A 57,671-nucleotide genomic window follows, 5' to 3' on the forward strand; every position below is an offset into this window, starting at 1 on the left:
CCCCCCTCCCGATACCAGGGGCCCCCCCCAGCCCCCCGCCCCCGGGCCCCCCCCCCAACCCCCCCGCCGTTGGCCCCGGCCAGGGAGCCGCCGTCCGAGCCGCTGCCCCCGGCTCCGGAACCGCCGTTCGCCGTTCCGCCGCAGTCGCCGCCGGAGCCTCCGATGAGCCCGCCCAGCACCCCGGCGATCACGCCGCCGTCGCCTCCGCCGTCCCAGCCTCCGGCACCGCCCACCGCCAGACCGGCGATCGAACCGCCGCCGCAGCTGTCGGATCCGCTCGACACACCACCGGCCGCGCCGCCGATGAGACCGCCGTTCCCGCCGCCGTCGGTGCCGCCCACCGCGCCGCCGATGGCCCCCGCGATGGATCCCCCGCCGCCATCGGAACCGGACCCGGAACCGGAACCGGACCCGGAACCGGAACCGGACCCGGAGCTGGAGTCGGAACCGGGGTCGGAACCGGGGTCGTCGGTGCCGCTCCCACCGGTGTCGTCCCCATTCCCCCGCCCACCACCACGGAATTCCCGGGCGGGCACCACATCGTCGGGCATCTGCCCGCTGGGTGGCTTGCCGTCGAGCAGGAACTGCACACCGCAGTGGACCGTGGCCCCCTGCGGCGCGTCGTCCGCCACCGTGATGGTCTCGGTGAACGTCGCCACCTCACCGCTGGTCACCTGCCGGGTGGCCGGATCCAGCGTGACCGAGAGTGCGGGGTCGCAGCCGAAGGTCTGATAGCTGACGGTGGTGGGCAGATTGGTCAGCCCCTCCGCCACCGTGTCGGCCACCTCGCCGGAGTCGATGTCCTGGAAGAGCCTTCCGCCCGTGGCCTGGACGACCTTGGTGGCCTGGTCCGGATCGTGTGTCGGCTCCTGATTCTGGCCCGGGCCGTTGCCGTTGTCGCCGTTGCCGTTCAGTCCGTCGCCGAGTTCGGTCGCCACATCCACGGCGAGGACGCGGACGCCCGCGTCCTTGAGCGCGTTGATGCCATCGGTGAGCGAATGCCCCTTGCTGGGGTCGTGGCTTGAAGCGTCGCCGACGAGGACGACGACGGGGCTCGCGCCCTCCCGGAAGGCGCCACCCGCCCCGTTGGCGATCTGCCACAGACCGTTGATCCAGTCCTCGGCGGGACCGGGGCTGTACGAGCCGCGGTCATCGGTGAGCTGGTCGACGCCCTTCTGTACGTCCTCCAGGTTGTCCGTCAGCGTCTGGAGCACCGTGAACACCCGCTCGCCGTCGACCTGTTGGTCCCCGTAGGTGGCGACGGCGAAGCGGGAGTCGGGCTGCTGCTCGCGCACTCCGCTGGTGATCTGCTCCAGATTGGCCTGAACGTTGTCGATGGTGGGCTGCATGCTGCCCGTGCCATCGACCAGCAGCACCACATCCGGCCGGGGCGGCACCACGGGGGTGCGCACCTTCTTGTCCACGGTCAGCGCGTCACCCGGGTCCAGCGATTCGTCCACCACGGCCGGGGTGACCGCCGGCCGTGCCGCGGCCGCGCGCTTGCCCGCGGCCGCGCCCGGGACCACGCTGATCACCAGTAGCAGAACGGCGGTCAGCGTGCCGACGCGAAAGGCGCGAGCGCGCACGTCGTCACGTATCCCGGCAAGCGGTCGAAAGCGCTGGAACCCCCGCACAGAACGCACAGAACACCCCACTCGAGATCGGCGCGCCGGGCTCCACGATCGCGGTTCACCGGGGAGCGGCGCACCGGGGCGTGAGCCAGCCCTTAGGGAAGGGCCGGCTGCCCCTTGAGGCAAACGCTCATATCAATCCCTGCCGGAGCGCGTATGCCACGGCGTGGCTGCGGTTACGGAGATTCAGCCGCGTCATGACGGCGTGCAGCACGTTTTTGATCGTGCGTTCGGAGTAGGAGAGTTTCATGGCGATATCCGCGGTGTCATAGCCCTCGGCGACCAGCCGCAGCACTTCGATCTCGCGGGCGGCCAGACCGGTGAAATTGAGCCCGTTCGGTGCCAGCACTTGCCCCTGGAGCCGGCCCACCTGCTCGAGCAGGCTGCCCAGCAGATCCGGCGGGACCCGCCCCTCGCCCTTCGCCACCGCGCCGATCACCTGCACTAATCGTTCCGGGGTCGCCTCGGCGCGGCGGACGACCCCGACGAAGCCGCACTCCGCGGCGTTCACCAATTGCTGTTCGTCGATGTGGGTGGTGACCAGAACCCCCCGCGCGGTGCTGGTCCGCTGAATCTGGCGCAACACGCGTAGCGCGCCGTCATCGAGAACGTCCAGGACGACGACCACGACCTGTGGTGAGTCGGGTTCGTCCCAGTCGATGACCTTGACCTCGGGCCGGGTGCGCAGCTGGCTGGCGACTCCGGCCTGCGACACCGGGTCCCCGGCGCGCAGCGCCACCGTAACGCGATCTCCCGTCGTCTGTTGCACGTCGCTCTCTCCCCTCGGGCGACTGAGGGAGGGCCTTGATGAAGAATGTGGATGGCGCGTCCATGTCATCTCCACATTTCATTCACGCTCACCTCCCCGTAACGGGCAACCACAGTAATCCCCCTAGTTCTCCAAGGAAATGAGCGTGACTCACCGGGCACCGCAATTGCCCGAAAGTGTGACTGTGCGGCCGCTGCCGACGCCGAGGAGCGGAGAATACGGTGCGCGGCATGAGTGTTTCGGCGAGCCTGGACGAGTCCTCCGTCGTCGTCGAGCCCGGCGGCGAGGCCGAACTCCCCGTACAGGTGCTCAACTCGGGAACAACCGTGGAGGAGTGCCGCTTCGAGGTGGTCGGGCCCTGTGCCGCCTGGACCACCGTGGAACCGGAGACCCTGTCGCTCTACCCGGGCGCGACGGGCACCGCCGTCCTGCGGCTGCGCCCGCCCCGCAGCCCAGAAACGGCTCCCGGGGAGATACCGCTCGGGCTGCGCGTGGTGCCCACCAGCGAACACAGCGAGACCACCGTCCTCGAACGCGGGGTGACGGTACGGCCCTTCACCGAGGTCACGTCGGAACTGGTGCCCCGTGGCTCCAACAGCGCCTGGCGCGGCCGTCACAAGGTCGCGGTGGACAACCGCGGCAACACACCCCTCACGGTGGCGCTCAGCGCACGCGGGGCCACCGAGCGGGCCAAAACGGCCTTCGAGCCCGCCGAACTGGCCATCCCGCCCGGCGAGGCCAAGTTCGCCACGCTCAAGGTGCGCCCCGCCAAGCGGCTGTGGCGCGGCACCCCGGTCACCCATCCGTTCCAGGCGGTGGTGACACCGCGGATGGGGGACGGCCAGGACCCGTACGAGCCGGTGGTCCTGGACGGCTCCTATGAGCAGCAGGCCATCCTGCCGCGCTGGCTGCCCCGGGCCCTCGCCGCCGCCGTCCTGGTGGCCGCGCTCCTGGTCGGCTTCTGGTACGCGCTGCTGCGCCCCACCGTTCGCTCGGCCGCCCGGGAGGCGATCACCCCGCAGGCGGTCGAATCCGCCGTGAAACAAGGGGACAAGGAGAGCAGCGGCGGCCAGGACGGGCAGCAGGGCGGCCGCCAGGGGGCGTCGGGCGGCGGGGGGCAGGACGGCGGCCAGGATGGAGGCCCGGCCGGTCCCGGCGGCGACAAGTCCCGCGGTCCGTCCGACGGTTCGAGCGCCGGGCCCGGTGAGCCGGGCGGGCCCGCGGCCCCGACCAGCGCACGGGTGCAGGTGCGCGACACGGTGGGCGGCGGTGCCGCCGAGCGCACCGCGTACACCGTCCCCGAGGGGAAGATCTTCGAACTCACCGACATCGTGGTGCAGAATCCGCAGGGCGACGCCGGGACGCTGGTCATCTCCAGCGACGACGGACAACTGCTCAATCTGGCACTGGAGAACTTCCGCGACTCCGACTACCACTTCGTGACCCCCATCCAGGTGCCGGCCAAGGGCAAGGTCACGATCTCGGTCAGCTGCCGTGAGGTGGGCCGGCCGGTGAAGGCCCCGTCGCCGTCCCAGTGCTCGGAGTCGCTGTTCCTGGGTGGCAAGGTCTCGGCGACGAAGGCCGACGGCTGACCGGCCGGTCGCCCTGGGGCCGGCCGACCCCAGGGCGACCGGCTGGCCCCAGGGCGGGCCCCACGCCTCGGGGGAGGGCTGTCCGGCGAGCCGGGCTACCCCTCGGGCGGGGTCTCCTCCTCGTCCTCGGCCCCGGCCTCGACGGCCCGCTGGACGAACGACCCCTGGACGTCCGCCGGCTCCTCGTCCTCGTCCGCTTCCTGGCGCTGCACCGGCGGCGCGGCGGACGCGGGGGCGGGGGCGGCGGGCTCCGGGGCGGGCGACGGCCCGGCCATCACCCGCTCGGCGTTGGCCGACGCCTCCCGCTCGAAGCGGTCGGACGGATCGCTCACCCGGATCCCGCCCGGGGCCTCCGTACCGTCGACCGGGCCGCCGCGCTGCTGGATGACATGGGTCAGCTCATGGGCGATCGTGGTGCGGCCCTGCTGCGAGGACGGGTCATAGGCGTCCCGCTGGAAGACCACGTCGTTCCCGACCGTGTAGGCGTGGGCGCCGACCTCCTTCGCCGACTCGTGCGCCGAGGAGCCGGTGTGCACCCGTACGTCCCCGAAGTCGGCGCCGAGCCGGGCCTCCATATCTCCCCGGGTGCCGGTGTCCAGGGGCTCCCCGCCACCGGAGGAGATGACGTCATGGACGCTCGACCGCCGCTCGCCCTCCTCGCCCTGTTCGCCGTCGCGCTGGAGCGCCGCCCGGACGGCCGAGTTGCCGACCGTGCGCTGGAGGGTGCCCATCCCGGACGGGCCGAGCACCTCCGTACGGCCCGTGGCGGCGGCCTTCAGCAGATGCGGAAGTTCCGCCTCCTCGTGGGGGCCCGGCCGCTTCGGCGAGGCGAGGGACTCATCGTGCTCATGTCCGTGGTCATGCTCGTATGCGTTCATCTGCCGCTCCCCGGGGACTGCCTCCCCACACCGGATGTCCGCCTCCAGCCAGCGTCGCGGGGCGGACACCGCCCCGTCCAGGCCAGGGCCCGCCGGGGAGGGGCAGCGCGGACTGCCCTTTCGGGCAGCCCTGTTCGGGCGCGCCCAAACAGCCGTACGCCGTTGCGGGACGGTCCTACGCCGCGGTGGGGACGGCCGTACGGCGTGTCACGGCCAGCCCCCTACGCCGCGACCGGGTCACCCCCCTCACGCCGCGGCCGGATCAGCCGTCCCGCGACCCCTCCCGCCGCGCTTCGAGCCGTTCCCGCTGGGGCAGCACCGTGTACTTCGGATCCTCCGCCGACCGCATCCCGGCGTAGAACACCCCGAACCGGGTGCAGGCGGAGGCCGCCAGCAGGGCCGCGCCGCTGACGGCCGCGGCGGTGCGGCTGCGGCGGCCGAGGAGGGCGCCGCCGAGCGCGCCCGCCGCCGAAAGCGCCTCGGCCGTGCGCATCAGCCGGCCCGCCCGGCCCTCGCGATAGGTTTCGGCCACCACACCGAGCCGTCGCTCCATGGCCTTGGCGGCTGCGGTCTCCACGGCCGTGCCCAGCAGCGCGACCCCGCGAGCCGGGGCGTTCTCGGCGACCGGCGAGGCCAGCAGGGCCATACCGCCCGCCGCCGCGGCGGCCGAGCCGACGAAGACGAAGGGCAGTTCGCGGTAGCCGTCGTGCCATGCCGGGACGGCCGTGTCGGCGGCCAGCACCGCCGTGTACGAGGCCACCGCCGGGCCCAGCAGCGCCGCCGCCACCGTGGCCGCCCGGCCGGTGCGCGGCAGCCGCCCGGCCAGGTCCGAGGCGACGGCCGCCCCGGCCATCGGGCCGTAGGCCGCCAGCACCCATGAGCCGACGCTCATCGGCGAGGTGGGCTTGAAGACCCGCAGCATATTGGCGAACCGCCCGGGGCGCCCGAGGTCGTTGATCAGGGCCGCGGCGGAGCCGGTCAGGGCGGCCAGCGAGGACACCTTCAGCGCGCGGGCCATGACCGGACGGCCGGTCAGCTCGGCGCCCGCCGCGAGCACCGAACCGGCGCCCGCGAGCCCGCCGAGGAAGAAGTAGCCCGCGATGTCCCGGGGGTGCCAGGTGGGCGGGTTGAGCACCGGCCGGCCGTAGTAGGAGGTGAACTCCGCCCGGGGGACCATCGGCTGATCGCCCTTGCGGCCCTTACCGCCCTTACGGGCCTTGCGGCCGGGCCGCTCGCCGTTCCACATCCCCTTGCCGACCAGCGCATGGCGGCCCGGCCGGGCGCCGCGGATGCCGTCACGGGTGACCTCCGACTCGCTCATCAGCGCCTCCTTCCGGTACGGCGTCCGCTCACGCCCTGGGCCGCGAACACGGCGGCCACGCCACCGAGCAGGGTCAGTGCCGCGGCACCCGCGTGCCGCCACATCGAGGGCAGATCCCGGGTGGTGACGACCGGGTCCGGCGGCAGCCCGTACACCTCCGGCTCGTCCAGCAGCAGGAAGAAGGCGCCGTCGCCACCGACGCCGTCCTCCGGGTCGTGCCCGTACAGCCGGGCGTCCTCGACCCCCACCCGGTGCAGCTCCTCGACCCGGGCCGCGGCGCGTTCGCGCAGCTCGTCCAGGGGGCCGAACTGGATGGAGTCGGTGGGGCACGCCTTGGCGCACGCGGGTTCCTGACCGGCGCCCAGCCGGTCGTAGCACAGGGTGCACTTGTGGGCGCCGCCATCCTCGGGCCGTACATCGATGACCCCGTACGGACAGGCGGGTACGCAGTAGCCGCAGCCGTTGCAGATGTCGTCCTGGACCACCACGGTGCCGAACTCGGTACGGAACAGCGCACCGGTCGGGCAGACGTCCAAGCAGGCCGCGTGGGTGCAGTGCTTGCACACGTCCGAGGCCATCAGCCACCGCAGCCCGGTCTGCCCGTCGGGGGAGGGGGACGCCGGGGAGGTCGGGGTGATCGCCGCCTCCTCGACCGGGGTCCCGGAGCCCCGCGAGGCGAGGGCCAGCACATCGACATCGCTGTGGTCGACCGCCGCCTCGGCCCGGCCCAGCGGCTTGCTCTGCTCGATGAAGGCCACATGGCGCCAGGTGGAGGCGCCGAGGCCCTGGGAGTTGTCGAAGGACATGCCGGTGAAGTCCAGCCCGTCCTCCGGGACGGCGTTCCACTCCTTGCACGCCACCTCGCACGCCTTGCAGCCGATGCATACCGAGGTGTCGGTGAAGAAGCCGACCCGGGGCGGATGCCCCTCGTGTCCGGCGTCCCCGGCGACATCCGGTTCGGCTCCGGCCAGCAGGTTGCGGCCGATCAGCGACGGGCGCTCGGAGGCGCCGGTCATCCCCGCACCTCCGTTCCGGTCCGCGCCGTGATTCCGGCGCGCCGCCGATAGTCTTCGAGCAGGGCCGTCAGCTCCGGGCCGCGGGGGCGGCGGCCGGGACGGATGTCGGCGCTCAGCGCCTTCACCTCCTGGATGTGGACATTCGGATCGAGGGCGATGGCGGCCAGTTCATTGGCGGCGTCCCCGCGGGTGTAGCCATTGGGTCCCCAGTGGTACGGCAGTCCGATCTGATGCACCGTGCGGCCATCGGCCCTGATCGGGGACATCCGCTCGGTGACCAGCACCCGGGCCTCGATCGCCCCGCGAGCGCTGATCAGCGTGGCCCAGCCGGTGTGCTCCAGACGCCGCTCACCGGCCAGTTCGGGGGAGACCTCGCAGAAGAACTCCGGCTGAAGCTCGGCCAGGTACGGCGTCCAGCGGCTCATCCCGCCCGCCGTGAAGTGCTCGGTGAGCCGGTAGGTGGTGACCATGTACGGGAACACCTCGCTGCCCGGTTCGCCCCCGCTGGGGTGGAAGGCGTTGTGCTCATCGGGGATCACCACCCGGACCGGGTTGCGCTGCTGCTCCGGGTAGAGGGGATTGCGCACCGGCGAGTCCTGCGGTTCGTAGTGCGTCGGCAGCGGGCCGTCCACCAGCCCCGCCGGGGCGTACAGCCAGCCCTTGCCATCGGCCTGCATGATGAACGGATCCACTCCGCTGAGCGCGTCCGGACCCCGGGCGTCCTCGGGCGGCCGGTAGGAGGGCGCCCGGTCGGGGATGAAGTCCGGGATGTCATGGCCGGTCCACCGCCCCTGGTCCGCGTCCCACCACACCAGCGCCTTGCGCTCGCTCCACGGCCGGCCGGAGGGGTCGGCCGAGGCGCGGTTGTAGAGGACACGGCGGTTGGCGGGCCAGGCCCAGGCCCATTCGGCGGCGATCCAGTTCTGCTCGGTGTGCGGTGTGCGGCGGGCGGCCTGGTTGACGCCGTCGGCGTACACCCCGCAGTAGATCCAGCAGCCGCAGGAGGTGGAACCGTCGTCCTTCAGCTGGGTGTACGCGCTGAGCGGCTCGCCCCGCGCGTCCCGGCCGTTGATCTCGGCCAGGACCGCCTCGGCGCTGGGCTCGGCGTGCGGCCCCTCGGTGGGGTAGGACCAGGCCAGATCCTGGACGGCCCGGTCCATGGGGTCGGTGGAGTCCTTCAGCCGCTCCTTGATCCGCCGCCCCAGGTGGTACATGAACCACAGATCGCTGCGTGCGTCGCCGTCCGGCTCCTTGGCGGCGAAATGCCACTGGAGCATGCGGTTGGTGTTGGTGAAGGAGCCGGACTTCTCGGTGTGGGCGGCGGCGGGGAAGAAGAACACCTCGGTGGCGATGTCCTCGGTGCGCAGCTCGCCGGTCTCGATCTCCGGCCCGTCCTGCCACCAGGTGGCGGACTCGATGAGGGAGAAGTCACGGACCACCAGCCAGTCCAGGTTGGCCATGCCCAGCCGCTGCATCTTGGTGTTGGCCGAGCCCACGGCGGGGTTCTCACCCATAAGGAAGTAGCCCTTGCAGACTCCGTCCAGCATCTCCTTCACGGTGTGGTACGTGCTGTGGGAGCCGGTCAGCCGGGGCAGATGGCCGAAGCAGTAGTCGTTGTCCGCGCGCGCGGCGTCGCCGAAGTACGCCTTGAGCAGGCTGACGACATAGGAGCGCATCTCGCCCCAGAACCCCTTCTCGGTCTTTATGGCCTCGATGAAGGTGTCCAGGCCCTGATGCGCGTGGGCGTGCGGCATCGGGATGTAGCCGGGGAGCACGTTGAACAGCGTCGGGATGTCGCTGGAGCCCTGGATGCTGGCGTGGCCGCGCAGCGCCTGGATGCCGCCGCCGGGGCGGCCGATGTTGCCGAGCAGCAGCTGGAGGATGCTCGCGGTGCGGATGTACTGCGAGCCGACCGTGTGCTGGGTCCAGCCGACGGCGTACACGAACTCCGAAGTGCGGTCCGGGCCGGAGTTCTCCACCAGCGCGCGGCACACCTCGAGGAAGGTGTCCTGGGGAATCCCGCAGGTCCTCTCGACCATCTCGGGTGTGTAGCGGGCGAAGTGGCGCTTGAGGACCTGATAGACGCAGCGCGGATGCTTCAGGGTGCGGTCGGTGGAGACCTTCGGGGGGACGGGCGCGCCGCCGGAGCCATGGGATTCGGAGACGGCGGCGGCCGAGAGGGACGCGCCATGGTGGGTGCGCTCGTCGTACAGCTCGTCGGCCGCGCCCTGTGGCGCCTGGACCTGTGCGCCCTCATAGCCCCAGGTGGAGACGTCGTAGTGGCCGGTCTCCGGGTTCAGACCGGAGAAGACCCCCGCCAGGTCCTCGGTGTCCTCGAAATCCTCGCCGACGATGGTCGAGGCGTTGGTGTACTCCAGGACGTAGTCGCGGAAGTCGTGGCCGCCGGTCAGGACGTGGTTGATGATGCCGCCGAGGAAGGCGATGTCGGTGCCGGCCCGGATCGGCACGTACAGATCGGCCAGCGCGCTGGTGCGGCTGAACCGCGGATCGACATGGATGACCTTCGCACCGCGCGCCTTGGCCTCCATCACCCACTGGAAGCCCACCGGATGGGCCTCGGCGAAGTTGGAGCCCTCGATCACGATGCAGTCCGCGTTCTGGAGGTCCTGGAGAAAGGTGGTGGCGCCACCGCGGCCGAAGGAGGTGCCGAGCCCGGCGACCGTGGCGGAGTGGCAGACCCGGGCCTGGTTCTCCACCTGGATCACCCCGAGCCCGGTCCACAACTTCTTGATGAGGTAGTTCTCCTCGTTGTCCAGGGTGGCGCCGCCGAGGCTGGCGATCCCCAGGGTGCGGTTGACGCTCACCCCGTCCTGTTCCCACCGCCAGCTCTCACGGCGGGTGCGGATCACCCGGTCGACGACCATGTCCAGCGCGGTGTCCAGGTCCAGCCGCTCCCAGTCGGTGCCGTACGGGCGGCGGTAGAGCACCTCGTGGCGCCGGGACTCGCCGGTGGTCAGCTGGAGGGACGCCGACCCCTTGGGGCACAGCCGGCCGCGGCTGACCGGTGAGTCGGGGTCGCCCTCGATCTGCACCACCCGGCCGTCCTTCACATAGACGTTCTGGGCACACCCCACCGCGCAGTAGGGGCACACCGACTTGACCACCTTGTCGGCCGTTTCGGTGCGGGGGCGCAGCTCACGGGTGGTGGCCGAGGTGGCGGCCGCGCCCCGGCCGAGCGGGTCGCCGCCGGTCAGCTGCCGGTAGACAGGCCATTCCTGGATCCATGTGCGTACGCCCATCGCCCGTCCTTCCATGCCGTTCGGCCCCGCCCTGGCTCCTGCGTGTGGTCGGATACGGCGCATGGGTTCCCGTCGCGATGCTTTTCACACCCCCTCCGCATCCGGATGCGCCGAATCACCCGTCGTGGGGGTGGACGCCTGCCGCACCGGCTGGGTGGCCGTCGCCCTGGACGAGGAGGGCCGCTTCGCCGTGGCCGACACCGCCGGCGGGCTGGGCGAACTGCTCGGCCGGATTCCGGACGCCGCCGTGGTCGCGGTCGATATGCCGCTGGGGCTGCTGGCGGAAGGATGGCGTGAGGCGGACGGCCTGGCCGTCGCGAAGGTGGCCCCGCACCGCTCCCGGGTCTTCTCCGTGCCGCCGCGCGGGGTCTGGGAGGCGGACGACTACGCCGGGGCCAATATCCGTTGCCGGGAGCTGACCGGTCAGGGGCTGAGCCGTCAGTCCTGGGGGCTGGCGGCCAAGCTGCGCGAGGCCAACGCATGCCGCGATGGCGGCGACCACCGGCTGTACGAGGTCCATCCCGAGGTCTCCTTCGCCGCCATCGACGAGGGGCGGCCCGTGGCCTGGAGCAAGAAGAGCTGGAACGGCCAGGCCGTGCGCCGCCGGTTGCTGGAGGGCCAGGGCATCGTTCTGCCCGACGACCTCGGACCGGCCGGGCGGGTGCCGCCCGACGACGTACTGGACGCCGCGGCGGCGGCCTGGAGCGCCCGGCGCATCGCGCTGGGGACCGCCCGGAGCCTGCCCGACCCGCCGCAGAAGGCGGCCGGGCTGCCCGTCGCGATCTGGTACTGACGGATGCCCCCGCACGGATGGCGGGAGGCCGCCCGAGCCGTGCCTCGGGCGGCCTCCCCTTCCCCCACCCCTCGGAGATGGACCGTGTGGACGCCAGGCGTCCGGTGTGAGCTGTCAGACCCCGACGCCGTGTGAGCGCAGATAGGCGAGCGGGTCGATATCGGATCCGAAGCGCGGGCCGGTGCGGACCTCGAAGTGGAGATGCGGTCCGGTGGCGTAGCCGGTGCTGCCGGACCGGGCGATCAGCACGCCCGCCTCGACCGACTGCCCGGTGCGGACCGTCAGCGCCGACAGATGCCCGTAGTGGGTGTAGAGGCCGTCGGCGTGACGGACGATCACCTGGTAGCCGAAGGCGCCGCCCCACCCCGCCGCCACCACGGTGCCCGGGGCGGCCGCGTGTACGGAGGTGTCGACGGGGACCGCGAAGTCCACGCCGGTGTGATGGCCGCTCGCCCACCGTGCGCCGCGGATGCCGTACGCCGCGCTGACCGGCCCGCTGACCGGGGCGGTATGCGGGCGCGCGGCCGTCTTGCGGACCACCGTGTGGCTCGAGATCGTCGAGGCGCGGTGCCGGGGCGTCGCCTTGCGGGGGTGGTGGGAGCCCGCGGGCAGTGCGAGCCGCTGCCCCGGGTGGATGAGGTGGGGGTTGGGACCGACGGTTCCCCGGTTGGCGTGGTACAGCGCCTTCCAGCCACCGCGGACGGACGCACGCGTGGCTATGCGGGACAGTGTGTCGCCGCGCACCACCGAGTAGGATCCGGATGCCGCGGCGCGCCGGGCGGTGTGCTGCCGGGCCCGGGACTTCGCGGCGGACTTGGGCGACTTCTTGGCGGGCTTGGCCGGCTGCTTGACGTGGGGTTCGGCGTCGCGGCTCGCCACCTCGGCGGGCGGGCCGGAGCGGGTCAGCCGGCCCCGGACGGAGCAGACCGGCCATGCGCCGGGGCCCTGTTTGCGCAGGACCGCCTCCGCCACGGTGATCTGCTGGGCCTTGGACGCCAGGTCGGCCCGCGAGGCGTAGGCGGTGCCGCCGAACGCCGCCCAGGTGTGCTGGGCGAATTGCAGCCCGCCGTAGTAGCCGTTGCCGGTGTTGATGTGCCAGTTGCCGCCGCTCTCGCACTTGGCGACCCGGTCCCAGGTGTCCACCGAGGCCGCGTGGGCGGCGCCGGTGCCGAGGAACGGCAGGACGATGCCGACACCGCCGGCGGTGAGGGCCGCGCACAGCGGGGAGACCCGGCTGGGCGATGCGGGGCGTCGGTGACTTCCTCGTACGGCCATGAGGCTGGTTCCTCTCCACAACGGCTCTCGACGTGCCCTCCGGAGGACCCGGCGGGCTGTACGAGTACCGCAGCCCGGCCCCGCTGGTCACAAGGCGCAGGGGGCCTCACGGACCGCCGCGCGCCGCCTGGTGCGACCCCGGAATCGGCTGACGCTCCGTCAGTTCAGCGGTGGGAGGCGCACGGGGGGCCGGGGGCGCACGGCCGTCGGCGGGTCGGCACCGGCGGGTCGGCGGCGGAAGCCGGTGATCGTACCCTGCGGACGCCCTCGTACGGCGGGAAATGATTCTCCGGCGCGCCGGACGGGACGGACGCTATTCCGCCGGATTGGTATCCGGGTGATCGGTGACCGATCTCGGGCGGCCGGTCGCGTGAATTGCCGCCGCCGCATGGGTTGTTGAGAGATGGACGAGCGGCGGGCGGCTCAATAGGGCGCCTGGTGCGGGCCCGGCACCGGGCACGGGATCATCCCCGGCGCTATTGCGCCGCCGCCCGGTCAAGATCGACCGCTTGGCGGCCGGGCTCGGGCGGATGGCCGTATCCGCGCGGTAGCGCGCTGGAACCAGCAGCTCCGGCCCACTCCCCGGCAGCCGCGGAATGCGGGGGGGTGGAGGAGAGAAGGGGAGAAGGGGAGAGCGGGAGCCGGTGGGAGGGGCGGGAAATAGGACGGCCTTGCGGTGGAGCGGGGAAGAGGGGGACGCATGAGCGAACGCGCCGGCCGGGCCCGCCGGCTTCTCCCGGCGCGGCGCGAGACTGCATCGCATCCACGGGGGCCTGCCGCCGACCGCCGCGTTCCGGGGGCGGGGCCGATCGTGAGCGGGCGCGGCCCCGAGCGACGACGCGGCGGGGAGAAGGGGAAAGGAGGGGTGACCGAGGGCGCCGGGTGCGGAACCCCGACTTGACTCCTATGCTCTCTCGCATCCGGTATGGCTCGCGGAACAGGGCGAACTGCTTGGCGCCCGGGTCAACTCATAGCCGTCAGAACGGACTTGGCTCGGCGTTCACCGCATCTCTTGTCGCGCATCGCCTCGCCGACCGCCCGTGCGCCGCGGCAGTTCTCCGAAAAGGGCCGGTCGTGATGGCGGCGGGGAACTGGCGGAGAATCACGCCGTCCGTGTATAGCGGGAACCGCGCCACCGCGCATATCATTGGCTCACATCGACTTCCTCCCTTCGGCTCCGCCCGAAGGGGTGGCACCGAAATAATCACTCTTCACCCCGCCTGACCGGGACCTCTGGCGACGCGGGGGCCGCGTTTTTCCCGCGACCTCGTCCGCCGCTCCGTGGAAACGGTCCGTTTTGGGTTCCGGTCGGCGGAAGGCGCAGCGCGCCTACGGCATGTGCCGGTGGTCACCGGCCATGCGCGGTGGGTCATTCGGCGTACTCCGCGCTACGCCTTGCCGCTGGACGCCGGGCCGGGGGCGCATGGCGGGGCCGGTGCGTGCCAAGAACCGCCGGTCGGGCACCGGGCGGCGGCGCGGGAGCGCCCCACACCGGCCGATCAGGGCCGCCGTCCTCCCTGGGATAAGGTGCGTGGGTGGCGACCGTTGTCGAGCTGACTTCCTATCCCGTCAAGGGATGCGCGGGTGTTCCCGTGTCCGAGACGCTGCTCACGGAGGCCGGTCTGCGGCACGACCGCAGCTTCATGGTCATCGGCGAGGACGGGGCGTGCCGGACTCAGCGGCGGGATCCCCGGCTCGCGGTCATCCGCCCCGCCATCGACACCGACGGCGAACGGCTCACCCTCTCTGCCCCCGGTGAGGGCGAAGTGGCCATCGACGTCGACACCACATCCGCCCGGCGCGAGGTCAAGGTGTTCGACAACCCCTACCTCGGCATCGACCAGGGCGAGGACGTCGCGAGGTGGCTTTCGCGGACACTGGGCGCGCCGAGCAGGCTGGTACGGGTGCCGCCGGAACACCACCGGGTGACCGAAGGATGGATCCCCGGCACCTGTGGCTACGCCGACAGTGGCGCGGTGCACCTCGTCTCCAGGGCCAGCCTGGACGGGCTGAACCAGCGGATCGCCGAGGCCGGTGGCGTGGCGCTGCCGATGAGCCGCTTCCGCCCCGGCATCGTGCTCGGCGGATGGCATGAACCCCATCGGGAGGACCGGGTCCGCAGGATCGCCATCGGCGGTGTCGAGCTGGGCTTCGCGAAACACACCGCCCGATGTGCCGTGCCGACGGTCGACCAGAGCAGGGGTGTGAAGACGGGCCCGGAGCCCCTGCGCACCCTGGCCGGCTACCGGCGCGGCCCCGGCGGCGCCACCCTGTTCGGCTGCCAGTTCTCCGTGACCCGCACCGGAAAACTCGCCGTGGGCGATGAGGTGTCCGTCATCGAGTGGGACGGGCCGCCGCCGGGGGAGTGACCGCGCTCAGACCGACGCCAGCACCTTGGCGAAGCTGTCCAGGAGCCGGTTGGCGCCCTCCTCGGCCTGGGCGCACTGCTCCCGCGGCGGGGCCGGCTGCCGGAGCACCACCCGGGTCCGGCCGTCGCCCAGCTCGGCGAGGGTGGCCGTCATCTCCATGGCCCCCTGTGGCAGGTCCAGGGTCCACACCAGCCGCTCCTGGCCGACCACCTCGCGGTAGACGCCGCGCATCGGCATCTCGCCCCCGGGCGTGGCGACGGTCGCCTTCCAGGCGCCACCCGGCCGGACGTCGAGGGCGACGGATTCGGGCGCGGCGCCGAACCAGCGGGCGAAGTACTCCGGTTCGGTCCACACCCGCCACACCGTCTCGCGCGGCGCGTCCAGGTCCCGGGTGATGGTGATCTCGGTGGTGCTCATGGTGGCTCCTCGCTGCGCGGGAAGGTGTTGCCACCCGTTGTCACCCATCAGACCGGCGCGCCGCGCGAAACTCATCGGTTCGCGCTCAGCAGACTTCCGTCCGCGCGGCCGATCCAGTGCCGGCGCGGCATATCGAGGACCACCGACACATCGCGGGCGGTGGTGCCGGGCGGCTTCGCCAGATCGAGGGTGAGCGGATCGGCCAGGCCGTCCTCGTCCCGGAACACCCCGTGGTGGATCACCGAGGAGGTGCCCGCCACGATCGAGCCATGGCGCGCCGAGGGACGCCGGGCCGCGCGTGGGGCCACTTCCTGGATGGCCCAGGGGCCGCCTGCGCTCCGCCGGAATCGGCTGGACCCGTTCGCGGGCGCGAGCGCCGTCCACGCGCTGGCCGAGGCCGTTCCGCAGATCACCGCGCTCAACGCCCCGGAGCGCGGGACCACGGTGAACGTGGGGCTGATCAGCGGCGGCACGGGGCGCAATGTGATCGCCGCACGGGCGAGCTGCGGGATCGGCATCCGGATCGCCGAACCGGAGGAGATGAAGCGGATCGACGCCGCGCCGCACGCCCTGGCCCCCTCCGACCGGCGGGTGCGGCTGACCGTCACCGCGCTGGCCGTCGGTCTGCTGCGGGCGCTGGCTGCGGACGCTTCCTAGCGGGGGATCCGGTATCGGCAGGGACGCCGACGGCCGGCCGGCCGTCGGCGTCGTACGGGCACATCTCAGCAGACGAGGAAGTCGGCCTCGCCCGCCTTGGCGCCCTGGATGAACGCCATGATCTCGGTGCGGGTGTAGATCAGCGCCGGACCGTCCGGATCGGTCGACTGACGGATCGCGACCCGTCCGTCGTCCAGCTTCATGGCTTCGACGCAATTGCCGCCGTTGCCACCGCTCCACGGCTTCTGCCAGCCCTCGCTGCCGAGGTCGCTCGCGCGCATGCCGTTGTGAATGCGATCCATTCCGATCAGAGCTCCTTGCGGAAATCCCGGAGGATTTCCTTCGTGCGTCGTGCGGTTGCCGCCTGGGCCGCCATGCGGTCCATGGCCTCCAGATGGGAGGCCACCTCGATGCGCTCATCCAGGTAGACGGCGCCGGTCAGGTACTCGACGTAGACCATGTCCGGCAGTTCGGGAACAGCGAAACGGAAGAGGACGAAGGGCCCATAGGTGCCCGGATGGTGTCCGGTGGAGAACTCCGAGATCTGAAGGGTGATGTGCGGCATCTCGACCGACTCCAGCAGCTGGTCGATCTGGCGGCGCATCACCGCCGCCGAGCCCACCTGCCGGCGCAGCACCGTCTCGTCCATCACCACCCACAGACGGGGCGGGTCCCGCCGGGTGAGCAGTGTCTGCCGCTCCATGCGCAGCGCCACATGGCGCTCCGCCTGCCGGGTGCCGGACTGGCCGACCGCACCGGTCTGCATGACCGCGCGGGCGTAGTCCTCGGTCTGGAGCAGTCCGGGCACGAAATGCGGCTCGTACGCCCGGATCATCTCGGCCGCGCCCTCCAGGCTGACGTGGACGCTGAACCAGTCCGGGAGTATGTCGTGGAACCGCTGCCACCAGCCCGGCTTGTTGGCCTCCTCGGTCAGGGTGATGAATGAGTCCAGCTCCTCACCGGTGATCCCATAGGCGTCCAGCAGCATCTGGACATACGGAACCTTCAGCGCGACCTCGGCGGTCTCCATGCGGCGGACCGTGGCGGGCGCCACCCGCAACACTCTCGCCGCCTCGTCCCGCTTGAACCCCGCCTTCTCCCGCAGATCCTGGAGCCTCTTGCCGAGGACGACCTGACCCACGGTCGGGGCCGACCGCGGTTCGCTCACCTGAATCCCTCCCTGACCTCCCCAACGCTGCTGAGCGCAGTGTGCCATGGCCAGTGCGGAACGGACACATTGCACTTACAACTCTGCACTTTTCAGAGTGCCCCTTGCCAAGTGTGCGTGGCGGTGCGCATAGTTGCGTCATGATCCCGTTACCGCGTTCTGCCGCGGCGACCGCAGGCGCAAGCGGCCCGACTCTTGTGAAGTGCCCCTAGATGACGTACGCCTTCGCCGGTGCGCTGACCGGCCTCGTCCGCGGCCGGTTCGGCCGGCATGGATTCCGCCCGGCGCCTGGCCGCCACCGCCTTCAACTGCCACCGGCACTGCGGACGGAGCGGGCCTACGACGCGGTGGGGATCGCCGAGCGGCACGGTCCCGGGGTGATGGCGCTGCTGCCCCGGGCGGGATGTGTCCTCGCCGGGGCCGGGCACTGGTGGTGGATCGTGCCGCCCCAGTCGGACGTCGGGGTCAGCTGGCCCGCACCGGCCGTCTACGCGGTCGGCGCCATGGTGACCGGCCCGCCCGGGCGGCGGACCGGACCCGCGGGGGCGGAGGAGCCCGGTGTGGTGCACTGGCCGGGCGACGAAGAGCCGTACACCCACCCCCTGTTGCTGCATATCGCGGTCTGCGCGGCGGCCGGGGTCTCCCCGGCCTGGCCGTGCGACGAGCGGCTGCCGCGCTCATGACCCCGGCCGGGCACGCCATCGGTACCTCGGGCCGGTCATGCCATCGAGTCGTCCTGGAGGTAGGCCGCGGGGCGCGGATAGCGCTGGAGCGCCGGAGTCTGCCCGGTCGGATCGTCGTCCGTCTCGCTGAGGGGCACCACCGGTGCCGCGGCCGCGGCCTTCAGCTCGGCGGGGTCGTAGGTCATGGCCTGGGTCCGTTCCATCGGCGACGGCTCGGGCACACCGGCCTCCCGCCGGCCGTAGACCGGGATCTGGTCGACCGTGGTCTCCTCGGGCCGGGACCGGAGGTACGCGGCCGCCGTCCCCTGCCCCTGGGCGCCCTGGGCCTGGACGATCGGGATCTGGGAGGTCTGCGCCTGGGCGCCCTGGTACTGCGCGCTCTGCGGCTGGGGCGCCATCCGCATTAACGGCGCCTGGGCCGGCTGCAACTGCCCGGCCTGGAACTGCTGCGCCGGTTTCTGCTGCGGGATCTGCGGCTGGGCCACCTGGACCATCTGGGGCTGCGGCAGCGCGGCCGGAGCCTGGTACAGAGGCGGCTGAACCGGGGGCGTGGCGACATACGCGGGTGACAGCTCCGCGAGCGGCTGTTGCTGGACGTACCCCGTTGAGACGCCCGCGGCGCCCGCGCCCGCGAAGGTCGCGAGGGACGCCTGCCCGTACAGGTCGCCGGAGACGCCCTGCGGGGCCGGAAGGGCGGCCGCGGCGTACATCGGCTGGGGCTCCTGCGCCACCGGCGCCGCGGTCAGCTGGGGCGGCTGCTGGAAGGAGTAGTCCAGCGACGGCGCCGGTGAGGAGGCGAACCCCGGGTAGCCGGAGGACTCCGCGTACCCCGAGGGCACCGACGGCTGCTGCTCCCAGCTGACCTGGGGAGCATAGAAGGACGTCCCGTACAACACGGTGCTCAGCCCGGTCAGCAGCCGCTGCACATCCGGCTGGGAACGCACCACCAGCCGCATGAACTGACTGCTGCTGCCCAGCTTGTTGCCGCATTCGCGCACCAGCACCCCGTGCTGGGACAGCAGCTGGTCCCGGACCCAGCCGCCGTCCGTTCCGGCCGGCAGTTTGACGAAGACGAAGTTGCCCTGGGAGGGGTAGACCGTCATTCCGGGCAGCCCGGCCAGCTGGGTGGTCATCTGCTGCCGGTCGCGGCTGAGCATGCGCAGGCTCTCCACGTACTCCTGCCGGTATCGCTTCAGCATGAAGACGATGACCTCGGCGAAGGAGTTGAGGTTCCACTTCGGCAGCCGGGAGCGGATCTTCACGGCGAGCGAGGGATTGGCCACCAGATAGCCGAAGCGCACACCGTGCAGCCCGAAGTTCTTGCCGAGGCTGCGCAGCACGATCACGTTCGGGCGCAGGACGGCCTCGTCGACGACGCTCGGATACGCCTCGGCGTCCGCGAACTCCAGGAACGACTCGTCGATTACGATCAGGTCGAGGTCGGCCAGGGCGTCCATGATGCCGATGAGGGCCTGGCGGGGCAGCAGACCCCCGTCGGGGTTGTTGGGGTTGCAGATCACGGCGACCCGGGAGCCCCGGGAGCGTACGAAGTTGACGAAGGCGTTCGGGTCGAGAGCGAATCCGCTCATTTCCGGAAGCTGGAACATGTCGACCCGTTTGCCGGTCTCCATCGGCTGGTCGGTCCAGCGGCCGAAGGTGGGAATCGGCACCGCCAGGCTTTCCTTCACCAGCAGATGGTCGATCCAGGTGATGAGCTCGGTCGAGCCGTTGCCCATCGCCATGGTCTGCGGCTGAAGCCCCAGCACATCGGCCAGTTCGGCGGTGATGGTCTCCGCGGGGCTCGGGTAGTAGGTGAGGATGTCCCGCAGCCTGACCGCCATCACGGCGAACATCGCGGGAGTGGGGAAGTACGGATTGCAGGGGATGCAGAAGTCCACGAGCTCCTGACCGCCACCCGTGATCCCGGCGCGGTTGAGCGCGAAGAACGACGGGCTGTGCGCGGTGCCACGGAAAAGTTCCATGGCATCACCGGAATTGCCGACTGCGGCAACAGTCACGGCGGGACCTCCTCGGTCGCGTGGGCCACGTCGACGCACTGACACGGCCGTTGCGGCTCGTCCCTCGAGCCTGACGCATGATCTCCCGAAGCCGGGCCGGGCGAGGATTTTCGTGGGGCTTGTGAGAATTTCGGGGACACATGCGCCGATGTCGAATAGAATTCCGCCTCTTGCCCCTTGAGAATGCGGGCCCCTTCAGACCGTGTCCTCCGGCGGGTGTTCACCTTCGGCATCGGCGGTGCGGTGCTGTTCCGCTACCCAGACCGCCACCTGCGCACGCGAGTTGAAACCCAGCTTGCTCAAAATGTGCTCGATATGGCCCTCGGCGGTGCGCTGGGCGATCACCAGCGACGAGGCGATCTCCTTGTTGCTGAGCCCCCGCGCGACCAGTTGCGCGATTTCGGACTCCCGGGGTGTCAGCGGCGACGGCCGCCCACCCGCCGCCGTCTCCTCGCTGGGCAGTTCGTCCTCGAGCGCGTACCCCAGCGCCTCGGTGAAGGACAGCCGGGCGCCCTGTTTGGACGCCGCGTTGAAGGCCGGCTTGCCCAGCGCCCGCCGCGCCGCGGCCTCGCACTCCTCGTGGTAATGGACGAGATGCCCGTAGCCGGACAGCGGGGCGCCGATGGCGTGCCAGATGATCCCCAGGGCGCCCAGCAGCCTGGCCGCCCGCGTGTAGTCCCGCTCGGTGGCCGCGATCCAGGCCAGTACCTCCAGATTGACCCCGATGCCCAGCGGATCGTCCAGCGAGCGGTTGAACGACAGGCTCTCCTTCTCCAGGGCGGCCGCCCTGGCGGTGTCGCCCTGGCGCCATACGTCCACGCCGAGCGCCATCATCGTGTAGGCACGGTGCCAGCCCTCCCCGTACGCGTCGCACACCGCCAGCGACTCCTCGCCCAGCGCGATCGCGCCCGGTGAGTCGCCGATGAAGGAGTGCGCGAGCGAGAGCCGGATGAGCGCCAGGGCCAGCCCCACCGGGTCGCCGATCGCGCGATGGCGGGAGACGGCCTCCTCGTAGAGCGCGATCGCCGACCGGGTCTCGCCCCGGTACATGGCGACCATGCCGGAGTAGAGCGCGGTGTAGGCGAGCACGGGGTCCAGGCCGAGCCGGGTCCCGATGGACCGGCTCTCCTCAAGCATGGCCGCGGCGGCGTCGGTGTCGGACTGGATGACGGCCAGCCAGCTGTCGGTCCACAGGGCCCGCGCCCGTGCCGCGGTGGGTTCGGCGCACACCGCCAGGGCCTGGTCCAGCCAGCGGCGGCCCTCGCCGAGGTAGTAGCTGGTGATCCAGTGGTAGAGCAGGTCGGCGGCCATGTCCAGACCGCGGACGGCCTGCCCGGGGTCGGCCAGAGCGCCCTCCAGGGCGGTGCGCAGATTGGCGTGCTCCAGATGGAGCCGGGTGAACCACTGCACCTGGGCCGGTCCGAAGAGCGCCGCCCGCGCGTCCGCGGCGAGCCCGCGGTAGTAGTCGCGATGGCGCCGCAGCCGCACGGCTTCCTCCTCGGAGGCGGCCAGCCGCTCACGGCCGTACGCGCGCAGCGTGTCCAGCATCCGGTAGCGCACCGACGTCCGGTGCTCCTCCCTGAGCAGCACCGACTTGTCCACCAGCTCGGCCACCAGGTCCAGGATCTCCTCGCGCTCGATGCCCTCGCCCGAACAGACCGCCTCGGCCGCCTCCAGGTCCAGGCTTCCGGCGAACACCGAGACCCGGGCCCACAGCAGCCGCTCCCGCTCGGTGCACAGCTCATAGCTCCAGTCGATCAGCGCCCGCAGCGTCCGATGGCGGGGGAGGACCGTCCGGGAGCCGGTGGTGAGCAGCCGGAACCGGTCGTCCAGCCGCTCCAGCAGCTGCTGTACGGACAGGGCGCGCAGCCGTACGGCCGCGAGCTCGATGCCCAGCGGGATGCCGTCCAGCCGGCGGCAGATCAGCTCGACCGCGTCCCGGTTGTCCTCGTCGAGCTCGAATCCGGGCACGATGGCCGCGGCCCGCTCGACGAACAGCCGTATCGCGTCGTACCGCGCGAGCGTCGCGAGGGAGGGCCGTGCCCCCCGGAGGTCCGGCAGCCCCAGGGTGGGGACGGCCAGGCTCTGCTCACCGGCGGTGCCCAGCGCCTGACGGCTGGTGGTCAACAGCCGCAGCCGGGGGGCCGCGCGCAGCAGCCGGTCGGCGAGCCGGGCGCACTCCGCCAGGAGGTGTTCGCAGTTGTCGAGGACGATCAGGGCCTGCCGGTCCCGCAGATGGTCGACGAGGACGTCCATCGCCGGGCGGGAGGAGTGATCCCGTATCTCCAGCGCCTCGGTGACGCCCTGGGCGAGCAGCGAGGGGTTGTCCAGCTCGGCGAGTTCGGCCAGCCAGACGCCGTCCGGGAAGGCCCGGCGCGCCTCGTCCGCGACCCGCAGCGCCAGCCGGGTCTTGCCGACCCCACCGGCGCCGGTGAGGGTGACCAGGCGGGACGCGGACAGCATCCGCTTGACCTCGGCCGCCTCATGCCGACGTCCCACGAAACTGGTCACCTCGGCGGGCAGCCGCACTGTCTGCCGCCCGGTCGGGGTGCCTGTCGCCACCACACCCATTGATGCCTCGCACCGGCCTCGGGTGGACCGGGCCGTTGCCCGCGCGGACCCGAAGCCCTGTTTCCAGGCTATGCCCGGGCCGGGAACCACCGCACACACGCCGGGCGGGCGGCCCGACCCGCCGGGGTGGGGATTCACCGAGAGTGAGCGGCCGCCACCTCCCGGTGGCGGCGGGGGTGGGTTCAGGTACCCATGCGGGGATATCTCCCCTCGCCGCGCACCGCCGCGCCGACCCAGGATGGTGACCTCGGTGACGAGTTCCGCCGCCCTATTGCGGAAGATCGAAGGTTCGGACCATGTGCCTCCACCAACCCCCATGTCCGCCGGCCGACGCATCGGACCATGATTCGGCGCGCCTGGTGGCCACCCACCCCGAGCAGGGATGGAGCCTGCTCTGCAATGGCGTGGTGATCTTCGCGGACGCGGGCGAAATCCTTCCCGACGGGCGTGCCATCCCCGCCCCCCGGACCAGTCCCGACCAGTCAGCATGAACGCCACCATCCTCACCCACTCGCACACCTCTCCGGTGAGCACCGAGCGCCGGCCCGCCGCGGCCGGGCCTCCCGCCACCACCGGCGGGACGTCATGGCTGCTGCCCTCCGAGCCCTCCTCGGTGCCCCGGGCCCGGCGGCTGACGCTCGCCCAGGTGACGGCGTGGACGCTGCACGAGTTCGCCGACGACGCCGAACTGCTCGTCAGCGAGCTGGTGACCAATGCCCTGCGGCACGCGGGCGGGCCGATCCGTCTGACGCTCTCCCGGTGCTCCGTCGACCGCGCCTTCCGGTGCGAGGTGGCGGACGAGGACCCGGGGCAGCCCCGGGTGTGCCGGCCGTGCGACGAGGACGAAGGCGGGCGCGGGCTCCATCTGCTGGACATGCTCTCCCGCTGCTGGGGATCCACCTGTACGGCGGCGGGCAAGGTTGTCTGGTTCGAGCTCCACCCGCCTGCCGTCGCCCTGGAAGCCGCCCTGGACGGAGCGCGAATGACCCCGTGATCGTGAGCCGACGAAGGGAGACGCCATAGACGACTTCACGCCTCGTACCCACACAGTGATACCGATCGGCCCGGGGACGGAATGGTGAAGGCCCTCACCACGCCTTCCGTCTCCGGGCTTCACTGTGAAGATTGATCGTCGTCATCGCGGTCGTGTAGCCTTATGATCGCAGCAGCAGCACACTTTTCCGAAATTTTTCGCATTTTGTGGCTCTGAGGAGGCTGCGTGGTGGACCGGAAAACCGATTCCGGTTTACCCGGCGCGCTGGTCGGGCGCGTAGCCGAACTCGAGGCACTGACCGCCCACGCGGAGGCCGCCCAGCGCGGACGATCCGGGGTGGTGGTCCTCTCCGGTCCAGCCGGAATCGGCAAGACCAGCCTGTTGCGCGCCTTTCTCGACGGTGACGCCTGCCGGAAGATGACCGTTCTGCACGGTGTCTGCGGTGAGGTAGTGGCCGGCGCCGGATACGGCGGGGTGCGCGCCCTCTTCGGGGGACTCGGCCTCTCCGCCGAGGACGCCCAGGACTCCCCGCTGCTGCGCGGCAGCGCCCGCCGTGCGCTGCCCGCCCTGAGCCCCCACCCGGGCGAGGAGGGGCCGTCCACCGCCGTCTACCCGGTGCTGCACGGCCTGTACTGGCTCGCGGCCAATCTGATGGCCCAGGGCCCGCTCGTACTCGTCCTGGACGATGTCCACTGGTGCGACGAGCGGTCCCTGCGCTGGATCGACTTCCTGCTGCGCCGGGCCGACCAGCTGCCGCTGCTGGTGGTGCTCGCCCAGCGCACCGAGGCCGAACCGGTCGCCCCCGCGGCCCTGGCGGACATCCTCGCCCAGCCGCGCTCCTCGGCGATCCGCCTCGACCCGCTGACCCGCACCGAAGTGGCCGAGATGGCCCGCCGGGTCTTCGCGGCCCCCGTCGCGCTCTCCTTCGCCGAACGCGCCGCCGCCGTCTGCCGCGGCAACCCGCTGACCGTCACCCGGTTGCTGCGCGAGCTGCGGGCCAAGGGCGTATCGCCCGACGAGAGCGGCATCCGCGAGATCGCCGAGGTCGGGCAGTACGTGGTCGCCATGTCCGTGCGCGCCCTCTTCGACGCCCGGCCCGGCTGGGTCCGGGACGTGGCCACCGCCATCGCGCTGCTCGGCGAGGAGGACCCGGAGCACATCGGCGCGCTGGCCGGGGTGCCCGCCGCCCGCGTCGCGGAGGCCGTGGACCTGCTGCGCGGGGCCGAGGTGATGGCGCCGGACCGGGCGGACCTGGCCCATGACGTGGTGCGCTCCGCGGTGCTCGATGCCACCGGGGAGGAGCCGCTGGCCGAGCTGCGCGCCAGGGCCGCCCTGCTGCTGAGCGACGCCGGACGGCCCGCCGAGGAGGTTGCCAACCAGGTGCTGCTGGTGCCCGGCACCCCCCAGCCGTGGATGGGCTGGGTGCTGCGGGAGGCCGCCGCCCAGGCCGAGCACCGCGGCGCCCCGGAGGCCGCCGCCCGCTATCTCTACCGGGTTCTGGAGGCGGAGCCGGACAGCCTGTCGGCCCATGTCCCGCTCGCCAAGGCGCTCGCGGAGATCAATCCCGCCGAGGCCATCCGGCTGCTCAGGCGCGCGCTCAGCCTGGCCACCGACATCCGCACCAAGGCGCCCATCGCCGTGCAGTTCGGCCTCACCTGCCTCACCGTCCAGCAGTCGCCGGCCGCCGTACGGGTGCTCGGCGAGGTGCTCGACGAGCTCGAGGCCGCGCTGGGGCCGGAACCCGATCCACGCGACCGCGAGCTGCGCACCCTGGTCCAGTCGACGCTGCTGATCAGCGGATCCGATGAGAAGGCCACGATCCACACGGTCCGGGAGCGCTTCGCGCGGATTTCCGAACCCGCCGGGGACACCCCCGCCCAGCGGCAGATGCTGGCCATGATGACGGTCCTGTCCGCGATGGAGGGCCGCTCGGTGCGGCGGGCGGTGGGGCAGGCCCGCCGCGCGCTGAGCTCCTCGGACCGGCTCGACAACTGGTCGCTGCTCTTCTCCGCGTTCACCCTGGGTCTGGCCGACGAGGTCGAGGGGGCAATGGGCGCGCTGGACCACGCGCTGCGCCAGGGACAGGACAACGCCGCGGTGTGGTCGTATGTGATCACCCTGTCCTACCGCGCCCTGCTGATGCACGGTTTCGGCGCGATCCCCGACGCGCTCGCCGACGCCCAGACCGCCGTCGAGATCATCGCCGACGAGCGCTGGAGCGGCAATGTGACCATGCCCCAGACGGCGCTGGCGACGATCCTGATCGACCGGGGCGAACCGGGGCGGGCCGAGGAGCTGCTGGCCACCGTCACCCGGCCGAACCTGGAAAGGTTCGTCATGGAGTACCACTGGTACCTCATGGCCCGCGCCCGGGCCCGCTGGGCGCTCGGCGACAGCTCCGGTGCGCTGCGGCTGCTGTTCGACTGCGGCGCCTCCCTGGAGGAGTCCGGGTTCGCCAACCCGGCGTTCCTGCCCTGGTGGGCCGAGGCGGCCTGTGTGCTCGCGGCGGAGAAGCGGGCGGACGAGGCGGGGGACCTGGTGGCGCACGGCGCCGAGCTGGCCCGCCGCTGGAGCACCCCGCGCGCCTTCGGGCTCGCCGCCCTCGCCCGCGGCGTGACCACCCCCGGCGAGGCGGGCATCGCCCAACTCACCGAGGCGGTCGAGCACTTCTCCGGTTCGCCCGCCCGCGCCGAGCACGCGCGGGCCGAGTTCCTGCTCGGCGGGGCGCTGCTGGACATCGGACGGCCGCGCGACGCCCGGGAGCGGCTGCGCTCGGCCGTGGACCTCGCCCAGGGCTGCGGCGCGCTCGCCCTCGCCAAGGACGCCCGCAACCGGCTGGTCGCCGCGGGCGGCCGGATGCGTGAGATCACCGCCTCACCGGTCGACCTGCTCACCGGCACCGAGCGCAAGGTGGCCCAAATGGCCTCGCGCGGAGCGGGAAACCGCGAGATCGCCGAGTCGCTGTTCGTCACCGTACGCACCGTCGAGACCCATCTCACCAGCGTCTACCGCAAGCTGAGCGTCGGTCAGCGCGGTGAGCTGGCCTCGGTGCTCAGCACCCCGCGCCTTCCCGACCCCCAGGCCCCGGCGTGGGTCTCCGCCTCGCGCGGCCGACGCTGACGCGCACGCGGGAGGCTTGGTGACGCGCTTGTGTCCCGCCCCAGGCATATAGTCACACCATGCAGCTCCACGGGCTCCCGTTCCCCGGCCGTGAACGAGAGCAGGCCATGCTCGCCCAGACCGTCGCCGATCTCGGCCGGGGCCGTTCCTCTGTGGTGACGCTGATCGGCAGGCCCGGTTACGGGCAGAGCCGTCTGCTGAACCGCGCCGCCCGGCTGGCCGAGGACCAGGGCTTCCGGGTGCTGCGCGCCAAGGCGACCCCGGGCGAGCGCGATGTGCGCTACGGCGTGGTGGGCCAGTTGCTGGCCCCGATGGAAGGACTCACCGAAGGCTCGCTGAAGGCCCTGACCGGACACGGGCCCGAGAGCCGCTTGCCGGGCCTGACCGAGTTGCTGCGGACCGGCCGTGACCGCCCCACCCTGCTGGTCGTCGACGATGTGGAATGGCTGGATCCGGCCTCGCACCGCTGGTTCGGGGCGCTGGTACGACGGCTGCCCGACGCTCGGATGGTCCTGCTGGCGAGCGGCACCGGTCGGCTCCGCCCCGGCGCGTGCCCCCTCTCCACCGCACCGCAGCAGGTGATCACCCTCGAACTCGAACTGGCCCCGCTCGCCATACGCGATGTGGCCGCCACGGTGGCCCTGATCTGCGGCCGCCCCGCCGACAACGCCTTCACCTCGGCCGCCCTGGAGGCGAGCGCGGGCAACCCGCAGGTGCTCTCCGAGGCCCTGCGCCGCTTCACCCAACGCGGATACGCACCGGTGGCCGGGCGGGTGCCGGAACTGTGCACGATCACCGATGCCGTGGGCGGTGAACACCTCCTCCGGGTGCTCGGAGGTCTGTCCGATACGGCCGTCGCCGTCGTCCGCGCCCTCGCCGTCTGCGGCGATCTGCTGGACCTTGCCCTGCTGTACGCGCTCGCCGGCCCCCGCGCCGCGAGCGAGTCCGGACTGCCCGAGACGCTCCAGGAAAGCGGACTCGCTACCGCCTCCGGAACCGGACTCCGGCTGAGCCGGCCCGAGGCGCGCAGCTGGATCCTCGCCGAGATGCCCGGCGAGGAGCGGGCCGAACTGCACGCCCGCGCGGCCGAGTTCGCCTACCGCGCGGCCGTACCCGATGAGGACATCGCCCGGCTGCTGCTCGCCGCCGGCCCGGTCGACGAGCCGTGGGTGATCCCCGTGCTGCGCCGCGCCTGCGCCGCCGCGCTGCGCGCGGGCCGGACGGCCCAGGCGATCGCCTGTCTGTCGCGGGCGTTGGAGGAGCCGCTGGACCCGGCGCCGCGCGCCCAGCTGGGCCTCGAACTCGCCGCCATCGAAGTGCTGGCCGCCCCCGAGGCCGCGGGCCGCCGGCTGGCGGAGATCATCCGTACCGGCGACGGCGGCCCCGGCCGGATCCGGGCGCGCGCCGCCGACCTGGGGCTCTCCCGCGGCGACGACAAGGCCCTGCGCCGCGCGATCGCCGATGTGCTGCCCTCGACCGACGGGGAGGAACGGGTCGCCCTGGCCGGGCTGTTCTGGCTCACCGAGTCCGACGGGCAGGACGACACCGATCTGATCCCGGACGGGATCCCGCCGCTGCCCGACGATCCCATCTGCCCGGCGCAGGCCGCGGCGCGCGCCTGGCGGCTGGCCCTGCGCGGCGACGACCTGCCCACCGCCCGTGCGCTGGCCCAGCGCGTCTTCACGGTGGACGGCAGTGCGGGGGCCCTGATCCTGCCCCGGCTCACCGCCGCCCGGACCCTGCTGCTGACCGACGACCTGGACGAGGCCGAGGTCCGGCTTGACGTGCTCCACACCGATCTGCGCAGGCGGCACGCCCGTGCGGCCGCCGCCCAGGTCCTGGCCGTCCGCAGCGAGCTGAACCTGCGGCGCGGCCGGCTCGACATGGCCGAACGGGACGTGGCCGCCGCGGAGCGGTCGCTGCCCCGCTCCCTCTGGCACCGCTACACCGTCCCGTATCTGATGGCCGCCCGGATCCTCATCGCGCTGGAGAACGGTGATCTCGGCCAGGCCGGTGTGCTCGCGGCCGTGTCCGCCCCCGCCGAGTCGCGGGAGGGCGCCTCCTGGGGCTATCTGCTCTTCGCCAGGGCGCTGGTGGCCCTCAAACAGGACCGGATGCCCGAGGCGCTGGAGCTGTTCCGGGCCACCGGCAGATGGCAGTTGGGCCGTGGCCGGATCAACCCCGCCCTGATGCCATGGCGTTCGATGGCCGCCCGGGTCCACGACACCCTCGGCGACCACGGGGAGGCACGGCGGCTCACCGAGGAGGAACTCGCGCTGGCCCGTTCATGGGGCGCCCCCAACACGATCGGCTGGGCTCAGCTGGGGGTCGGACGGGTGGTTCGCGAGGGACGGGTCGACCGTCTCCGCGAGGCGGTGGCCACCCTGCGCGGCACCCCGGCCCGGCTCGCTTACGCGGGGGCGCTGATGGAGCTGGCCACGGCCGAGTTCGACGCGGGGAACCCGCGGTCCGCGGACCCCCTGGTGGCCGAGTTGTTCTCCTTCGTCATCGCCAACCGGTCCTCCAGCAAGCTGGTGGCACGGGTGCGCGAGCTGTCCGAGCGGACGGGGCCGTCCACCGCCGGCGGACGCGTCCCGCACCCGGAGTGGGAGACCCTGACCGAACCCGAGCAGCGCACCGCCGTCCTCGTCGGACTCGGCCATGGCAACCGGGAGATAGCCGAGACCCTCTCTGTTACCAGACGGACCGTGGAGCTACGGCTCAGTGGCGCGTACCGGAAGCTGGGGATCAGCGGTCGCGCGGAGCTGATCGGGTTGCTGCGGGCGACGAAGGGAGGCGGCACGGGTGCTGCTTGAACGGGAGACCGAGCTGGCGCAGGTCGCGGAGGCCCTGCGGGCCGCGGCGGAGGGCAGCTCATCAGTGCTGTTGCTCACCGGCCCCCTGGGCGTCGGCCGGACCGCGCTGCTGCACCAGCTGCCGACACTCGCCGAGAGCGAGAAGATCCGCGTCCTGCGCGCCAACGCCGCGCCGATGGAGCAGGACTTCGCCTTCGGCGTGGTCCGCCAGCTCTTCGACAGCCTGCTGACCGGTGCCCCCGAAGAGGCCCGCGGACGCCGGCTGGAGGCGGACGACGACGTCTGCCGGGCGGTCTTCTGCGACGACGCCCCGCTTCTGGACGAGAGCGGGACCCCCACGATCCCCGAGCAGGCGCTGTACGGCCTGCGCTCGATGCTGGCCCCCGTCAGCGCCGAGAGCCCGTTGCTCATCCTCGTGGACGATCTCCAGTGGGTCGACACCCCGTCGTTGCGCTGGCTCGCCTTCCTCGTCAAGCGGCTGCACGGGCTGCGCGCCGTGGTCGTCTGTACCCTGCGGGACGGCTACCGGCGCCCCGGGGACCCGCTGCTCCGCGAGATGGTCGACGCGGCACGGCGGGAGCTGCGCCCCGCGCCGCTGTCGCTGGGCGCCACCAAGGAAGTGATCCACGAGCAGTTCGGCGTGCCGGGGGACGAGGAGTTCGCCCGCGCCTGCCACGAGACCTCGGTGGGCAATCCGCTGTTCCTGAAGTCGGTGCTGGCGGGCCTGGCCATGAGCGGCCACCGCCCCATCGCCGAACATGCCGAGGCGGCCCGCTCCCTGCGCCCCGCCCAGCTGCGCGAGCGGCTGGCCAGCTCCCTGCGCGCCCAGCCGCGGCCGGTGCGGGACCTGGCCGCGGCCATCGCGGTCCTCGGCGACCAGGCGGAACCGGACCTCCTGGGCCGGCTGGCCGGGCTGGACCCGATCGGTTTCCAGGCCGCGCTGCGCCACCTCCACCAGTTGGGACTGCTCGCCTCCGAGCAGGAGCTGCGTTTCCTCCACCGGGCGGTGCAGGACGCGATCGAGTCCTCGATGACCGTGGCCGAGCGGGAGCGGCTGCACGACGCCGCGGCGGGCCTGCTGTACCACATCGGACGCCCCGCCGAACTGGTCGCCGCCCAGCTCCTGGCCGTCACCGGCTCGGACCACCCCTGGGCGGTGGAGGTGCTGCGGGCCGCGGCGGACACCGCGCTGCGCCGCGGAGCGCCGCGTACCGCCGCCCGCTATCTGCGCCGCGCACTGCTGGACGGCTCGCTGAGCGGGGAGGGCCGGGCCCGGCTGCTGATCGATCTGGCCACCGCGGAGCGCGGCTTCGACCCGGCCGCCTGCGAACGCCATATCTCACAGGCGATACCCCTGCTGACCACGGCCAGGCTCCGGGCCGCCGCGGCCCTGCGGATCTCACCGACCATCGTGGGCCTGGGGCCCCCGTCCGTCGGCGATCTGCTGCACCAGGTCGCCGAGGACCTGGGGCCCGCGGACTCGCTGGAGGGCGCGGCGCGCGATGTGGCGCTGCGGCTCGAGGCGCGGCTGCGGCACGCCGGACATGAGGATCCGGCGGAGCTGGCCGCCGCGGTGGAGCGGCTGTCCGCGCTGGGGGAGGAGCCCGCGCTGATCACCTCCGCCGAGCGTGAGCTGACCTCGGTGCTGCTCAACGCGGCGGTGCTGACCGCCCGTTGGCCCGCGGACGGCGTCTCCCGGCTGGCCAACCGCATCCTGGAGCGTGAACCGGCCACCTCCGGACAGGTCCACACCCCGCTGCCGCTGGTGGTGATCGGGCTGGTCGCCGCCGATTCGGTACGGGGGATCAGCTCCTGGCTGGCGATGGAGCAGCAGACCCGGCGGCAGGGCGGTACGGCCGTCGACGCGCTCGTCAACGTTCAGCAGGCGATGGTGCTCAGCGCCCGCGGACGCGTCGCCCAGGCACGTGAGTACGCCGAGCGCGCCGTGCGGCTGGCCGAGGTGCACTGGCAGGAGGCCGGGGTCGTCTCCACCGTCGCCCTCACCCGCGTCGCCCTCGACCTTCAGGACTCGGTGCTGATCGAGCGGATTCTGGACGGCCCCGGGCGACGCCGTAGCTCAAGCCTGGCCATGACCTCGGCGCTCCAGTTCGTCAAGGCGGCGCAGGACGCCGAGAACGGCCGCTGGACCAGCGCCCTGGAAACCCTTCTGGCCTGCGGCCGGCAGCTGGAGGCGACGGGTTGGCGCAACCCCGTGCTCTTCTCCTGGCGGCCCTGGGCGACCGACCTCCACCGGCGGGTCGGCGACCCCTGCGCGGCGGCGGCGCTGGCCGAGGAGGAGCTGCTGCGGGCGAAGGAGTGGGGCGCCCCCGTGGCGCTCGGCCGCGCGCTGCGGGTGAAGGCCCGGCTGATGGAGGGCGACCCGGCGGTACGGCTGCTGCGCGAATCGGTCGATGTGCTGCGGGCCTCGGCCAATGAACTGGAACTCGCCCGAGCCCTGGTGCAGCTGGGCCAGCGGCTGAGACCGGGCGGCGAGGCGGCGTCGGTCCTGCGGGAGGCCGCGGCCCTGGCCTCGGCGTGCGGAGCGCCACGGCTGGTCGAGCGGATTCGCGCCGCGGACGGCAGCGGTGCGTCCGCGGCCGCGCCCGAGGCGGCCCTCACCCGTACCGAACGCACCGTGGCCTCCCTCGTCGGACGCGGCCTCACCAACCAGGAGGTCGCCGCTGAGCTGGGGGTGAGCTCCCGCGCCATCGAGAAGCACTTGACCAGTTCCTATCGCAAGCTGGGCGTCTCGGGCCGGCGCGAGCTCATCGAGCTGCTGCCCCGCATGGATTCGTGAACGGAGAGTTAACGGCGATAATTGGTCGGTGTTTGACGAGGATTCGTGAACCCACCGTACCGGCCCACCGAAGCGGTGGGGTTCGGACCGAACCTTCGGCGGACCCCACCACGGGATTGGGTGGTGACACCCCTGTTGACGTTGACTTCCGTGCTCGTAGATCCCTAGTCTCAATTCTGAAATGAACATTTGGAATTGAATATAGATATTCGATTCCGAATACTGAGGATTAGGAAGGGATGGCAGTCCCTTGGCATTGCCTTTGCTAGCGGATTCGGCTCGGCCAACCCCCCACGAGCTTGGACACGAGCAGACCGAGTACACGGATCTATTGCGCCAGTTCGACCAGCCAGGGGCATGTGTCGTCTGTCTCGACCCGTCGCTCACCGTCCAGCAGGCGAACCGGGAGTTCTTCCGGCAGTTCGACGACGCCTCCGCGGACGTGTGCGGCCGCGATTTCTGTGAGCTTGTCCACCCCAGCGTCCGGCAGGCGCTGAAACGGCAGTTCACCCGGCTCCTCGACGGCTCCCGCCACCGGTTCACCACCCATGTGGTGGCCGTCGGGGCCGAGGGGACCGCCTTCACCAGCGCGCTCACGGCCGTCGCAGTGCGCGAGGGCACCGCCCGTGTCGCCTCGATCCTGGTGGTGCTGCGTCCCACGGCGGGTGGCGAGGAGGTGGAGATGGTCACCAACCGCAAGAAGCTCCTCACCGAGACCGAGGCGCGCATCCTGGAGGGGATCGCCGCCGGGCTCTCCACCATCCCCCTGGCCTCCCGGCTGTACCTGAGCCGGCAGGGTGTCGAGTACCACGTGACACGACTGCTGCGGAAGCTGAGGGTCCCCAACCGCGCGGCCCTCGTCTCCCGCGCCTACTCCATCGGCGTGCTCAACGTCGGCTGCTGGCCGCCGAAAGTCGTCGACGACTTCATCAAATGACGCCCGCGCCGCGGATGTCGACAGACGCGCCACGGCCGGCCCGGACCGGGGCCGACCGTGGCGCGTCGCCGTGTCAGGAGGGGGCCGGGCCCCGGGACAGCCGCAGCAGATGGAAGGCGGTGAGCGCCACATGGAGCTGGGTGCGCTGCTCACCGGACTCCAGATCGCAGCCGAGCACCCGCTCTATCGAGTGCAGCCGCTGGTAGAACGCCTGCCGGGACAGATTCGCGCGCTTGGCGGCGACCGTCTTGTTGCCCGCCGCGTCCAGGAAGGTGCGCAGCACCGGCAGCAGATCGGTGCCATGCCGCTCGTCGTAGTCCACCAGCCGCCCCAACTGCCGCTCCACGAACTCCTGAAGCCGCACATCGCCGCGCAGCGCGTACAGCAGCTGCCGCAGCCCGATATCGGACAGCTCATGGAACGCCTTGTCCGGCGTCCCCGGAACGGCGGCGTCCGCGACCCGCGCGGCCTGCTGGAACGACCGGGCGGTCTGGGAGAGATCCGACACCTCGGAGCCGACGCTGATCACGGCGTCCGGCCGGGACTCCCGCACCGACCGGCTCAGCCGCTCCACCAGCGGCCGCCAGGCCGTGGCGGCGGGCAGGGCCAGCAGCACCCCTATGTGGTCACCGGGCAACGCGCCGACCAGTACGGCGGCCCCGGCCGCCCCCAGCTCGTCCGTCAGCCGGTCCTCGAGCTCGGTCGTCTCCCCGGCGCCGGGTCCCGGGCTGACCAGCACCACCATCAGCCGGCGGCCCGCCACCGGCACGCCCAGCGCCTCGGCCCTGGCCCGGGCCTCGCCCCTGGAGCGGCAGCGCTGCTCCACCAGGTCCAGCAGCAGGGTGCGCTGGGCCCGCCGCTCCCAGCGGGTGTGATGGGTGAGCCGGGCGATGGTCAGGGCCGTGGCGGTGCGCTCCAGGACCATCGCGTCCTCCGGGCCGACCGCCGGGTCCCCGGCCCCGTCCGGGAGCATCAACAGCCGCCCCCACCGCTCGCCCCGGTACTCCACCGCGGCCACCAGCCAGTCCTCCGGACCGCTCAGCCCGGTCCGGTCGGGGGAGGGCGTGGCACGCGACCGCCGCTCCCAGCCGGTCAGCGCCCCCTCCACGCCGCCTCCCGGCGAACCGCAGATCACGGCCTGGTGCACCAGGTTCTCCAGCACCACGGGGTGCCCGCTCAGCTCGGCCGCCATGCCCACCACCTCGTCGGGCCCGGCGCCGCGCAGGGTCAGCGCGGTGAAGGTGTCATGGACGTCCTGGGCCCGGCGCAGGCTCTCCACCTGACTGCCGACGATCAGGGAGTGGAGCACCTGGGTGACCTCCACGAAGTTCACGGTCCGGGAGAGCAGGACGAGCGGGAAGTCCCGTGCCAGACACGCCCGTACCAGCTCGGACGGCGGCCGGTGGTAGCGCCGCACCAGCTCGATGACCAGCCCGGCGGCGCCGATGTCCGCGAGCTCGTCCACATACCGGCGGACCAGCGACGGGTCCTCGGGCAGCGGCATCCCGGTGGTCAGCACCAGCTCCCCGCCCTTGAGGAAGGACGCCGGGTCGAGCAGTTCGGTGATGTGGACCCAGCGGACCGGCCGGGACAGCTGCCCATGGCCGGACACCACCTCCGGCGCTCCTGCGGCCAGCACCGGAAGCCGCAGCACCTCGGCCAGGCTGAGCGGTGGCCGCCCCGGGACCCGCGGGAGGCCGGCGGGCCGGGAAGGGGCCGTCGGGGGCCCGGCGGGCCGGGCCGGCGGCCGCCCGGCAGCGTCGTACGCATTGCCGCCGGAGCCGTTCATACGCCTCACTCTGGCAAGCCGACGCCCGGTGCGCAACCACGATCCCGGCCGCCCTCTTGACACGGTCCGCGCCCGGGGTCGTTGACAGATCGTCCATAGCGATCACCACCCCGCGACACAGTGATCATTGTCCTGACCGGGTTCGCCCCATCACCCTCGAAGTGTCCGAGCGCATCGCCGATCCGTGGGTGTGGGAGAGAACATGACCAATCTGTCGCCGCAGCTCCGTCAGGCCACTCCGGTGGTCGCCGTCCGGGGAGAGGGCGTCCATGTCGACGGCGAGGACGGGCGGCGATACCTCGACTTCACCGCGGGCATCGGCGTCACCAGCACCGGGCACTGCCATCCGCGGGTCGTCGCCGCCGCCCAGGAGCAGGTGGGCACCCTCATCCACGGCCAGTACACGACCGTCATGCACCCGCCGCTGCGGCGGCTGGTCGAGAAGCTGGGCGAGGTGCTTCCCGCCGGTCTCGACAGTCTGTTCTTCACCAACTCCGGCAGCGAGGCCGTGGAGTCGGCCCTGCGCCTGGCCCGCCAGGCCACCGGCCGGCCCAACGTCCTGGTCTGCCACGGCGGATTCCACGGCCGCACCGTGGCCGCCGCCTCCATGACCACCTCCGGAACGCGTTTCCGCTCCGGCTTCTCGCCGCTGATGAGCGGTGTCGTGGTGACCCCGTTCCCCACGGCCTACCGGTACGGCTGGGACGAGGAGACCGCGACCCGGTTCGCCCTGCGGGAGCTGGATTACGTCCTCCAGACCATCTCCCCGCCCGACGACACCGCCGCGATCATCGTCGAACCGGTGCTCGGCGAGGGCGGCTATGTGCCCGCGACCGAGGGCTTCCTCCAGGGCCTGCGGGAGCGGGCCGACCGCCATGGCTTCCTGCTGATCCTGGACGAGGTGCAGACCGGGGTGGGCCGCACCGGACGGTTCTGGGGCCATGACCACTTCGGCGTCCACCCCGACATCCTGGTCACCGCCAAGGGGCTGGCCAGCGGCTTCCCGCTGTCCGGCATCGCCGCCTCCGAGGAGCTGATGAGCAAGGCGTGGCCCGGCTCCCAGGGCGGCACCTACGGCGCCAACGCGGTGGCCTGCGCGGCGGCCGTCGCCACCCTCGACGTGGTCCGCGAGGAGAACCTCGTCGCCAACGCCGAGGCCATGGGGGCGCGGCTGCGCGGCGGCCTGGAGGAGGTGGCCGCCAAGACCCCCGCCATCGGCGATGTGCGCGGCCTCGGCCTCATGCTGGCCAGTGAGTTCGTCACCGAGGAGGGCGAGCCGGACCCGGCGACCGCGGCCCGGGTGCAGCGCGCCGCCGTGGACGAAGGGCTGTTGCTGCTCCTGTGCGGGGCCTGGAACCATGTGGTCCGGATGATCCCCGCCCTCGTCGTCGACGAAGCGGCGATCGACGAGGGTCTGCGCGCCTGGTCCGCCGCCGTCACCGCCGGAACAGCGGACTCCTGACGCGCACCGCATATCCGCCCACACGGGAGCCCGATCCGCCCGCCGGTCCGAAACCGCTCGGACCGGCGGCGGTCACGAAGGAGATTGCCCCTATGTCCACCCCCTCGTACCCCTCGGCCGCCGAGGTCCTCGCCGCGGTGCCCAAGCAGCTCCACATCGCCGGGTCATGGTCCGACGCGGCCGGCGGCCGGACCATGCCGGTCGACGACCCGGCCACCGGTGAGGTGCTGTGCGAGGTCGCCGACGCCGCCCCGGCCGACGGGCAGCGGGCCCTGGCCGCCGCCGAGGACGCCCAGGAGAAGTGGGCGGCCACCGCGCCCCGCGTACGCAGCGAGATCCTGCGCCGCGCCTATGAGCTGATCACGGAGCGGGCCGACGCGCTCGCCGCGCTGATGACGGCCGAGATGGGCAAGCCGCTGGCCGAGGCGAGGGGGGAGGCGGCCTACGCCGCGGAGTTCTTCCGCTGGTTCTCCGAGGAGGCCGTGCGCATCGAGGGCGGGTTCGCCACGCTGCCGGACGGCCGGAACCGCATGCTGCTGATGCGCCGCCCGGTCGGCCCCTGTCTGCTCATCACGCCGTGGAACTTCCCGCTGGCCATGGGCACCCGCAAGATCGGCCCGGCGATCGCCGCGGGCTGCACCATGGTGCTCAAGCCCGCCCCGCAGACCCCGCTGTCCAGCCTCGCGCTCGCCGGCATCCTGGCGGAGGCGGGGCTTCCGGCCGGGGTGCTCAACGTGGTCACCACCTCCCGTGCGGGCGAGGTCGTCGAGCCGCTGCTGACCGGCGGACATGTCCGCAAGCTCTCCTTCACCGGCTCCACCCAGGTCGGCCGCACCCTGCTGGCCCAGTGCGCGCCCGCGGTGGTCCGCACCTCCATGGAACTGGGCGGCAACGCCCCCTTCATCGTCTTCGAGGACGCCGACCTCGACACCGCGGTCGAGGGCGCCATGACCGCCAAGATGCGCAACATGGGCGAGGCGTGCACGGCGGCCAACCGGTTCTTCGTCCACTCCTCCGTCGCGGCCGAGTTCGCCGACCGGCTCGCCCGCCGCATGGGCGCGCTGGAGGTCGGCCCCGGCAGCCGGCCCGGTGTCGACGTGGGGCCGCTCATCGACCGGGCCGGCCGTACCAAGGTCGAGGAACTGGTCGCGGACGCCGTGGCGCGCGGCGCCGAGGTCCTGGTCGGCGGCAGCGCCCCGGACGGCCCCGGCTGCTTCTACCCGCCCACGGTGCTCACCGGCGTCTCCCCGGCCAGCCGGCTGATGGAGACCGAGATCTTCGGACCGGTGGCGGCCGTCCTCACCTTCGACGACGAGGACGAGGTCGTCGCCACCGCCAACCACACCGAATGGGGCCTGGTGGGCTATGTGTTCACCCAGGACCTGGGCCGCTCGCTGCGGGTGAGCGAGCGGCTCGAGGTCGGAATGGTCGGCCTCAACACCGGTCTGGTCTCCAACCCCGCGGCCCCCTTCGGCGGCGTCAAGCAGTCCGGGCTCGGCCGTGAGGGCGGCCGCGTCGGCATCGACGAGTTCCTGGAGTACAAGTACGTCGCGGTGCCGGTCTGACGGCCGCGCCCGCGCACCGGCGGAACCGCCGGGGGAGCCCGGGCGTTGCCCACATGACGCGTTCGTCTCCATGAACGCGGCGGTGAGGAGCGGACATGGGCGAGTTGGTGCCCGGCGGGAACCAGGCGCTGCCGGACGGCGCGCTGACCATCCGGGTGCCCGGCCCGTTCGACCTGTCCGCGCTGATCACCGGCGAGGACGGAAAGGTCGCGGGTGACGGCGACTTCGTCTTCTTCAACCAGCCCACCGCGCCCGGCGCCCGGCTGGACGGCGACACCGTCACCCTGCGGCCGCGGGGGCTGCGGCCCGGCGCCGCCCGGGTCACCCTCGTCATCAGCCCCGCCGATCCGGGCACCCCGCTCGGACGGCTCCCGGCGCCCGTGCTGAATGTCCTGGACGACAGGGGAGCGCCGCTGGCCCGGTTCGCGCCCCCGCGCCCGTCCCAGGAGACGGTGCTGCTGCTCGCCGAGATCTACCGCCGGGGCGGCGGCTGGAAGGTGCGGGCGATCGGCCAGGGCTACGCCGATGGACTCGCCGGTGTGGCCCGGGACTTCGGCGTCGACGTCACCGACGACGGAGCCTCCGCCGCGCCCCCGCCTCCCGCCCCGGCACCCGCCGACGGGGCGGCCCGGCAGGCCCTCGACGTGGTGAACGCGGCGCGGGCACGGGCCGGGGCCGCCCCCGTGGCCCTCGACGGACGGCTGACCGCGGCCGCCGAGGCGCACGCCCGGGCCATGGCCGCCCATGGCGCCCTGGCGCTGGAGAGCCCGGACGGGACATCGCTCTTCCACCGGATCGCCGCGCACGGATACACCCCGCTGACCGTCGCCGAGCACATCGTCTCCGGGCCGCGCACCCCGCGGGAGTTCGTGGACTACTGCCTCGAAGGCGCCGAGCGCCGGGGCCCGTTCCACGACCCGGCCCTCGTCCACCTGGGGATCGGCCGCGCCGACGGCCCCACCGCCGGGGACGTCTACTGGACTGCGGTGTGGGCCCGGCCGTTCACCCCGGACGGGCTGCTGCGCCTGACCTCCGAGGTCATCGCCCTCACCAACGCCGAGCGCGCCGCCGCCCGGCTCGCGCCCCTCGCCCAGGACCCGCGGCTGGCGGCGGCCGCGCAGGCACACAGCGACGACATGGTGGCGCGCGACTTCTACTCCCACACCGGCCCTGAGGGGCATCAGCCCTGGGACCGGACCCGGGCCGCCGGGGCCACGCACCGCGGCATCGGCGAGAACATCGCCTGCGGCCAGCGCTCTCCGGCGGAGGTGGTGCGCGGCTGGATGGACAGCCCGGGTCACCGCGCCAACATCCTCAAGCCCGACTTCACCCATATCGGCGTCGGCCACGCCACCGGCAGCCGCGCGGGCACGTACTGGACCCAGGTCTTCGGCGCCGTCTGACGGACCCTGCCTCGCCGTCCGCCTTCGGACGTGGGGACGTGGGGACGTGATCGGTCAGGTGCGCGACTCCAGATCGCGCCGGGTGGCGGTTCCGTACACCCCGTTCGCGTCGCCACGGATCCCGTACCACACCTGGAACCGGGAGACGGCCTCGGCCAGCGCCTGGTCGTACTGGCCGTTGACCTGTCCGCCCTGATACACGTTCGGGATCCGCAGCAGACGCTGCTGGAGGTCGGTGACCTCCGGGCCGGTGTCCCCGAGGGTCAGCACATCGCCCGGATCCCCCGGCGGCGGCAATTCGTCGCCCGGGGCCTGCGAAGCGGGCGCGCTCGGCGTCCCCGGCGGGGCGGAGGTCACGGGCGCGGTCGGTGCGGTCGGCGCGCCGCCCTCGGCCGCACCCGACGCCGAGTCCCGGCCCACCATCACCACCAGTGAGAGGGCGACCCCCGCGCCGAGCCCGGCCAGCACCAGCAGGGCGGACCGGGGGAGTTGCCGTCGGGCCGGGGCGGGCGGGGTGTCCGGGCGGCGCGGTTCGGCGTCCCGCGGGTTCCAGGCGTCGGCCGCGGCCGGGCCGCCCGTGATCTCCTGGGTGTCCTCATCGGCCGTGGGCGGCGCCTCGGGCGGGAGCTCGCTGCCCGGCGGCCGGAAGAGGTCGAGCTCCTCCATCCACCCCTCGACCGGCCGCTCCGAGGTGTCGTCATACTCCGGCGTCGCGGGGAAGATGGCGGTCGGCTCGATCACCTGACGCCCGGCCGGCCGGTCCGGATCGGGTTCGGCTGCCATACAGACCTCCTTATGCGCCCCACACCATCACGCGGGGATACGGACGCGGGCCCGGGAAGATTCAAGCCGATCGTGAACCGGCGGCCGGGCACCCCCGCGGCACCGGTGTGGCGCGGCGCCGCCGGGTAATTCCTCCTGAGAGGGTGCCCATGGCCTCGGGGATGTCGAAGGGAGCCGGGAGATGGAGCGGACCACCTGCTGTGTGGTGGGCGGCGGGCCCGCCGGAATGGTCCTCGGCCTGCTGCTGGCCCGGGCCGGGGTGGCGGTCACCGTCCTGGAGAAGCACGGGGACTTCCTGCGCGACTTCCGCGGCGACACCGTGCACCCCAGCACATTGCGGCTTCTGGACGACCTGGGCCTCGCCGACCGGTTCGCGGCCCTGCCGCAGCGGCATGTGCACTCCGTCCAGCTGCCCATCGGGCGGGACGGCGAGCTGTTCACGGTCGGCGAGATCGGCTCACTGCCGGGGAAGTACAACTACGTGGCGATGGTGCCGCAGTGGGATCTGCTCGATCTGCTGGCCGACGAGGCCCAGCGGGAGCCCACCTTCCAGCTGCGGATGAACACCGAGGTGACCTCCTTCCTCATGGAGCGCGGACGGGTCACCGGAGTGCGCTACCGCGACCGCGCGAGCGGCTCCGCCGGCGAGCTGCGCGCCACCCTCACCGTGGCCTGCGACGGCCGGGGGTCGCTCGCCCGCGCCCTGCCCGAGCTGGGGCTGCGGGAGTTCCCCTGTCCGATGGACGTCTGGTGGTTCCGGCTGCCCCGCCAGGAGAGCGACCCCCAGGGGCTGGTGGGCAATGCCGGCGAGCGCTTTCTCACGGCCATGATCGACCGGGGTGACTACTGGCAGTGCGCCGCCCTGATCCCCAAGGGGTCGGACGCCACCTGCCGCGCCGGGGGTCTCGACCGGTTCCTCGCCTCGTTCACGGAGGCCACCCCATGGATGGGGCTGGGGACGCGGCTGGGGCCGGAGGAGAGCGGCCGTGGGCCGCGCCCGCGGTCCTGGGACGAGGTGAAGCTGCTGGACGTACGGATGGACCGGCTCCGCCGCTGGCACCGCCCCGGACTGCTGTGCATCGGGGACGCGGCCCACGCGATGTCGCCCGTGTTCGGGATCGGCATCAACCTCGCCGTCCAGGACGCGGTCGCCGCCGCCCGCCATCTGGTCCGGCCGCTGCGCGAGGGCACCGTGGGGCTCGCCGATGTACGCGCCGTCCAGCGCCGCCGGTGGCCGACCGCGGCCGCGACGCAGCGACTCCAGCGCATCGCCCACGCACGGGTCATCGCGCCGCTGCTGGAGGGGCGTTCACCGGCCGCCGGAGGGGAGCCGCTGCGGCTGGCCGTGCTGCTCACCAGGGCGCCCTGGCTGAAGCGGGCGCCCGCGTACTTCCTCGCCTACGGGGCGGGCCGCGAACGGCCCCCGGCCGAGTCGCTGCGCCGTTCCGGATGAGTCCGGAACGCGTGGAGCCGGGTGCGGAGGGGTCGCTCCCACCCGGCTCCGGCGGAGGACCTCTCAGACGATGCCCTCGGCGATCTCCGCCTGCTCGCGCGCGGTGCCGTACGCGGAGGGCGTGTTGTACGAGCGGCGGGCCACGAACCACCAGATCGTGGCCAGCAGCAGCACCACGGCCAGCGCGATCGAGGCGTAGTTCATCGAGTCGGCCGTCACCGGACTGGACTGCGGCAGGCAGAACAGCACCGTCACCAGGGCCACCCACACCACCGCTATCCAGCCCACCGGCTTGCTCCAGCGGCCCAGGTTCCACGGGCCCGGCTGGAACCGGTCCCCGGCGCGCAGCCGCAGGAAGACCGGGATGGCGTAGGCGGGGGTGATCCCGATGACGTTGATGGCGGTCACCGCGCCATAGGCCGTCTCGGAGTACAGGGACGGCAGGGCCAGCAGACACGCGACCGCCACCGAAAGCCAGACCGCGAGCACCGGTGTCTGGGTGCGGGAGCTGACCCGCTGCCACAGCCGCGAGCCCGGCAGCGCGCCGTCCCGGCTGAAGGCGAACACCATCCGGCTGGCCGCCGCCACCTCGGCGTTGCCGCAGAACAGCTGCGCCACGATGACGATGAGCAGCATCGCGGTGGCACCGCCCGTGCCCAGGGCGTCGATCAGGATCTGCGCCGGCGGCACCCCGGTGGCGCTCTTCTGGGCACCGGCGTAGTCCTGGATGGCGAAGGTCAGCCCGGCCAGCAGCACGAACCCGGCCACCCAGGACACCCAGATGGCGCGGACGATCCCGCGCGCGGCGTAGACGGAGGCGTTGGAGGTCTCCTCCGACAGATGCGCGGAGGCGTCGTAGCCGGAGAAGGTGTACTGGGCGAGCAGCAGCCCGATCGCGGTCACATACAGCGGATTCGACCAGCCGGTGTCATTGACGAATTCGGTGAAGACGAATTCGGGCGACTGGTGGTGGGAGGGCACGATCGCCAGGGCGCCGACGATGATGGCGACGCCCGCCAAGTGCCACCACACGCTGACCGAGTTGAGCACGCTGACCAGCCGTACCCCGAACAGATTCAGCGCCGCGTGCACCAGCAGGATGCAGACGAAGATGACCATGGTCGATTCCGGTGTGGGATCGAATCCCCACTGGAGGTTGAAGAGCGCGCCGGTGAACAGGGCGGCGCCGTAGTCGATTCCGGCGATGGCCCCGAGCAGCCCCAGCAGATTGAGCCAGCCGGTGTACCAGCCCCAGGTCCGCCCGCCCAGCCGGTCGGCCATGTAGTACAGCGCGCCCGAGGTGGGGTACGCGCTGGTCACCTCGGCCAGGGAGAGTCCGACGCACAGCACGAAGAGCCCCACTCCGGCCCAGCCCCACATCATGACCGCGGGGCCTCCGGTGTCCAGCCCGAAGCCGTACAGCGTCATGCATCCGGAGAGAATGGAGATGACCGAGAAGCTGATGGCGAAATTGCCGAAGCCGCCCATGCGGCGGGCGAGCACGGGTTGATAGCCGAGCTCGCGCAGCCGCTGTTCTTCGTCCCGCTGGGGAATGGGACCCGAACTCGACCATGCCGTGGACATGAATGTACCTCCCGAATGCTGGGGCGGGCGAGGGTGTGGCACAGGTGGGGAAATCGGTTGGGTAGGAGGGCGGATGGGGGAGTGGTGGGGATCTCCGGGGAGGACCCCGGCTCAGCCGGTGGCCCCGGGTCTTGGCCCACGGGCGCCGGCCAGCGAGCGGACCCGGGCGCGAAGAAACATTTCTTCAGCCAGTGCGCGGTCGGCGGAGTCGCGGGTGCGATAGGCCCAGGGGAGCGGGGTGAAGTACGGCCCCAGCACCTCGAAGACGCGGGCCGCGTCGGTGAACAGCAGCGCGCCCCACAGGGCGTGCGCCAGATGGTTGAGATCCAGCAGTGAACTCGTCGCGACATCCGCGTGGTCGAACCAGCCGTGCAGCGCCTTCCGGGCGTCACGGATGGCGTCCTCGGTGGCCCAGTGAAGGTCGAGCGCCTTCTCATAGCCCCGTTCCTCGCGGTACCGCTCGACATGTACGTACAGCGGCAGCACCTGTACGGCGGACCCCTCGGGCGCGCCCGAGACCACCCACTGCACGAAGTTGACCGCCTCGGCCAGCGAACCCCCGGCCCGCCGTGCGTACACGAACTGGAGCATCCGGTGGTACGCCTCGCGGTTGTACGGATCGCGTCGGTCGGCCTCCGCCAGCAGCCCCCAGGGCCCGGGGAACAGCAGCGGACCGGGCGGGGGCACCCGATGCTCCTCCTGCCGCTGCTCCTTGTCCAGCTGGGCCAGGGCCAGCAGACACACCCACGGCACCGGATCCGCCGGGGAGTGGTGCGCGGCCAGCTGGCAGGACTGCCACGCCTCCCGCCACAGCTCCCGGGTGCGGCGGTGTCCCTCGCGGTGCGCGCGCACCGCGCGTTCCACCCCGACCCGGGTGTGCATCACCAGCGCCGCGACGCTCTGCGGTTCCTCGGTCCGCCACGCGTCCACCACATTGGATCCGGCGGCGGCCGTGGCCAGCACCTGGGTGCGCTGGGTCCACAGCGCCCAGGTGGGAGTCTCCGCGAGCAGATTGCGCATCGATATCCAGCGCCCGGTGCGCAGATCCTGGAGCGCGATGCGCAGTCCGCCGTCATAGCCCGCGGGGTGGTACACGGGGCGGAACTCTTCCTCGGGCATCGGATGACTTTCGTACGGAGCTGACGTACCGGACGCGGGAGAACGATGGGCCTGGGGGATGGTTGCAGGGATCTTATAGTCCCGCCGGGCCCACTCGGGAACGGGGGACCGCGGGCCGTGCCCGGACGGGCCGTCTTGACGCCCGTACCGCGGCTGCATCAGGCTTTCCGGCAAGATCCCCGCGCACCGCCCCATCCCCGCGCACCGCCCCGAGCCCGAAACGATCCACCCTTCCCGGGCGGAGTACACCGTCCCGGCGAAGAACACCCGTCCCGAGCGAAGAACCGGACATGCTGCCTGCTGAGCGTCGCCACCGCACCCCGGCCGACCCCGCGACCGGTCCGGTCCTCGCCGTCGACCAAGGCACCTCGGGCACCAAGGCGTTGGTGCTCTGCCCCGAGCGCGGGGTGATCGGCTCCGCCGAGGTCGCCGTGCGCCCCCGCTATCTGCCCGACGGGCTGGTCGAGGTCGATCCGGCCGCCTTGCTCACCTCGGTCATCGAGGCCGGGCGCCAGGCCCTCGCGGCGGCGGGCGAGCCGGTCGTGGCGGTCGGGCTGGCCAACCAGGGTGAGACCGTGCTGGCCTGGGACCCCGTCACGGGAGAGCCGCTGACCGACGCGCTGGTCTGGCAGGACCGGCGGGCGCGGACGGTGTGCGAGCAGCTCGCGCCGCACGCCGAGACGCTGCGCGAACTCACCGGACTGCCGCTCGACCCGTACTTCGCGGCGCCCAAGATGGCGTGGATCCGGCGCCATCTGACCGGCGAGGGCGTGGTCACCACCAGCGACGCCTGGCTGGTCCACCGGCTCACCGGCGCCTTCGTCACCGACGCCGCCACCGCGGGGCGCACCGGCCTGCTCGACCTGGACCGTGTCGCCTGGTCCCCGAAGGCGCTGGACCTCTACGGGCTGACCGCCGAGCGGCTGCCCAGCGTCGTCGACGCCGCCGGGCCGGTCGGCACCACCACGGCCTTCGGCGGCGAGGTCCCGCTCACCGGCCTCCTCGTCGACCAGCAGGCCGCGCTGCTGGCGCAGCGGGTGACCGAGCCGGGGACCGCCAAGTGCACCTACGGAACCGGCGCCTTCCTCCTCGCCCAGACCGGGGACCGGCCCCGGCGCGGCTCCCATGGCCTGGTCTCCTGCGTGGCCTGGCGGTTCGGCGGGCGCACCAGCTACTGCCTGGACGGGCAGGTGTACACCGCCGCCTCCGCGGTGCGCTGGCTCAGCGACCTGGGGGTGATCCAGGGGCCCCAGGACCTCGACCCGGTCGGGCGCGCCGTGCCCGACACCGGGGGAGTCACCTTCGTACCGGCGCTCGCCGGGCTCGCGGCGCCGTGGTGGCGCGGCGACCTCAAGGGCTCGCTGACCGGGCTCGGCCTCGACACCACCGCGGGGCATCTGGTGCGTGCCCTGTGCGAGGGCATCGCCGCCCAGGTGGTGGAGATCGCCGAGGCGGCCGCCTCCGATCTGGGCGCGCCGCTGACCGTCCTGCGGGTCGACGGGGGGCTGACCCGCTCGGCGCTGCTGATGCAGACCCAGGCCGATCTGCTCCAGCGGCCCGTGGAGGTTTCGGCGCTGCCGGACGTCACCGCGCTGGGCGTGGGCGCGGCCGCGCGCATGGGACTCGACCCGGGCCTGACGGCCGAGGAAGCCGTCCCCGCGTGGCGGCCCGCCGCCGTCTACGAGCCGCGGATCAGCGCCGAGCGGGCCGCCGAGCGCCTGGCCGGCTTCCGTTCGGCCGTGGCCGCGCTGCTGGACCAGGCGCCGGCCGCTGCCCAGGGCTGAGGGTCACCCGCGCACCAGGAGCCGTGTCCACCACCGAGCAAGGGACCGCAATGACCGTTACGACCACGGGTGACCTCCCCGACGAGGTCCACGACGTGGCCATCGTCGGCGCCGGGGTGGTCGGCACCGCCATCGCCCGAGAGCTGGCCCGGTACCGGCTGCGGATCGCCCTCGTCGAGGCGTCCGACGACGTCGGCAACGGCACCTCCAAGGCCAACACCGCGATCCTGCACACCGGTTTCGACGCCACCCCGGGCACCCTGGAGGCCCGTCTGGTGCGCGAGGGCTACCAGCGGCTGATCGCCTACGCCGCCGAGACCGGCATCCCGCTCGAACCGCTCGGCGCGCTCCTCGTCGCCTGGGACGGGGAGCAGCTCGCCGCGCTGCCGGCACTCGCCGAGAAGGCCGCCCGCAACGGCTACGACGAGACGAGCGTCCTCGACGCGGACGCCGTCTATGCCCGCGAACCCCATCTGGGACCCGGCGCACTCGGTGCGCTCGAAGTCCCCGGGGAGAGCATCATCTGCCCCTGGACCACGACCCTCGCCTACGCCACCCAGGCGGTGCGCGCGGGCGTCGACCTGCATCTGAACTGCCCGGCCGGGGCCATCACCACCGGCGGGGACCACCATGAGATCGCCACCCCGCGCGGGGTGCTGCGCACCCGTCACCTGGTCAACGCCGCGGGGCTGTACTCGGACGAGATCAACCGGCGGCTGGGCCACGAGGAGTTCACCGTCACCCCGCGCCGCGGCCAGCTCATCGTCTTCGACAAGTTCGCCCGCGGCCTGGTCGACCGCATCCTGCTGCCGGTGCCCACCGCGCTCGGCAAGGGTGTGCTGGTGGCGCCGACCGTGTACGGCAATGTGATGCTCGGCCCCACCGCCGAGGACCTCGACGACAAGACCGCCACCGGATCGTCGGCCGACGGACTGGCCTCGCTCCGGGAGAAGGGCGAGCGGATCCTGCCGGAGCTGCTGGCGGAGGAGGTCACCGCGGTCTACGCCGGGCTGCGCGCCGCCACCGAACACGGCGACTACCAGATCCACGCCGACCCCGGCCGCCGGTATGTCGCCGTGGGCGGCATCCGCTCCACCGGACTCACCGCCTCGATGGCGATCGCCGCGCATGTGGTGGAGCTCCTCACCGACTGCGGACTGGACCCCGGGCCCGAGCGGGAGATCGAGCCGGTACGGATGCCCACCATCGGCGAGGCGTTCCCTCGCCCGTACCAGCGCGCCGATCTCATCGCCGCCGACCCCGCCTACGGCACCGTGGTCTGCCACTGCGAACGCGTCACCCGGGGCGAGATCCGCGACGCGCTGACCGCCACCGTGCCACCGGCCTCGCTCGACGGCATCCGGCGCCGCACCCGGGCCCTCGGCGGGCGCTGCCAGGGGTTCTTCTGCGGCGCCGAGGTACGCGCCCAGTTCGAGGCGGCCACCGCGGCCCAGGACCGGACGGCCCAGGACCGGACGGAGGCCCGGCGATGACCCCCACCACCGACCGTACCCACCGCACCGTCGACGTACTGGTCATCGGGGCCGGACCGGCCGGGCTCGCGGTCGCCGCGCGGCTGGCCGCCGCCGGGGTGGACCGGGTCGAGGTCCTCGACCGCGAACAGCACGCGGGCGGCGTTCCCCGCCACTGCCACCACACCGGATTCGGACTGCGCGATCTGCGCCGGGTGATGACCGGGCCCGACTACGCCCGCCACCACATCGCCGCCGCCATCCGCGCCGGGGCGGTGCTGCGCACCGGGGTCACGGCCACCGGCTGGGCGGCGCCGAGGACCGTGGACATCACCGGTCCCACGGGCCTGGAGCGGATCACCGCCACGGCCGTCGTGCTGGCCACCGGCGCCCGGGAACGCCCGCGCAGCGCCCGGCTGGTGCCCGGCACCCGGCCGGCGGGCGTCCTCACCACCGGACAGCTCCAGCAGGCCGTCCATCTGCACCACCAGAGCGTCGGCCGCCGCGCCGTCATCGTCGGCGCGGAGCGGGTCAGCCACTCCGCGGTGGACACCCTGCGCCGGGCCGGGGCCGAGGTCGTGGCCATGGTCACCGACCAGCCCCGCCACCAGACCCATCCGGCGTGCCACCTCGGCACCCTGCTGCGCCACGGCATTCCGCTGGTCACCGACGCCACCGTGGCCGAACTGACCGGCCGGGGGCGGCTGGAGAGCGTACGGCTGCGGCACCGGGACGGGCGGACCGCGGCCGTCGCCTGCGACACCATGGTGTTCACCGGCGACTGGATCCCCGACCACGAGCTGGCCAGAAGCGCCGGGATCGCCCTCGACCCCGGCACCCGGGGCCCGGCGGCCGACGCCGACTTCCGCACCGCGGCACCCGGGGTCTTCGCCGTGGGCAATCTGCTGCACCCCGTCGAGACCGCCGATATCGCGGCGCTCGACGGCCGGTTCGCCGCCGCTCCCGTGCTGCGCCATCTCACCGGTGTGCCATGGACGCCGGGAGCGCTGCCCGTGCGCGTCGAGGCGCCGCTGCTGTGGGTGTGGCCCAACCGTATCGCCCCGGGCGGGCCGCCTCCGCCGCGCGGCAGGTTCACCCTGCGCACCACGCGGTTCCTGACCCGGCCGGTGCTCACCGTCGTCCAGGACGGCCACACACTGCACCGCGGCCGCCTGCCCCGCACCGCGGTGCCCAACCGGCCGTTCCACCTGCCCGCCGGTTGGCTCGCCGGGGCCGCCGCACACGGCGGCCCCGTACACATCACGGTGGACTGACCGGCACTCAGCCGAGGTCGCCCGGCATACCGCGCAGCCGCTCCATCTCGCGCCGGTCGCGCTTGGTGGGGCGGCCCGTGCCGCGGTCGCGCAGCCCGATCGGCACGGTGTGCTCGCGCGGCGGCGGAGGCGGGCTGTTGTCGACGAAGCACTCCGCGGCCACCGCCGCGCCGACCCGTTTGCGCACGACGCGCGAGACCACCACGATCCGGTCGCGCCCCGCATGGCGCAGCCGCACCTCGTCACCGGGCCGCACCGCCTGCGCGGGTTTGACGCGCTCTCCGTTGACCCGGACGTGCCCCGCGCGGCAGGCCGAGGACGCCATGGAGCGCGTCTTGGTCAGCCGCACGGACCAGATCCAGCTGTCCACCCGTACGGACCCCTCGTCTGAAGCCATACCCCGACTCTAATGTCTAAGGTGCGACGCATGAGCGCACATTTCGACGTGGTGGTCCTGGGAGCCGGGCCGGGTGGCTATGTCGCCGCGATCCGCGCCGCCCAGTTGGGCCTGACCACGGCCATCGTCGAGGAACGCTACTGGGGCGGCGTCTGCCTGAACGTGGGCTGCATCCCGTCCAAGGCCCTGCTGCGCAACGCCGAGCTGGCGCATCTGTTCATCCATGAGGCCAAGAACTTCGGCATCCGGGTGAACGGCGATGTCACCGTGGACTACCGCGACGCGTTCGAGCGCAGCCGCAAGGTGGCCGACGGACGGGTCAAGGGCGTCCACTATCTGATGAAGAAGAACAAGATCACCCAGTTCGAGGGGCGGGGCAGCTTCACCGGACCGCATGAACTCCAGGTCACCCGCTCCGGCGGCGGCACGGAGACGCTCACCTTCGACCACTGCGTCATCGCCACGGGCTCGATCACCAATCTGCTGCCCGGCACCTCCCTCAGCGAGCGGGTGGTGACCTACGAGGAGCAGATCCTCTCGCCCACCCTGCCCGGCAGCGTCCTGATCGCGGGCGCGGGCGCCATCGGCGTGGAGTTCGCGTACATCATGCACAGCTACGGGGTGCAGGTGACGCTCGTGGAGTTCCTGGACCGGATCGTGCCCCTGGAGGACGAGGAGGTCTCCACCGAGCTCACCCGCCGCTTCCGCAGGCTCGGCATGAACATCCTGACCTCCACCCGGGTGGAGGCGATCAACGACGCCGGCCCCGCGGTCAAGGTCATGGTGACCACGGGCGGCCAGCGGCAGACCCTCCAGGCCGCCCGGGTGCTCCAGGCCATCGGGTTCCGGCCGAGGGTGCACGGATACGGGCTGGAGCACACCGGCGTCCGGCTGACCGAACGGGGCGCCATCGACGTCGACGGCCGGTGCCGCACCAATGTGCCGCACATCTTCGCCATCGGCGATGTCACCGCCAAGCTGATGCTGGCACACGCCGCCGAGTCCATGGGCCTCGTCGCGGCGGAGACCATCGCCGGGGCGGAGACCATGGAGCTCGACTATGTGATGATCCCGCGGGCCACCTTCTGCCAGCCACAGATCGCCAGCTTCGGCTGGACCGAGGCCCAGGCCCGGGAGCGCGGCTTCGACGTCCGGGTGGCGAAGTTCCCGTTCACCGCCAACGGCAAGGCCCAGGGGCTCGGCGACCCCGTCGGCTTCGTGAAGCTCATCAGCGACGGCCGCCACGGTGAGCTGCTGGGCGGCCATCTCATCGGCCCCGAGGTCACCGAGCTGCTGCCCGAGCTCACCCTCGCCCAGCAGTGGGATCTCACCGTGCACGAGGTGGCCCGCAACGTCCACGCCCATCCGACCCTCGGCGAGGCGGTGAAGGAGGCCGTCCACGGGCTCGCCGGACACATGATCAATCTGTGACCGCGGATGCTCCCACCCCGGCCGTCACCAGGTGTGCGACCCGGGGATCTGCGTTAGACAGAGCATGTGAAAGTGCGCTCGGCGCTGAGCTCGCGCAGTGTCGGCGGGCAGGTGTTCGCGCTGATGCTGATCATCGTGACGTTCCTGGTGCTCGCCGCGGGGGCCACGCTGTCCCTCGAGGCGCGCGGCAGCCGGGACGGCCAGGCCCGGGTCCGCGCCCTGACCGTGGCGCGGACCGTCGCCGTCGCCCCCGGCGTGCGGCAGGGGCTGGAGTCCCGCGACCCGCCCAGGACCCTCCAGCCCTACGCCGAGAAGGTGCGGCACCGGACCGGTGTCGACTACATCGTGGTGACCACCGCCCAGGGCATTCGGTGCAGCCATCCGAATCCGAAGCTGATCGGCAAGCGCGTCGACCGCACCCTGTACCCGGCCACGGCGGGCCGGGCCTTCACCGACACCACACCCGGTGTCACCCGCCCGGCCGCCTCGATCCGCGCCGCGGTGCCGGTCACCGACGCCCGGGGCCGGGTGATCGGCGTCGTCAACGCCGGGGTGTCCATCCCCTCCGTGGCCCGCACGGTCGGCCGCCAACTGCCGGTGATCTACGGCTCCACGGCGCTCGCCCTGCTCCTCGGCGCGGGCGGCGCGGCGCTCGTGGCCTGGCGGCTGCGGCGCCAGACCCACCGGCTCGGCCCCGCCGAGATCACCAGGATGTACGAACACCACGACGCCGTACTGCGCTCGGTCCGGGAGGGCGTGCTGATCCTCGACGACGAGGAGCGGCTGCTGCTCGCCAACGACGAGGCGCTGCTCCTGCTGGGCCTCACCCACGGCGCGGACGGACGCCAGATCACCGACGTCGGCCTGCCCCCGGACATCGCCCGACTGCTCGCCTCCGGACGTACCGCCACCGACGAGGTGTACGAGGTCGGGAACCGGCTGCTGGCGGTCAACCAGCGCCCGGCGGAGCGGGGTGGACAGCCCTGGGGCAGCGTCGCCACCCTGCGGGACACCACCGAGCTGCGCGCGCTGACGGACAAGGCCGACCGGGCGTACGCACGGCTCCAGCTGCTGTACGAGGCCGGCGTCCGCGTGAGCAGCAGCCTCGACATGGAGGGGACCGCCCAGGAACTGGCCCGGGTCGCTGTGCCGCGCTTCGCCGACTTCGCCACCGTCGATCTGCACGAGGCCGTGCTGCGCGGCGAGGAGCCGGGCGACCGGGACTCGCCGCTGCGCCGGGCCGGCTTCAGCGGCGTCCGGGACGACCCTCCGCTGCGCCGGGTCGGCGAGCGCGTCTCCGCCCACCCCCTCACCGAGCGGGCCGGCGGCGGCATCGGCAGGGCGCGTGTGTTCGCCGTGAGCGAGCTGCCGTCCTACCCCGACTGGGTGCCACAGGACCCGGAGCGGCTGGGCTGGGTGATGCAGTACGGCATCCACTCGCTGCTGACCGTGCCGCTCAGCGGGCGCGGCGTCCGGCTGGGCCAGGTGGCGTTCTGGCGCTCGGGGGACACCCCGCCGTTCGACGAGGAGGACCGGTCCTTCGCCGAGGAACTGGCCGGTCAGGCGTCCGTCGCCATCGACAACGCCCGCCGCTACGCCCGTGAGCACGCCACCACCCTGGCCCTCCAGGAGAGCCTGCTGCCGCGCGGCCGCGCCGAACAGCAGGCCGTCGTCGCCGCCCAGCGCTATCTGCCCGCCCCCGCCGGGGTGCGGGGGGACTGGTTCGACGTCATCCCGCTGTCGGGGGCCCGGGTCGCCCTCGTCGTCGGCGATGTCGTCGGCCACGGACTGCACGCCGCCGCGACCATGGGCCGGCTGCGCACCGCCGTGCGCAACTTCTCCGTGGTGGACCTTCCCCCCGATGAGCTGCTCGCCCGGCTCGACGACGTGGTCGACCAGCTGGACCGGGAGGAGACCGCCCTGGGCCCCGGGGCCGCCGGAGCCGGCTGTCTGTACGCGGTCTACGACCCGGTCACCCGGCACTGCACCCTGGCACGGGCCGGCCAACCGCCCCCGGCCCTGGTCCGTCCCGACGGCTCCGTGACCTTCCTCGACCTCCCCGCCGGGCCGCCGCTGGGACTCGGCGGACGGCTCTACGAGGCGACCGAGATGGAACTGCCCGAAGGCAGCCGCCTCGTCCTCTACACCGACGGGCTGGTCCAGGACCGGGAACGCGATATCGAGACCGGGCTCGACCAGCTGCGTGACGCCCTCACCGACGCCGACCCCGACCCGGAGCGGGCCTGCGACACCGTGATGGCCGCCCTGCTGTCGCCGCGCCGCACCGACGACGTCTGTCTGCTCATCGCCCGCACCACCGCGCTGGACGCGCGCCGGGTGGCCTCGTGGGAGCTGCCGGCGGACCCCGAGGTGGTGTCCCGGATGCGGGCGGCCGTCGCCCGCACCCTGGCCGACTGGAACCTGGAGGAGGCCGCCTTCACCACCGAACTGGTGGTCAGCGAACTGCTCGGCAACGCCATCCGGCACGCCGTCGGCCCGGTGCGGCTGCGGCTGCTGCGCAACCGGGGGCTGATCTGCGAGGTCGCCGACGGCAGCACCACCGCACCGCATCTGCGCCGGGCGGCCATCACCGACGAGGGCGGCCGCGGGCTGTTCCTCGTCGCCCAGATGGTCCAGCGGTGGGGCACCCGCTACACCAGCAAGGGCAAGATCATCTGGACCGAGCAGGATCTTCCGCCCGAGGAGCGCCCCCTGCCGGTGACCGGTCTGTGACGACCGGGCCCCATCGGGGCCGTGGACCTGCCGCCGGGGCGATCAGACCGCGGCCGACGGTGCGCTCTCGCGCCGTTCCCAGGCCACCTGGGCGAGATCGGCCATGGTGGCCACCATGTGCCGGTCACCGGGCCGCGGGTTCGCCGTTCCGTCAGGCCGTCATCGGGCGGTCGGCCGGTACGACCGGCGCCGGGAGCGTCGTGGAGCCCGCCAGATAGTGGTCCACGGCGGCCGCGGCGGAGCGCCCCTCGGCGATCGCCCAGACGATCAGCGACTGGCCACGGCCCGCGTCGCCCGCCACGAACACCCCGTCCGCGCCGGTGGCGAAGGACGCGTCGCGCGCGAGGTTGCCGCGCTGGTCGAGCTCCAGCCCCAGCTGGTCGAACAGCCCGCCGTCCGGCTCCGGGCCGCGGAAGCCGAGGGCCAGCAGCACCAGATCCGCCCGGAGCACCCGTTCCACGTCCGGCCCGGACCGTCCGTCGGCGCGGGACCCGATCAGCCGCAGCGCCCGGATGCCGCCCTGCGGCCGCTCCGCGTCCGGTGTGGTCCCCTCGAAGCGGACGGTGGTGGCGGAGAAGACCCGCGCGTCCACATCCGCCTCCGGAGAGGCCGCCAGCTCCCGGGCCTCCTCATGGGCAGCGGACATCCGGTAGATCTTGGGGTAGACGGGCCAGGGCTCGCCATCGGCCCGCTCGTCGCCTGGCCGGGGGTGGATGTCCAGCTGGGTCACGGAGGCGGCGCCCTGCCGCAGCACGGTGCCCAGGCAGTCGGCGCCGGTGTCCCCGCCGCCGACGATGACCACATGCTTGCCCTCGGCGCTGATCGGCGGCCGGTCGTAGTCGCCCTCCCGCACCCGGTTGGCCATCGGCAGATACTCCATCGCCTGGTGGATACCGGCCAACTCCCTTCCCGCTACGGGGAGTTCGCGCCAGGCGCGCGCGCCCACGGCTATCACGAGCGCGTCGTGGCGCGCCCTGAGCTCGGCGGCGTCCATATCGGTGCCGACGTCCACATCGGTACGGAATTTGGTGCCCTCCGCGCGCATCTGCTCCAGCCGACGGTCCAGATGGCGCTTCTCCATCTTGAACTCGGGGATGCCGTAGCGGAGCAGCCCGCCCACCCGGTCGTCGCGCTCGTACACCGCCACGGTGTGCCCCGCACGGGTGAGCTGCTGGGCCGCGGCCAGCCCCGCGGGCCCCGAGCCGATGACGGCGACGGTCCGGCCGGTCAGCCGCTCCGGTGGCCTGGGGGTCACATAGCCGCTCTGCCAGGCCCGGTCGGCGATGGCCACCTCGACGTTCTTGATGGTGACCGCCGGCTGGTTGATGGCCAGCACACACGCGCTCTCGCAGGGGGCCGGGCACAGCCGGCCGGTGAACTCGGGGAAGTTGTTGGTGGCGTGCAGCCGCTCGCTCGCGCGCAGCCAGTCGTCACGGGAGACCAGGTCGTTCCACTCCGGGATGAGGTTCCCCAGCGGGCAGCCCTCATGGCAGAACGGTATGCCGCAGTCCATACAGCGGCCCGCCTGGGCGTTGATGATCGGCAGCAGTCCGCCGGGCGCGGCGACCTCGTTCCAGTCCCGCACCCGCTCGTCCACCGGACGGCGGGGCGGAAGACGACGGGGTGTGGTGAGGAAACCCTTGGGGTCGGCCATGACGACCTCCCATTACCCGTGTCATGGTCTGGCCGCTTTCACCCCACTGTACGACCGCTGGTCAGCCGGTCCAGGGTCCCGGTGGCCTCTGCCATGATCCGGTCCACCAGATCCGCGCACGAGGGCAGATCCTCGATCACACCGGCCACCTGACCGGAGGCCATCACGCCCGTGTCGGTGCGGCCGTCCACCATCGACGCCTTCAGCAGCATCGGGGTGGTGGCGGCCAGCAGCACCTGGCTCCAGCCGAGGTCCTTGCCGTGCCGCATCGCCAGTCCGTCACGCACCATCCGCGGCCAGCTCAGCCCGGCCAGCCGCCGGAATGCGGCGGCGTGGCGCACGGCGCGCAGCAGCGCCGCGGCGCGGCCGGAGCGTTCGAGCGAGTCGACCAGCTCGCTGCGGAGCATCCGGTGGGGGAGCCCGTCCACCGCCGTGGTGACGGTGACATCGGTGACCGCCGCCGCCAGATAGCGGGCCTTGACGGCGTCCGGGACGGTGCTGTCGGAGGTGAGCAGGAAGCGGGTGCCCATGGCGATCCCCGCCGCCCCGTAGGCGAGCGCGGCCGCCAGTCCCCGTCCGTCGTGGAAGCCGCCCGCGGCCACGACCGGGATGTCCACCGCGTCCACGACCTGGGGGAGCAGCACGGTGGTGGCCACCTGACCGGTGTGGCCGCCGCCCTCCGAGCCCTGCACCACCACCGCGTCCGCGCCCCAACCCGCCACCTTCTCGGCGTGGCGCCGGGCGCCCACGGACGGGATGACCACCACGCCCGCGTCCTTCAGCCGGTCGATCAGCTCGCGCCTGGGGGCCAGCGCGAACGAGGCCACCCGCACCCCCTCCTCGACGATGATCCGCACCCGCTCCGCCGCGTCCCCGGCGTCGGCGCGCAGATTGACGCCGAAGGGCGCGTCGGTACGGGCGGTGACCTCGCGGACGGCCGAGCGCAGCCGCTGGGGCGACATGGTGGCGGAGGCCAGGATGCCCAGCGCCCCGGCGTTCGCGACGGCGGACACCAGCCGGGGCCCGGCCACCCACCCCATGCCCGTCTGGACGATCGGATGGCGCACCCCGACGAGGCGGGTCAGCGGGGTGTCCATCAGGACGGCACCTCCCGTTCGCGGGTCCCCTCCGGGTCGATGACCTCCCGGATCAGCCGCAGCTCGGCGGGGGTAGGCTCCCGGGTGCGCGGAACGTGGTCGGCGATGTCGAGGGGGAAGCCGGTGGCCTCCCGCACCGCCTCGGCGGTCACCCCCGGGTGCAGGGAGCGCACCCGCAGGGTGCGGTCGGGCGTGGCGAAGTCCATCACCGCGAGATCGGTCACCACACACCGCAGCTGATGGAAACGGGCCGCGGCCGGCCCCGCGGCCGCCACCCGGTCGTGGCCGACCCCGCACACCATGTCGACACGTTCGACGAAGACCCGCCGCGAGTGCCGGGGCACCCAGTAACTCGTGGGGTTGTTCAGGGTGTTGACCGGCGCTCCCCGCACCCCCAGCAGCTGCCGGCTGGGCCGCTTCCAGTCACCGACACAGCTGATGTTCTGGTTGCCGTGGCGGTCGAGCTGGCTCGCGCCCATCATCACATGGCGCCGGCCGGCGGTGACCAGCGCCAGATGCGCCCGGTACGGCAGCCACCCCTCCACCACCTCCGGATCGTCACCGACGATCAGCGCCTCGCCGTCCGTCAGCAGCAGCTCGGGCGCGAAGGTGAGCCTGGCCAGCCGGGCGCCGACCCTGGGCACCGCGCCCATCGGGGCGGCCAGAATCTCCCCGTCGCCCCGCCATGCCTCGGCACAGGCCACCACGCAGTACTCGGCCCGGGTCACCCCGTCGGTCATACGCCCTCCCTTCCGAACGCCGCCACCGCGGCCCGGTACCGCTCCTCGTCCCCGGACAGAAACCGCTCGGTGAACTCCCGCCACGCCCCGGGGTCGGCGGCCGCCTTGGCGTACGCGCTCTGGAACGCCTCGTCCCGTCCGTAGTCGGGGGCGCAGGAGGTGAAGTGCGCGCCCCGCGGGGCCTCGATCACACCGGTCACCGCATGCCGTTTGACCAGCAGCGTCTGCGGACCGCCCGCACCGGCGAACTCGGCCGTGGAGACCACGCGTTCACAGGAGAGATACGCCTCGGCCGCCGCCTCGCAGAACAGGTCGTCGAAGTACGGATCGGGCCCGAGGTACTGGCCATTGCCCTGTGCGTCCGCCCGGTTGAGGTGCACCAGCGCCACATCCAGCCGCAGCGCGGGCACCGCCACCAGCTCCTCGCCGTCCTCGTACGGCGATGTCACCGTCCGCAGCCCGGGGTTGACCGTCATGACGTCCGAGCCGAGCCCGGCGCGGATGGGCAGGAACGGCAGCCGGTGCACCGCGGCGGTCAGCCCCCACATCATCATCGCCTCGTCCAGCTCGGTCAGTTCGAACTCCCCCCGCTGGCGCGCGGCCCGGAAGTGCGGCTCCAGCGGGATCGAGTCGAGCGTCGCGAACGCCGTCACCAGTTTGCGGATCTTCCCGGCGGCGGCCAGCAGCCCGACGTCGGGGCCGCCGAAGGAGACCACCGTCAGATCGGTGACGTCCGACCGCAGCAGGGCGCGGACCAGGGCCATGGGCTTGCGCCGTGAGCCCCAGCCGCCGATGCCGACCGTCATACCACCGCGGATCCGGCCGACGGCCTCCTCGGCCGTCATCGTC

At 72.7% G+C, this 57,671-nt stretch carries 42 protein-coding genes (1 of these 42 running past the window's edge); 20 read left to right on the forward strand and 22 right to left on the reverse strand.

Annotation, left to right across the window (positions count from 1 at the left end; all coding sequences use genetic code 11):
• Together NQU54_RS07110 and NQU54_RS07115 are read right to left on the reverse strand one after the other, a co-directional pair.
• Positions 1 to 1,586, reverse strand: a 1,586-nt coding sequence (locus tag NQU54_RS07110; protein WP_257630304.1) for a vWA domain-containing protein, incomplete at its 3' end; no start/stop codon positions are given.
• A 175-nt stretch (positions 1,587 to 1,761) separates the two neighbouring features.
• Entirely contained in the window at positions 1,762 to 2,400 is a 639-nt protein-coding gene (locus tag NQU54_RS07115) for a helix-turn-helix transcriptional regulator (protein WP_257630305.1), read from the reverse strand.
• Positions 2,401 to 2,630: 230 nt separating this feature from the next.
• Between NQU54_RS07115 and NQU54_RS07120 the strand changes: the two genes are divergently transcribed.
• A complete protein-coding gene (locus NQU54_RS07120; protein ID WP_257630306.1) occupies positions 2,631 to 3,992 on the forward strand; it encodes a COG1470 family protein in 1,362 nt (453 codons plus the stop codon).
• Positions 3,993 to 4,087: 95 nt separating this feature from the next.
• Here NQU54_RS07120 and NQU54_RS07125 read toward each other — a convergent pair whose 3' ends face one another.
• The 4 genes from NQU54_RS07125 to fdh all read right to left on the reverse strand — a co-directional run bounded on the left by NQU54_RS07125 (position 4,088) and on the right by fdh (position 10,467).
• Positions 4,088 to 4,870: an eCIS core domain-containing protein gene (locus NQU54_RS07125; protein WP_257630307.1), complete on the reverse strand. Its 783-nt coding sequence runs from the start codon at positions 4,868 to 4,870 to the stop codon at positions 4,088 to 4,090.
• A 262-nt stretch (positions 4,871 to 5,132) separates the two neighbouring features.
• Complete coding sequence (gene nrfD, locus NQU54_RS07130; protein ID WP_257630308.1) at positions 5,133 to 6,191, reverse strand: NrfD/PsrC family molybdoenzyme membrane anchor subunit; 1,059 nt, start codon at positions 6,189 to 6,191, stop codon at positions 5,133 to 5,135.
• A complete protein-coding gene (locus tag NQU54_RS07135) occupies positions 6,191 to 7,207 on the reverse strand; it encodes a 4Fe-4S dicluster domain-containing protein (protein ID WP_257630309.1) in 1,017 nt (338 codons plus the stop codon). The genes nrfD and NQU54_RS07135 overlap by 1 nt, the downstream gene beginning before the upstream one ends.
• Entirely contained in the window at positions 7,204 to 10,467 is a 3,264-nt protein-coding gene (gene fdh / locus NQU54_RS07140) for a formate dehydrogenase (RefSeq protein WP_257630310.1), read from the reverse strand. The genes NQU54_RS07135 and fdh overlap by 4 nt, the downstream gene beginning before the upstream one ends.
• Positions 10,468 to 10,528: 61 nt before the next feature.
• Here fdh and NQU54_RS07145 point away from each other — a divergent pair, with 61 nt between their 5' ends.
• Positions 10,529 to 11,260: a DUF429 domain-containing protein gene (locus NQU54_RS07145; protein ID WP_257630311.1), complete on the forward strand. Its 732-nt coding sequence runs from the start codon at positions 10,529 to 10,531 to the stop codon at positions 11,258 to 11,260.
• A gap of 114 nt (positions 11,261 to 11,374) precedes the next feature.
• Here NQU54_RS07145 and NQU54_RS07150 read toward each other — a convergent pair whose 3' ends face one another.
• Complete coding sequence (locus NQU54_RS07150) at positions 11,375 to 12,535, reverse strand: transglycosylase family protein (RefSeq protein ID WP_257630312.1); 1,161 nt, start codon at positions 12,533 to 12,535, stop codon at positions 11,375 to 11,377.
• A gap of 1,535 nt (positions 12,536 to 14,070) precedes the next feature.
• Here NQU54_RS07150 and NQU54_RS07155 point away from each other — a divergent pair.
• On the forward strand, positions 14,071 to 14,904 hold the full coding sequence (locus tag NQU54_RS07155; RefSeq protein WP_257630313.1) for an MOSC domain-containing protein: 834 nt from the start codon (positions 14,071 to 14,073) through the stop codon (positions 14,902 to 14,904).
• A gap of 6 nt (positions 14,905 to 14,910) precedes the next feature.
• Here the strand turns inward: NQU54_RS07155 and NQU54_RS07160 are convergent, their stop codons facing one another.
• Both NQU54_RS07160 and NQU54_RS07165 read right to left on the reverse strand, forming a co-directional pair.
• A complete protein-coding gene (locus tag NQU54_RS07160) occupies positions 14,911 to 15,321 on the reverse strand; it encodes an SRPBCC family protein (RefSeq protein WP_167505475.1) in 411 nt (136 codons plus the stop codon).
• A gap of 71 nt (positions 15,322 to 15,392) precedes the next feature.
• Entirely contained in the window at positions 15,393 to 15,629 is a 237-nt protein-coding gene (locus NQU54_RS07165) for a hypothetical protein (RefSeq protein WP_257630314.1), read from the reverse strand.
• A gap of 7 nt (positions 15,630 to 15,636) precedes the next feature.
• On the opposite strand from NQU54_RS07165, the gene NQU54_RS07170 reads away from it, so the two are divergent.
• Positions 15,637 to 15,978, forward strand: coding sequence for a peptidase dimerization domain-containing protein (locus NQU54_RS07170; RefSeq protein WP_257630315.1), 342 nt, complete (start codon positions 15,637 to 15,639; stop codon positions 15,976 to 15,978).
• 65 nt (positions 15,979 to 16,043) lie between these two features.
• Here the strand turns inward: NQU54_RS07170 and NQU54_RS07175 are convergent, their stop codons facing one another.
• Together NQU54_RS07175 and NQU54_RS07180 are read right to left on the reverse strand one after the other, a co-directional pair.
• On the reverse strand, positions 16,044 to 16,280 hold the full coding sequence (locus NQU54_RS07175; protein ID WP_069860645.1) for a DUF397 domain-containing protein: 237 nt from the start codon (positions 16,278 to 16,280) through the stop codon (positions 16,044 to 16,046).
• Positions 16,281 to 16,285: 5 nt separating this feature from the next.
• Positions 16,286 to 17,146 (reverse strand): Sco1979 family transcriptional regulator, encoded by an 861-nt coding sequence (locus NQU54_RS07180; protein WP_167505477.1) that lies wholly within the window; start codon positions 17,144 to 17,146, stop codon positions 16,286 to 16,288.
• A gap of 212 nt (positions 17,147 to 17,358) precedes the next feature.
• Here NQU54_RS07180 and NQU54_RS07185 point away from each other — a divergent pair, with 212 nt between their 5' ends.
• The gene (locus NQU54_RS07185) at positions 17,359 to 17,829 is read left to right on the forward strand and encodes a hypothetical protein (protein WP_208974173.1); all 471 of its coding nucleotides are present in this window, start codon (positions 17,359 to 17,361) and stop codon (positions 17,827 to 17,829) included.
• A 35-nt stretch (positions 17,830 to 17,864) separates the two neighbouring features.
• Here NQU54_RS07185 and NQU54_RS07190 read toward each other — a convergent pair whose 3' ends face one another.
• Positions 17,865 to 19,811 (reverse strand): pyridoxal phosphate-dependent aminotransferase, encoded by a 1,947-nt coding sequence (locus tag NQU54_RS07190; protein WP_257630477.1) that lies wholly within the window; start codon positions 19,809 to 19,811, stop codon positions 17,865 to 17,867.
• Positions 19,812 to 20,042: 231 nt separating this feature from the next.
• Positions 20,043 to 22,418 (reverse strand): ATP-binding protein, encoded by a 2,376-nt coding sequence (locus NQU54_RS07195; protein WP_257630316.1) that lies wholly within the window; start codon positions 22,416 to 22,418, stop codon positions 20,043 to 20,045.
• Between the two features lie 296 nt (positions 22,419 to 22,714).
• On the opposite strand from NQU54_RS07195, the gene NQU54_RS07200 reads away from it, so the two are divergent.
• From NQU54_RS07200 to NQU54_RS07225, 6 genes are all read left to right on the forward strand, one after another.
• On the forward strand, positions 22,715 to 22,909 hold the full coding sequence (locus NQU54_RS07200) for a DUF5999 family protein (RefSeq protein ID WP_167505479.1): 195 nt from the start codon (positions 22,715 to 22,717) through the stop codon (positions 22,907 to 22,909).
• A complete protein-coding gene (locus tag NQU54_RS07205) occupies positions 22,906 to 23,412 on the forward strand; it encodes an ATP-binding protein (protein ID WP_257630317.1) in 507 nt (168 codons plus the stop codon). The genes NQU54_RS07200 and NQU54_RS07205 overlap by 4 nt, the downstream gene beginning before the upstream one ends.
• A 225-nt stretch (positions 23,413 to 23,637) precedes the next feature.
• Positions 23,638 to 26,532 carry a helix-turn-helix transcriptional regulator gene (locus NQU54_RS07210; RefSeq protein ID WP_257630318.1) on the forward strand — a complete coding sequence of 965 codons (2,895 nt, stop codon included), beginning with the start codon at positions 23,638 to 23,640 and terminating at the stop codon, positions 26,530 to 26,532.
• 59 nt (positions 26,533 to 26,591) lie between these two features.
• On the forward strand, positions 26,592 to 29,348 hold the full coding sequence (locus tag NQU54_RS07215) for a helix-turn-helix transcriptional regulator (RefSeq protein WP_257630319.1): 2,757 nt from the start codon (positions 26,592 to 26,594) through the stop codon (positions 29,346 to 29,348).
• The gene (locus tag NQU54_RS07220; protein ID WP_257630320.1) at positions 29,338 to 32,145 is read left to right on the forward strand and encodes an AAA family ATPase; all 2,808 of its coding nucleotides are present in this window, start codon (positions 29,338 to 29,340) and stop codon (positions 32,143 to 32,145) included. The genes NQU54_RS07215 and NQU54_RS07220 overlap by 11 nt, the downstream gene beginning before the upstream one ends.
• Before the next feature lie 331 nt (positions 32,146 to 32,476).
• Positions 32,477 to 33,082 carry a LuxR C-terminal-related transcriptional regulator gene (locus NQU54_RS07225; protein ID WP_257630321.1) on the forward strand — a complete coding sequence of 202 codons (606 nt, stop codon included), beginning with the start codon at positions 32,477 to 32,479 and terminating at the stop codon, positions 33,080 to 33,082.
• A 73-nt stretch (positions 33,083 to 33,155) separates the two neighbouring features.
• On the opposite strand, the gene NQU54_RS07230 is transcribed toward NQU54_RS07225, so the two are convergent.
• Positions 33,156 to 34,871 (reverse strand): PucR family transcriptional regulator, encoded by a 1,716-nt coding sequence (locus tag NQU54_RS07230; RefSeq protein WP_069860654.1) that lies wholly within the window; start codon positions 34,869 to 34,871, stop codon positions 33,156 to 33,158.
• 202 nt (positions 34,872 to 35,073) lie between these two features.
• On the opposite strand from NQU54_RS07230, the gene NQU54_RS07235 reads away from it, so the two are divergent.
• The 3 genes from NQU54_RS07235 to NQU54_RS07245 all read left to right on the forward strand — a co-directional run bounded on the left by NQU54_RS07235 (position 35,074) and on the right by NQU54_RS07245 (position 39,301).
• Entirely contained in the window at positions 35,074 to 36,333 is a 1,260-nt protein-coding gene (locus NQU54_RS07235; protein ID WP_100805237.1) for an aspartate aminotransferase family protein, read from the forward strand.
• Between the two features lie 92 nt (positions 36,334 to 36,425).
• Complete coding sequence (locus NQU54_RS07240; RefSeq protein ID WP_093704301.1) at positions 36,426 to 37,898, forward strand: NAD-dependent succinate-semialdehyde dehydrogenase; 1,473 nt, start codon at positions 36,426 to 36,428, stop codon at positions 37,896 to 37,898.
• A gap of 95 nt (positions 37,899 to 37,993) precedes the next feature.
• Positions 37,994 to 39,301, forward strand: coding sequence for a CAP domain-containing protein (locus NQU54_RS07245; protein ID WP_257630322.1), 1,308 nt, complete (start codon positions 37,994 to 37,996; stop codon positions 39,299 to 39,301).
• Between the two features lie 54 nt (positions 39,302 to 39,355).
• On the opposite strand, the gene NQU54_RS07250 is transcribed toward NQU54_RS07245, so the two are convergent.
• Positions 39,356 to 40,084: a peptidoglycan-binding domain-containing protein gene (locus NQU54_RS07250; RefSeq protein WP_257630323.1), complete on the reverse strand. Its 729-nt coding sequence runs from the start codon at positions 40,082 to 40,084 to the stop codon at positions 39,356 to 39,358.
• 181 nt (positions 40,085 to 40,265) lie between these two features.
• On the opposite strand from NQU54_RS07250, the gene NQU54_RS07255 reads away from it, so the two are divergent.
• The gene (locus NQU54_RS07255; RefSeq protein WP_257630324.1) at positions 40,266 to 41,537 is read left to right on the forward strand and encodes an FAD-dependent oxidoreductase; all 1,272 of its coding nucleotides are present in this window, start codon (positions 40,266 to 40,268) and stop codon (positions 41,535 to 41,537) included.
• A 63-nt stretch (positions 41,538 to 41,600) separates the two neighbouring features.
• Here the strand turns inward: NQU54_RS07255 and NQU54_RS07260 are convergent, their stop codons facing one another.
• The gene (locus NQU54_RS07260; protein ID WP_257630325.1) at positions 41,601 to 43,121 is read right to left on the reverse strand and encodes an amino acid permease; all 1,521 of its coding nucleotides are present in this window, start codon (positions 43,119 to 43,121) and stop codon (positions 41,601 to 41,603) included.
• A gap of 111 nt (positions 43,122 to 43,232) precedes the next feature.
• Positions 43,233 to 44,240, reverse strand: coding sequence for a hypothetical protein (locus NQU54_RS07265; protein WP_257630326.1), 1,008 nt, complete (start codon positions 44,238 to 44,240; stop codon positions 43,233 to 43,235).
• Between the two features lie 290 nt (positions 44,241 to 44,530).
• Here NQU54_RS07265 and NQU54_RS07270 point away from each other — a divergent pair, with 290 nt between their 5' ends.
• The 3 genes from NQU54_RS07270 to NQU54_RS07280 are packed head-to-tail and all read left to right on the forward strand — an operon-like array spanning position 44,531 to position 48,770.
• Complete coding sequence (locus tag NQU54_RS07270) at positions 44,531 to 46,024, forward strand: FGGY family carbohydrate kinase (RefSeq protein ID WP_257630327.1); 1,494 nt, start codon at positions 44,531 to 44,533, stop codon at positions 46,022 to 46,024.
• Between the two features lie 50 nt (positions 46,025 to 46,074).
• Positions 46,075 to 47,517 carry an NAD(P)/FAD-dependent oxidoreductase gene (locus NQU54_RS07275; protein ID WP_257630328.1) on the forward strand — a complete coding sequence of 481 codons (1,443 nt, stop codon included), beginning with the start codon at positions 46,075 to 46,077 and terminating at the stop codon, positions 47,515 to 47,517.
• On the forward strand, positions 47,514 to 48,770 hold the full coding sequence (locus tag NQU54_RS07280) for an NAD(P)/FAD-dependent oxidoreductase (protein WP_257630329.1): 1,257 nt from the start codon (positions 47,514 to 47,516) through the stop codon (positions 48,768 to 48,770). The genes NQU54_RS07275 and NQU54_RS07280 overlap by 4 nt, the downstream gene beginning before the upstream one ends.
• A gap of 7 nt (positions 48,771 to 48,777) precedes the next feature.
• Here the strand turns inward: NQU54_RS07280 and NQU54_RS07285 are convergent, their stop codons facing one another.
• Positions 48,778 to 49,167: an RNA-binding S4 domain-containing protein gene (locus NQU54_RS07285; RefSeq protein WP_257630330.1), complete on the reverse strand. Its 390-nt coding sequence runs from the start codon at positions 49,165 to 49,167 to the stop codon at positions 48,778 to 48,780.
• A gap of 30 nt (positions 49,168 to 49,197) precedes the next feature.
• Here NQU54_RS07285 and lpdA point away from each other — a divergent pair, with 30 nt between their 5' ends.
• Together lpdA and NQU54_RS07295 are read left to right on the forward strand one after the other, a co-directional pair.
• Complete coding sequence (gene lpdA, locus NQU54_RS07290; RefSeq protein WP_257630331.1) at positions 49,198 to 50,598, forward strand: dihydrolipoyl dehydrogenase; 1,401 nt, start codon at positions 49,198 to 49,200, stop codon at positions 50,596 to 50,598.
• A gap of 66 nt (positions 50,599 to 50,664) precedes the next feature.
• Positions 50,665 to 53,331: a SpoIIE family protein phosphatase gene (locus NQU54_RS07295; protein WP_257630332.1), complete on the forward strand. Its 2,667-nt coding sequence runs from the start codon at positions 50,665 to 50,667 to the stop codon at positions 53,329 to 53,331.
• A 151-nt stretch (positions 53,332 to 53,482) separates the two neighbouring features.
• Here the strand turns inward: NQU54_RS07295 and NQU54_RS07300 are convergent, their stop codons facing one another.
• The 4 genes in view from NQU54_RS07300 to NQU54_RS07315 are tightly spaced (at most 38 nt apart) and all read right to left on the reverse strand, a layout consistent with a single transcriptional unit that may run on beyond the window.
• On the reverse strand, positions 53,483 to 54,985 hold the full coding sequence (locus NQU54_RS07300; protein ID WP_257630333.1) for a glutamate synthase subunit beta: 1,503 nt from the start codon (positions 54,983 to 54,985) through the stop codon (positions 53,483 to 53,485).
• Positions 54,986 to 55,023: 38 nt separating this feature from the next.
• Positions 55,024 to 56,082 carry an NAD(P)H-dependent flavin oxidoreductase gene (locus tag NQU54_RS07305; protein WP_167505493.1) on the reverse strand — a complete coding sequence of 353 codons (1,059 nt, stop codon included), beginning with the start codon at positions 56,080 to 56,082 and terminating at the stop codon, positions 55,024 to 55,026.
• Positions 56,082 to 56,822 carry a CoA-transferase subunit beta gene (locus NQU54_RS07310; protein ID WP_257630334.1) on the reverse strand — a complete coding sequence of 247 codons (741 nt, stop codon included), beginning with the start codon at positions 56,820 to 56,822 and terminating at the stop codon, positions 56,082 to 56,084. Before NQU54_RS07310 ends, NQU54_RS07305 begins: the two co-directional genes overlap by 1 nt.
• Positions 56,819 to 57,671, reverse strand: partial view of a CoA transferase subunit A gene (locus NQU54_RS07315; RefSeq protein WP_372505814.1) — the 3' portion only. 11 nt of this gene lie beyond the right edge of the window; the window shows 853 of its 864 coding nt (coding positions 12-864); its start codon lies beyond the right edge, outside the window — the gene reads right to left on this strand; its stop codon occupies positions 56,819 to 56,821. The genes NQU54_RS07310 and NQU54_RS07315 overlap by 4 nt, the downstream gene beginning before the upstream one ends.

Source organism: Streptomyces malaysiensis subsp. samsunensis, from assembly GCF_024519315.1.
Classification (GTDB): Bacteria; Actinomycetota; Actinomycetes; order Streptomycetales; family Streptomycetaceae; genus Streptomyces; species Streptomyces malaysiensis.

Bases quoted from the DNA above. Each gene is read 5' to 3' on its own strand.
- NQU54_RS07120 (WP_257630306.1), top strand. From the start codon at position 2,631: ATGAGTGTTTCGGCGAGCCTGGACGAGTCCTCCGTCGTCGTCGAGCCC.
- NQU54_RS07125 (WP_257630307.1), bottom strand. From the start codon at position 4,870: ATGAACGCATACGAGCATGACCACGGACATGAGCACGATGAGTCCCTC.
- nrfD (WP_257630308.1), bottom strand. From the start codon at position 6,191: ATGAGCGAGTCGGAGGTCACCCGTGACGGCATCCGCGGCGCCCGGCCG.
- NQU54_RS07135 (WP_257630309.1), bottom strand. From the start codon at position 7,207: ATGACCGGCGCCTCCGAGCGCCCGTCGCTGATCGGCCGCAACCTGCTG.
- fdh (WP_257630310.1), bottom strand. From the start codon at position 10,467: ATGGGCGTACGCACATGGATCCAGGAATGGCCTGTCTACCGGCAGCTG.
- NQU54_RS07145 (WP_257630311.1), top strand. From the start codon at position 10,529: ATGGGTTCCCGTCGCGATGCTTTTCACACCCCCTCCGCATCCGGATGC.
- NQU54_RS07150 (WP_257630312.1), bottom strand. From the start codon at position 12,535: ATGGCCGTACGAGGAAGTCACCGACGCCCCGCATCGCCCAGCCGGGTC.
- NQU54_RS07160 (WP_167505475.1), bottom strand. From the start codon at position 15,321: ATGAGCACCACCGAGATCACCATCACCCGGGACCTGGACGCGCCGCGC.
- NQU54_RS07170 (WP_257630315.1), top strand. From the start codon at position 15,637: ATGGCCCAGGGGCCGCCTGCGCTCCGCCGGAATCGGCTGGACCCGTTC.
- NQU54_RS07175 (WP_069860645.1), bottom strand. From the start codon at position 16,280: ATGGATCGCATTCACAACGGCATGCGCGCGAGCGACCTCGGCAGCGAG.
- NQU54_RS07185 (WP_208974173.1), top strand. From the start codon at position 17,359: ATGACGTACGCCTTCGCCGGTGCGCTGACCGGCCTCGTCCGCGGCCGG.
- NQU54_RS07190 (WP_257630477.1), bottom strand. From the start codon at position 19,811: ATGGAACTTTTCCGTGGCACCGCGCACAGCCCGTCGTTCTTCGCGCTC.
- NQU54_RS07195 (WP_257630316.1), bottom strand. From the start codon at position 22,418: ATGGGTGTGGTGGCGACAGGCACCCCGACCGGGCGGCAGACAGTGCGG.
- NQU54_RS07200 (WP_167505479.1), top strand. From the start codon at position 22,715: ATGTGCCTCCACCAACCCCCATGTCCGCCGGCCGACGCATCGGACCAT.
- NQU54_RS07205 (WP_257630317.1), top strand. From the start codon at position 22,906: ATGAACGCCACCATCCTCACCCACTCGCACACCTCTCCGGTGAGCACC.
- NQU54_RS07215 (WP_257630319.1), top strand. From the start codon at position 26,592: ATGCAGCTCCACGGGCTCCCGTTCCCCGGCCGTGAACGAGAGCAGGCC.
- NQU54_RS07230 (WP_069860654.1), bottom strand. From the start codon at position 34,871: ATGAACGGCTCCGGCGGCAATGCGTACGACGCTGCCGGGCGGCCGCCG.
- NQU54_RS07235 (WP_100805237.1), top strand. From the start codon at position 35,074: ATGACCAATCTGTCGCCGCAGCTCCGTCAGGCCACTCCGGTGGTCGCC.
- NQU54_RS07240 (WP_093704301.1), top strand. From the start codon at position 36,426: ATGTCCACCCCCTCGTACCCCTCGGCCGCCGAGGTCCTCGCCGCGGTG.
- NQU54_RS07245 (WP_257630322.1), top strand. From the start codon at position 37,994: ATGGGCGAGTTGGTGCCCGGCGGGAACCAGGCGCTGCCGGACGGCGCG.
- NQU54_RS07250 (WP_257630323.1), bottom strand. From the start codon at position 40,084: ATGGCAGCCGAACCCGATCCGGACCGGCCGGCCGGGCGTCAGGTGATC.
- NQU54_RS07255 (WP_257630324.1), top strand. From the start codon at position 40,266: ATGGAGCGGACCACCTGCTGTGTGGTGGGCGGCGGGCCCGCCGGAATG.
- NQU54_RS07260 (WP_257630325.1), bottom strand. From the start codon at position 43,121: ATGTCCACGGCATGGTCGAGTTCGGGTCCCATTCCCCAGCGGGACGAA.
- NQU54_RS07265 (WP_257630326.1), bottom strand. From the start codon at position 44,240: ATGCCCGAGGAAGAGTTCCGCCCCGTGTACCACCCCGCGGGCTATGAC.
- NQU54_RS07270 (WP_257630327.1), top strand. From the start codon at position 44,531: ATGCTGCCTGCTGAGCGTCGCCACCGCACCCCGGCCGACCCCGCGACC.
- NQU54_RS07275 (WP_257630328.1), top strand. From the start codon at position 46,075: ATGACCGTTACGACCACGGGTGACCTCCCCGACGAGGTCCACGACGTG.
- NQU54_RS07280 (WP_257630329.1), top strand. From the start codon at position 47,514: ATGACCCCCACCACCGACCGTACCCACCGCACCGTCGACGTACTGGTC.
- NQU54_RS07285 (WP_257630330.1), bottom strand. From the start codon at position 49,167: ATGGCTTCAGACGAGGGGTCCGTACGGGTGGACAGCTGGATCTGGTCC.
- lpdA (WP_257630331.1), top strand. From the start codon at position 49,198: ATGAGCGCACATTTCGACGTGGTGGTCCTGGGAGCCGGGCCGGGTGGC.
- NQU54_RS07300 (WP_257630333.1), bottom strand. From the start codon at position 54,985: ATGGCCGACCCCAAGGGTTTCCTCACCACACCCCGTCGTCTTCCGCCC.
- NQU54_RS07305 (WP_167505493.1), bottom strand. From the start codon at position 56,082: ATGGACACCCCGCTGACCCGCCTCGTCGGGGTGCGCCATCCGATCGTC.
- NQU54_RS07310 (WP_257630334.1), bottom strand. From the start codon at position 56,822: ATGACCGACGGGGTGACCCGGGCCGAGTACTGCGTGGTGGCCTGTGCC.